This is a genomic window from Streptomyces sp. WAC05374, from assembly GCF_004353505.1.
Classification (GTDB): Bacteria; Actinomycetota; Actinomycetes; order Streptomycetales; family Streptomycetaceae; genus Streptomyces.
Window position 1 is genome coordinate 1 of sequence record NZ_SMNQ01000016.1, and the last position, 57,671, is coordinate 57,671.

Annotated in this window: 43 protein-coding genes and 1 pseudogene; 12 read left to right on the forward strand and 32 right to left on the reverse strand. The window is 73.0% G+C overall.

The genetic code is table 11. From position 1 onward, the window contains the following. From E2B92_RS25205 to E2B92_RS25220, 4 genes are all read right to left on the reverse strand, one after another. The coding region (locus tag E2B92_RS25205) for a carboxyl transferase domain-containing protein (protein WP_327437502.1) at positions 1-538 on the reverse strand (538 nt) is incomplete at its 3' end. A 154-nt stretch (positions 539-692) separates the two neighbouring features. Continuing rightward, positions 693-3,038 (reverse strand): polysaccharide lyase 8 family protein, encoded by a 2,346-nt coding sequence (locus tag E2B92_RS25210; protein WP_126889349.1) that lies wholly within the window; start codon positions 3,036-3,038, stop codon positions 693-695. Between the two features lie 57 nt (positions 3,039-3,095). Continuing rightward, positions 3,096-5,516: a polysaccharide lyase 8 family protein gene (locus tag E2B92_RS25215; RefSeq protein WP_126889350.1), complete on the reverse strand. Its 2,421-nt coding sequence runs from the start codon at positions 5,514-5,516 to the stop codon at positions 3,096-3,098. Positions 5,517-5,664: 148 nt separating this feature from the next. Further along, entirely contained in the window at positions 5,665-9,525 is a 3,861-nt protein-coding gene (locus E2B92_RS25220) for an endo-alpha-N-acetylgalactosaminidase family protein (RefSeq protein WP_126889427.1), read from the reverse strand. A 223-nt stretch (positions 9,526-9,748) separates the two neighbouring features. Between E2B92_RS25220 and E2B92_RS25225 the strand changes: the two genes are divergently transcribed. Further along, positions 9,749-10,993, forward strand: coding sequence for a glycoside hydrolase family 64 protein (locus E2B92_RS25225; protein ID WP_133087698.1), 1,245 nt, complete (start codon positions 9,749-9,751; stop codon positions 10,991-10,993). A gap of 8 nt (positions 10,994-11,001) precedes the next feature. Here the strand turns inward: E2B92_RS25225 and E2B92_RS25230 are convergent, their stop codons facing one another. The 4 genes from E2B92_RS25230 to E2B92_RS25245 all read right to left on the reverse strand — a co-directional run bounded on the left by E2B92_RS25230 (position 11,002) and on the right by E2B92_RS25245 (position 16,756). After that, positions 11,002-12,429 (reverse strand): hypothetical protein, encoded by a 1,428-nt coding sequence (locus tag E2B92_RS25230; protein ID WP_126889356.1) that lies wholly within the window; start codon positions 12,427-12,429, stop codon positions 11,002-11,004. Between the two features lie 114 nt (positions 12,430-12,543). Continuing rightward, positions 12,544-13,848 (reverse strand): vWA domain-containing protein, encoded by a 1,305-nt coding sequence (locus E2B92_RS25235; protein WP_126889355.1) that lies wholly within the window; start codon positions 13,846-13,848, stop codon positions 12,544-12,546. A 110-nt stretch (positions 13,849-13,958) separates the two neighbouring features. Beyond that, on the reverse strand, positions 13,959-15,194 hold the full coding sequence (locus E2B92_RS25240) for an AAA family ATPase (RefSeq protein WP_126889354.1): 1,236 nt from the start codon (positions 15,192-15,194) through the stop codon (positions 13,959-13,961). Positions 15,195-15,415: 221 nt separating this feature from the next. Then, positions 15,416-16,756 carry a hypothetical protein gene (locus E2B92_RS25245; RefSeq protein WP_126888612.1) on the reverse strand — a complete coding sequence of 447 codons (1,341 nt, stop codon included), beginning with the start codon at positions 16,754-16,756 and terminating at the stop codon, positions 15,416-15,418. A 203-nt stretch (positions 16,757-16,959) separates the two neighbouring features. Between E2B92_RS25245 and E2B92_RS25250 the strand changes: the two genes are divergently transcribed. Beyond that, positions 16,960-17,565 carry a YceI family protein gene (locus tag E2B92_RS25250; RefSeq protein WP_126888611.1) on the forward strand — a complete coding sequence of 202 codons (606 nt, stop codon included), beginning with the start codon at positions 16,960-16,962 and terminating at the stop codon, positions 17,563-17,565. Here E2B92_RS25250 and E2B92_RS25255 read toward each other — a convergent pair. Next, complete coding sequence (locus tag E2B92_RS25255) at positions 17,549-18,322, reverse strand: class I SAM-dependent methyltransferase (RefSeq protein WP_126888610.1); 774 nt, start codon at positions 18,320-18,322, stop codon at positions 17,549-17,551. The two genes, E2B92_RS25250 and E2B92_RS25255, sit on opposite strands and share 17 nt — an antisense overlap. Before the next feature lie 87 nt (positions 18,323-18,409). Between E2B92_RS25255 and E2B92_RS25260 the strand changes: the two genes are divergently transcribed. Further along, on the forward strand, positions 18,410-18,625 hold the full coding sequence (locus E2B92_RS25260; protein WP_126888609.1) for a hypothetical protein: 216 nt from the start codon (positions 18,410-18,412) through the stop codon (positions 18,623-18,625). A gap of 17 nt (positions 18,626-18,642) precedes the next feature. Continuing rightward, on the forward strand, positions 18,643-19,101 hold the full coding sequence (locus tag E2B92_RS25265) for a D-glucuronyl C5-epimerase family protein (protein WP_126888608.1): 459 nt from the start codon (positions 18,643-18,645) through the stop codon (positions 19,099-19,101). Between the two features lie 270 nt (positions 19,102-19,371). Here the strand turns inward: E2B92_RS25265 and E2B92_RS25270 are convergent, their stop codons facing one another. Further along, a complete protein-coding gene (locus E2B92_RS25270) occupies positions 19,372-20,325 on the reverse strand; it encodes a hypothetical protein (protein ID WP_126888607.1) in 954 nt (317 codons plus the stop codon). A 1-nt stretch (position 20,326) separates the two neighbouring features. Next, entirely contained in the window at positions 20,327-20,725 is a 399-nt protein-coding gene (locus tag E2B92_RS25275; RefSeq protein ID WP_126888606.1) for a DUF948 domain-containing protein, read from the reverse strand. A 2,755-nt stretch (positions 20,726-23,480) separates the two neighbouring features. Between E2B92_RS25275 and E2B92_RS33520 the strand changes: the two are divergent. Then, positions 23,481-24,722: pseudogene (locus tag E2B92_RS33520) on the forward strand (CHAT domain-containing protein); the annotation flags it as partial. On the opposite strand, the gene E2B92_RS25285 reads toward E2B92_RS33520, so the two are convergent. Beyond that, positions 24,650-25,870: an acyltransferase family protein gene (locus E2B92_RS25285; RefSeq protein ID WP_235023969.1), complete on the reverse strand. Its 1,221-nt coding sequence runs from the start codon at positions 25,868-25,870 to the stop codon at positions 24,650-24,652. The pseudogene E2B92_RS33520 and the gene E2B92_RS25285 overlap by 73 nt on opposite strands. Before the next feature lie 243 nt (positions 25,871-26,113). Between E2B92_RS25285 and E2B92_RS25290 the strand changes: the two genes are divergently transcribed. Beyond that, entirely contained in the window at positions 26,114-26,869 is a 756-nt protein-coding gene (locus E2B92_RS25290) for a transglutaminase domain-containing protein (RefSeq protein ID WP_126885238.1), read from the forward strand. Here E2B92_RS25290 and E2B92_RS25295 read toward each other — a convergent pair. Then, positions 26,847-27,239 (reverse strand): nuclear transport factor 2 family protein, encoded by a 393-nt coding sequence (locus tag E2B92_RS25295; protein WP_126885237.1) that lies wholly within the window; start codon positions 27,237-27,239, stop codon positions 26,847-26,849. The two genes, E2B92_RS25290 and E2B92_RS25295, sit on opposite strands and share 23 nt — an antisense overlap. A 2-nt stretch (positions 27,240-27,241) precedes the next feature. Then, positions 27,242-28,591 carry a hypothetical protein gene (locus E2B92_RS25300; protein WP_126885236.1) on the reverse strand — a complete coding sequence of 450 codons (1,350 nt, stop codon included), beginning with the start codon at positions 28,589-28,591 and terminating at the stop codon, positions 27,242-27,244. Between the two features lie 83 nt (positions 28,592-28,674). Here E2B92_RS25300 and E2B92_RS25305 point away from each other — a divergent pair, with 83 nt between their 5' ends. Genes E2B92_RS25305 through E2B92_RS25315 form a run of 3 tightly spaced genes read left to right on the forward strand, consistent with a single transcriptional unit; the run spans position 28,675 to position 31,156 of the window. Continuing rightward, entirely contained in the window at positions 28,675-29,481 is an 807-nt protein-coding gene (locus E2B92_RS25305; protein WP_126885235.1) for an alpha/beta fold hydrolase, read from the forward strand. Further along, positions 29,478-30,827: a PP2C family protein-serine/threonine phosphatase gene (locus tag E2B92_RS25310; RefSeq protein WP_235023970.1), complete on the forward strand. Its 1,350-nt coding sequence runs from the start codon at positions 29,478-29,480 to the stop codon at positions 30,825-30,827. The genes E2B92_RS25305 and E2B92_RS25310 overlap by 4 nt, the downstream gene beginning before the upstream one ends. Continuing rightward, positions 30,821-31,156 (forward strand): STAS domain-containing protein, encoded by a 336-nt coding sequence (locus E2B92_RS25315; RefSeq protein WP_126885234.1) that lies wholly within the window; start codon positions 30,821-30,823, stop codon positions 31,154-31,156. The genes E2B92_RS25310 and E2B92_RS25315 overlap by 7 nt, the downstream gene beginning before the upstream one ends. A 31-nt stretch (positions 31,157-31,187) precedes the next feature. Here E2B92_RS25315 and cimA read toward each other — a convergent pair whose 3' ends face one another. The 5 genes from cimA to ureA all read right to left on the reverse strand — a co-directional run bounded on the left by cimA (position 31,188) and on the right by ureA (position 37,299). Then, positions 31,188-32,825, reverse strand: coding sequence for a citramalate synthase (cimA, locus tag E2B92_RS25320; RefSeq protein ID WP_126885233.1), 1,638 nt, complete (start codon positions 32,823-32,825; stop codon positions 31,188-31,190). Between the two features lie 361 nt (positions 32,826-33,186). Beyond that, positions 33,187-33,726: a TetR/AcrR family transcriptional regulator gene (locus tag E2B92_RS25325; protein ID WP_235023978.1), complete on the reverse strand. Its 540-nt coding sequence runs from the start codon at positions 33,724-33,726 to the stop codon at positions 33,187-33,189. Between the two features lie 113 nt (positions 33,727-33,839). Beyond that, a complete protein-coding gene (locus E2B92_RS25330) occupies positions 33,840-34,850 on the reverse strand; it encodes an agmatine deiminase family protein (protein ID WP_126885232.1) in 1,011 nt (336 codons plus the stop codon). A gap of 23 nt (positions 34,851-34,873) precedes the next feature. After that, positions 34,874-36,595, reverse strand: a complete 1,722-nt coding sequence (locus tag E2B92_RS25335; RefSeq protein WP_126885231.1) for an urease subunit alpha — start codon at positions 36,593-36,595, stop codon at positions 34,874-34,876. Beyond that, positions 36,592-37,299 (reverse strand): urease subunit gamma, encoded by a 708-nt coding sequence (gene ureA / locus E2B92_RS25340; RefSeq protein WP_126885230.1) that lies wholly within the window; start codon positions 37,297-37,299, stop codon positions 36,592-36,594. Before ureA ends, E2B92_RS25335 begins: the two co-directional genes overlap by 4 nt. Positions 37,300-37,452: 153 nt before the next feature. Here ureA and E2B92_RS25345 point away from each other — a divergent pair, with 153 nt between their 5' ends. Next, positions 37,453-38,916: a cytosine permease gene (locus tag E2B92_RS25345; RefSeq protein WP_126885229.1), complete on the forward strand. Its 1,464-nt coding sequence runs from the start codon at positions 37,453-37,455 to the stop codon at positions 38,914-38,916. A gap of 67 nt (positions 38,917-38,983) precedes the next feature. Here the strand turns inward: E2B92_RS25345 and E2B92_RS25350 are convergent, their stop codons facing one another. The 8 genes from E2B92_RS25350 to E2B92_RS25380 all read right to left on the reverse strand — a co-directional run bounded on the left by E2B92_RS25350 (position 38,984) and on the right by E2B92_RS25380 (position 46,862). After that, a complete protein-coding gene (locus tag E2B92_RS25350) occupies positions 38,984-40,075 on the reverse strand; it encodes a branched-chain amino acid aminotransferase (protein WP_126885228.1) in 1,092 nt (363 codons plus the stop codon). 239 nt (positions 40,076-40,314) lie between these two features. Then, positions 40,315-41,358: a 3-isopropylmalate dehydrogenase gene (locus E2B92_RS25355; protein WP_126885227.1), complete on the reverse strand. Its 1,044-nt coding sequence runs from the start codon at positions 41,356-41,358 to the stop codon at positions 40,315-40,317. Between the two features lie 78 nt (positions 41,359-41,436). Continuing rightward, complete coding sequence (locus E2B92_RS33850; protein ID WP_260604347.1) at positions 41,437-41,571, reverse strand: hypothetical protein; 135 nt, start codon at positions 41,569-41,571, stop codon at positions 41,437-41,439. A 211-nt stretch (positions 41,572-41,782) separates the two neighbouring features. Further along, entirely contained in the window at positions 41,783-42,328 is a 546-nt protein-coding gene (locus E2B92_RS25360) for a GNAT family N-acetyltransferase (protein ID WP_126885226.1), read from the reverse strand. 90 nt (positions 42,329-42,418) lie between these two features. Continuing rightward, entirely contained in the window at positions 42,419-42,799 is a 381-nt protein-coding gene (locus tag E2B92_RS25365) for a hypothetical protein (RefSeq protein ID WP_126885225.1), read from the reverse strand. Positions 42,800-43,107: 308 nt separating this feature from the next. Further along, positions 43,108-44,148 (reverse strand): S1 family peptidase, encoded by a 1,041-nt coding sequence (locus E2B92_RS25370; protein ID WP_126885224.1) that lies wholly within the window; start codon positions 44,146-44,148, stop codon positions 43,108-43,110. A 139-nt stretch (positions 44,149-44,287) separates the two neighbouring features. After that, positions 44,288-45,919, reverse strand: a complete 1,632-nt coding sequence (gene pruA, locus E2B92_RS25375; protein ID WP_126885223.1) for an L-glutamate gamma-semialdehyde dehydrogenase — start codon at positions 45,917-45,919, stop codon at positions 44,288-44,290. Positions 45,920-45,935: 16 nt separating this feature from the next. Next, positions 45,936-46,862 carry a proline dehydrogenase family protein gene (locus E2B92_RS25380; RefSeq protein ID WP_126885222.1) on the reverse strand — a complete coding sequence of 309 codons (927 nt, stop codon included), beginning with the start codon at positions 46,860-46,862 and terminating at the stop codon, positions 45,936-45,938. A gap of 173 nt (positions 46,863-47,035) precedes the next feature. On the opposite strand from E2B92_RS25380, the gene E2B92_RS25385 reads away from it, so the two are divergent. Next, on the forward strand, positions 47,036-48,310 hold the full coding sequence (locus E2B92_RS25385) for a PucR family transcriptional regulator (RefSeq protein ID WP_126885221.1): 1,275 nt from the start codon (positions 47,036-47,038) through the stop codon (positions 48,308-48,310). Beyond that, positions 48,307-48,789 (forward strand): hypothetical protein, encoded by a 483-nt coding sequence (locus E2B92_RS25390; RefSeq protein WP_235023971.1) that lies wholly within the window; start codon positions 48,307-48,309, stop codon positions 48,787-48,789. The genes E2B92_RS25385 and E2B92_RS25390 overlap by 4 nt, the downstream gene beginning before the upstream one ends. 34 nt (positions 48,790-48,823) lie before the next feature. Here E2B92_RS25390 and serA read toward each other — a convergent pair whose 3' ends face one another. From serA to E2B92_RS25415, 5 genes are all read right to left on the reverse strand, one after another. Then, entirely contained in the window at positions 48,824-50,413 is a 1,590-nt protein-coding gene (gene serA, locus E2B92_RS25395; protein WP_126885220.1) for a phosphoglycerate dehydrogenase, read from the reverse strand. Positions 50,414-50,651: 238 nt separating this feature from the next. Then, positions 50,652-51,653: a ketol-acid reductoisomerase gene (gene ilvC, locus E2B92_RS25400; protein ID WP_126885219.1), complete on the reverse strand. Its 1,002-nt coding sequence runs from the start codon at positions 51,651-51,653 to the stop codon at positions 50,652-50,654. Positions 51,654-51,728: 75 nt separating this feature from the next. Continuing rightward, positions 51,729-52,253 carry an acetolactate synthase small subunit gene (ilvN, locus tag E2B92_RS25405; RefSeq protein WP_019889675.1) on the reverse strand — a complete coding sequence of 175 codons (525 nt, stop codon included), beginning with the start codon at positions 52,251-52,253 and terminating at the stop codon, positions 51,729-51,731. 21 nt (positions 52,254-52,274) lie between these two features. Beyond that, a complete protein-coding gene (locus E2B92_RS25410) occupies positions 52,275-54,134 on the reverse strand; it encodes an acetolactate synthase large subunit (RefSeq protein ID WP_126885218.1) in 1,860 nt (619 codons plus the stop codon). A 213-nt stretch (positions 54,135-54,347) separates the two neighbouring features. Then, the gene (locus tag E2B92_RS25415; RefSeq protein ID WP_185923587.1) at positions 54,348-57,332 is read right to left on the reverse strand and encodes a putative bifunctional diguanylate cyclase/phosphodiesterase; all 2,985 of its coding nucleotides are present in this window, start codon (positions 57,330-57,332) and stop codon (positions 54,348-54,350) included. Positions 57,333-57,671 lie beyond the last annotated feature (339 nt).

Here is a 57,671-nt window from a genome sequence, read left to right on the forward strand (position 1 = left end):
ACGGGCCGAGCATCACGCTGATCTGCGGGATGACACCCGAGGCACGCGTGTTGCGCTGGAAGATCCCGCCGTACCCCGCCAGGGCGCTGACGCCCTCCTGGATACGGGCCCCCGCACCGTCGTTCAGCGACACCAGCGGCGCACCCGCCGCGATGGCCATGTCCATGATCTTGTGGATCTTCGTCGCGTGGGCCTCGCCCAGCGCCCCGCCGAAGATCCGAAAATCGTGCGCGTAGACGAAGACCGTCCGGCCCTCGACCGTGCCCCAACCGGTGATCACACCATCGGTGTACGGCTTCTTGCTCTCCAGCCCGAACCCGGTCGCCCGGTGCCGGCGCAACTGCTCGACCTCCCGGAACGAGCCCGCGTCCAGCAACAGCTCGATCCGCTCACGCGCGGTCAGCTTGCCCTTCGCGTGCTGCGCCTCGGTCGCCCGCTCACTCGGGCCACGCAGCGCCTCCTCACGCAGGGCGTGCAGCTCGGCCACACGCCCACGGGCATCGGTCGGCTCGCCCTGGGTTTCGTCCACAACGGTCATGCAACGACCCTACGGAGCCGACCAAGAAAAACCCGCCGTCGACTCCGTACAGTCTCCCGACTCATCTCCTGTGAGCCCTGGACAGAACCATTCGGCGGTGCAGCCGAAGTGCCAGCCGGAAGCCCCCGGGCATTGTGGAGGTCCCACAATAGGGTCAGATGACCACCGTGCAGCGGTGCCCCGCGCCGGCGGTGCCCGGGGCTACGCGCAGCCGGAGCGAGCGGCCCGTCGCGAGGACCTCGACCGACGGGTCGTGGGCGTCCACGTGGCGGGCCGGGTGGTGCCAGGTGATCTCCACGGGCCGCCCCGTGCGCGGCGGCTCGCTGACGCAGACCGTCACCCTACGGCCCCGCCGGCGCACCAGGACGCTCGCCGGGGCGCTCGCGGTGAGCGGGCCCACCGTACCGGGCCGCCAGAAGTTGGCGGCGGTCAGGCCCAGTGAGGGCACCGCGACGGCCTGGTGGTCGGCGGTGTTGTCCAGGATCTCCAGCCAGTGGGGGTCGTACGCGCGGGCCGCGACCGTCCGGCGGGAGGCGCCGGGCATGAGCAGGTAGGCGTACGCGGCGTCCACCGGGTCGGTGCCGTGGTCGAGCCAGAGCGTCTGGTACCGGCGGGTGCGGCGCTCGGTGCTGGACGTGGTGTTGATGTCCCGCCAGGCGCCGGTCCGGTCCTCCCGCAGCGCCTTCACGGGGGCGCCGCCGCCCGGGAACACCCAGCCCCCGTGCCCCTCCAGGTGCGCCCAGCGCGTGCCGGGTCCGGTCGTGAACCGCTCGTCGCCCGCCTCCCCCAGCTTCCGGTTGTCGACGATCGTCTCGACGGGCACCCCGTCGGCGCAGGTGATCCCCGCCCCGAGGCAGACGACCGCGTCGGCGGCGCAGAACCAGGACTTGCGGGCCTCCAGGGTGGAGCCGAGGCCCTTCAGGTGCTGTCCGACGGCGGCGAACTCGCCGTCCGTGACCCCGCCGACCCACTGGACGGCCGGTTTCGGCACGCCCCACTCGCCGCCCGCCCGGTCGGGCAGCCGCTTGGTCGACACCGTGGTGCCGGGCAGCCGGTAGAAGTCGACGGTCGGCCAGAACCAGTCGGTGTACTGTCCGTCGCCTCCGGGGCCCCACCAGTAGAGCATTCCGGCACCCGTGTGCCAGCCGCGCGGGTTCTCGCCGTTGCCGCACTCGTAGTACGCGATCCGCTCCGAGGCCATGGAGATGTTGGCCGCCCATCCGGGCCGGCGGTGCACGGCCCGGTCCATGGCGCTGAACAGCTTGTGGCCGACCGGTTCGGGCGCGGCGGGGACGGGCGAGGCGGTGACGGCGTGCAGCCGGGCGAGGTCGGCGACCCCGAACTGGCCGGCGGTGAGGACGGGGCTGACGGTGTCCCGTTCGATCCACCCCTTCACACGCGCGTGCCACCGGTCTCGCTCGGCGGCCGGGGCGCCGGCGGCGAGGAGCGCGATGGCGGCGATGATGCCCTGGCCGTGGAAGTGGTCGCCGCGCAGGGTGCCGCGCGGGTCGTTGCGGAGGATGCCCCGGCTGATGGCGCGGCCGCTGACGCTGTCCATCATCAGACCGTTGTAGAGGAGGGGCGCATAGGCGTGCTCGACGCTGTCCAGGACGATCCGCCGGTTGGGGTCGGTGACGTCCCAGGGGGAGCCCGCCAGAAGGGCGAACAGCCGCCCGAGCCCGTCGAGCATGACCTGTCCGTAGGTCCCCGAGTAGGCGACCCAGGTGTGCTGGACGAACGACCCGTCGGCGTAGAGCCCGTCGCCCGTGGTGACGTACGGGAAGACGGGCGAGAGCGCGTCCCGGGCGAGGGCGAGCTTGGCCGGGGACCGGCCGAGGAGGCCGCGCAGGGCGACGGAGCGGCACAGGTCGACGCGGTTGGCTCCGGTGGAGGTGCCGCTGTAGTCGTGGAGCATGGCGTCGGGGATGAAGTGGTCGACGGCGGCGCAGGCGGCCTCGACGCGGGCGGGGCCGGCGTCGTCGTACAGGGTGGCGGTGATGTCCATGAGGAGGCGGGGGCTGCCGATCTGCCACTCCCACCAGTTGCCGTAGCGGGTGGTGGAGGGGTTGTAGACCCGCGTGGAGAGGTGGTCCAGGCCGGTGAGGACGTCGGCGAGGAGTCCGGGGTCGCCGGTGTGGCCGGTGCCCTCCTGGGCGTACGCCTGGGTCATGGTCCACAGACGGTGGTAGCTCTGGGTGATGCCGGAGGGCGGGCTGAAGGGGTGTCCGGGCCACAGGGAGGTGTCGGTGGGGGCCATGGTGGCGCGGTAGCGGGCGGCGAGGTCGCCGGTCTCGGCGAGGCGGGAGGCGTAGGGGGCGGCGGCCGGGTCGTAGCCGGTACCGAGCTGGAGGCCGAGCCAGCGGAGCCGGAGGGTGTCGAAGTCGTCGGCCCGGGTGGTGGTCCGGGGGGTGGCGCGAGCGGGCACGGTGAGTCCCAGGGCTGCGGTGGAGGTGGCGGCGAGGAAGGTGCGGCGGGACCAGGCGGACGGTGTCGGTGGCACGGAGAGCCTCCCATGAAGGACACGACGGTGACGGCGGCCTTGCAGTGAGCATGACACTCAGGTGAGCCGCACCACCGCCTTGTGGACCGCACCCAGCGTGCCCGGCGTGATCCGGAGTTCCAGCGCCCGCCCGGTCGCGATCACCTGGACGGAGGGGTCGTGGGACGTCACGGCCGCCACCGGACGGTTCCACGTCAGGTCGACGGCGGCGCCGTCCCGCAGCGGCCCCGACACGCAGACGGTGGCCGTGCCGCCGCTCTCCCGGATCATCACGCTCGCCGGCGCGGACGCCGTGACCGCTCCGACGGTCCCGCCGAACCAGAAGCTGACGCCCGTGAACCCCAGGGACGGCACCCGCACGCCCTGCTGGTCATTCGTGTTGGCGAGGACGGTGAGCCAGCCGGTGTCGGCGGGCCGCTCGGAGGTCCGCGCGGCACTCGCACCCGGCATCAGGACGTACGCGTAGGTGGCCCACGTCGGGTCGGTGCCGTGGTCGAACCAGAGCGTCAGGTACCGCCGTGTGACCGGGTCCGCCGTGGCGCCCCTGTTGATGTCCGACCAGGCGCCCGTACGGGCCTCGCGCAGCGCCTTCAGCCCGCTCGGCGCCCCGCCGGGGAAGACGTACCCGGCGTGCCCCGCCAGGTGCGCCCAGCGCACGCCGGTCAGCGTGGCGGACCAGCCGGGCGTGACCGGCTGCGCCGAGCCGTCCACGGTGAGGGCGTGCGTCCCGGCGGCGCCCAGGTTCCGGTTCTCGACGACCGACTCGACGCCCGTGCCGTCCCGGCCGTGGATTCCCGCGCCGAGGCAGACGACGGCGTCGTCCAGGAAGAACCAGGACTTCTTGGCCAGGAGTGTGGACGACAGGCCCTTCAGGTACTGCCCGACGGCCGCGTACGTGCCGTCCGTGGCACCGCCGACCCACCGCACGTCCGGGCGCGCCACGCCCCACGCCCCGCCCTCCCCGTCGGCGAGCACCTTGCGGGACGCGGTGGTGCCGGGCAGCCGGCGAGGGTCGACGGTGGGCCAGAAGCCGTCGCTGTACTGGCCGTTGGCGTAGGTGTCCCCCCACCAGTACAGCATTCCGGAACCGCTGTGCCAGGCGCGGAGGTTCTCGCCGTTGCCGTTCTCGTAGTACGTGATCCGGTTCGACGCCATGGACAGGGCGGCCGCCCAGGTGGGGCGGCGGTGGACGGCCCGGTCCATGGCGGGGAAGAGGCGGTGGCCGGTGGGTTCGGGGCTCGCGGTCGACGTGCCGTCGGCGACCGCCTTCAGCCGCGCGAGCTGGGCGACACCGAGGGCGGGGCTGGTGAGGACGGGGCTGTGGTGGTCGCGGGCTATCCAGCCCTTGACCATGCCGTCCCAGCGGGCCCGCTCGGCGGTGGAGGCGCTGCGCGCGAGCAGGGCGACGCACGCGATGACGGCGTGCCCGCGCAGGTGGTCGTCCTGCCGGATGCCGCGCGTGTCCGCCTTCTGCACGCCGCGGCTGACGGCCCGTCCCGAGACCGCGTCCATGGCGAGGCCGTTGAAGAGGAAGGGCGCGTACGCCTTCTCGACGGAGTCCGCCACGACCTGCCGGCCGGGGTCGGTGACCTCCCACGGGGAGTCCTTGAGCAGGGCGAACAGCAGCGACAGGCCGCCGAGCATCACGGCGCCGTAGGAGCCGGCGTAGGGGACGTACAGGTGCTGGATGAAGCTGCCGTCGGGGTGGAGCCCGTCGCCCTTCGTCACGTACGGGAACACGGGTGACAGCGCGTCGCGGGCCAGGGCGAGCTTGGCGGAGCTCTTGCCGACGACGCCGCGCAGGGCGAGGACGCGGCACAGGTCGACGCGGTTGGCGCCGGTGGACGTGCCGGTGTAGGCGGCGACCGCGCTGTCGGGGACGAAGTGGTCGACGGCGGCGCAGTGGTCGGCGATACGGGCGGCGCCGAGATGGTCGTGGAGCAGGACGTCGATGTCGAGCAGGGCCTGCGGGATGCCGATCTGCCAGTGGTACCAGTTGCCGTAGCGGGCCCGGGAGGCGTGGTAGGCCTGGTCGTGGAGGTGGTCGAGGCCGGCGAGGATCTCGGCGCGCAGCGCGGTGTCGCCGGTGAGGCCGGTGCCGGGCTGGGCGTACGCCTCGGTCATCGTGCGGAGCCGGTGGTAGCTGGTGCCCAGGTTGCCGGAGTACGTGTACGACTCGGCGTCCGTGTCCGGTTCGGGATCGGCGTACGGCAGGTCGGGCCACAGGGAGCCGCCCGCGGGAGCCATGGTGGAGCGCAGGTCCCGGGCGGTGGCGCCGAGGGCGGCGAGCTTGGCGGCGTACGGCTCGGCGGTGGGGGTGAAGCCGGTGCCGAGGACGAGGTCGCGCCAGACCTGGCGGAGGGCGTCGTGCGGGTCGGCCTCGGCGGCGCGGGCGGGGGACGCGGGCGGCAGGGCGAGCGGCACGGTGGCGGCGGCCGCGGCCAGCAGGACGCTGCGGCGTGAGGGGGTGGGAGGCATGAGGGGTCCTCCGGGGGAAGGGGGCGCGGACGGTCCGTGGGGGTAAGCGCTTTCTCCCATACGGCGAGCACCTGGTCAATGAATCGCACACGGCCCGCGCGAACCGATCGTTCGATCACGGCCCGAAGCCCCCCTTCCCCGGGGACGGTCAACCGCCGCAGTGGAAGCGGGCGTTGCCCCAGTCGGCGTGGTCGTTGCCGTTGCCGTCACCGGCGTCGCCGACGACCAGGTCGACGTACGACGCGCCCGTGACGTCGGCGTTCAGCGACCAGGGCGCGTCGCTCGCCCTCAGCACCGGCGACGCCGCCTTCTCCGTGCCGTCCGCCGTGACGGTGAACCGCACGGTCCCGCGCGTCGCCTGGGCGTCGTCCACCCCCACCTCGGCGGTGAACGAGGTGCACCGGCCGCCCAGGTAGTAGCGCACGGTCGCCGGGGCGTGGGTGCCGAGGCCCTTGGCGTAGGCCACTCCCCCGATCCGCAGCGGGGTGCCGTCACCGGCCGCCGTGCCGCCGTTGGACATGTCCCGTTCCACGGGCCCCCACCCGCTGCGGGCCGACGCCCAGTCCAGGTCGCTCGCCCAGGCGTCGGCGGCCGGCGGGGGCGGCAGGGTGCGCACGGAGGCGTCGGCGGTCAGCGTCCTGGCCGTGCCGCCGGCCGTGTACGACGCCGACGCCCCGAGCCGGTACGCCCGGTACGCCGCGTCCGCCGGGGGCGTCACCCGCCATGTCACGGTGGCCGTGCCGCCCGGCCCGACCGCGCCGGGGGTGACCGGGCCGGGCGGCCCGGCGGTCCAGCCCTCCGGCAGGGTGAGCGTCACGGACGGGCGCACGGCGGCCGGCTCGTCGTTGGTGAAGGTCGCCGTGACGTCGTTCGGGCGCCCCGGCTCCAGGGGCTCGGCGGCCGTGAGGGCGAGCGTGCCGCACGCGGGGCGGCCGGTGGCCGGGCCGAGGTCGGTGACGGTGAACCGGTCGAGGACGAAGTCGGCGCCGTCCGGGGCGCCCGCGCGCTTGCGCAGCCCGGTCCAGGTGTCGCCGCACCCGGCCGTCACGGTCTCGCTGAAGCGGCCGGTGGTGCGCTGCTCGCCGATGGGGGTGCGGCGCGTCTCGGCGGCGGTCCCGGCCGCCCGGTCGTACCCGGTCACCCACTCGTACGCGCCCGCGTGGCTGGACTGGTAGTCGTACGCGACCCGGTAGCTGTGCCCGTCCTTCATGGACACGGTCCAGGGGGCGGTGCGGTAGACGAGGCCGGTGTTCTCGTCGTGGGCCTTCAGCGATTCGTCACCCTCCAGCACGTCGTCGACGAGCTTGCCGTTCCAGCCCGCCTGGGTGTACGGGGCGTGGAGCCGGCTCACGTGCGTCCGCGGGTCGTTGGCGCCGCCCGCGTCGCCCTTCAGGAACGGCCCCCAGCCCTGGTCGACGGCCTCGAAGTCCTCGTACACGGACCCCTCCTTCACCGTGGGGGCGTTCTCCACCACCCGTACGTCGTCCACCCGCACGCGCGCCGGCCCGGACCCGCCCGCGGCCGTGACGGACAGCGGCACCGCCCCGTCCGCCGGGGCGGTGAAGTGGACCTTCACGCGCTGCATCGACGTCCCGTGCCAGTCGGAGGCGGCGATCCGGTTGGGCACCGGCGACCGCTCGACGGCCACGGAGACGTCCCCGGCCGCCAGCGTCGTCCGGCGCGCCGCCCCCGGCTCGACCTCGATCCAGGCGGACGCGCTGTACCGCCTCCCCGGCGTCAGCCCGGTGATCCGCTGGGCCACCCCGGCGCGGGCCCGGCCGGTGAGCACCGCGCTGTTGCGCCCCTGCTCGTCGGTGTGGCGCGCGACCGCCCCGGTCGGGGTCCAGGCCCGCAGCCGCGCGTCGTTGAAGCCCGGGTCCCGCACGGGCGTGCCCTCGCCCCATGCCGGGTCGGGGGCGGCGGGCGCCGAGCCCCGGTACAGGACGTACGCCTGCCCGGGGGCGGCGGTCAGGGTGATCCGCCCGTCCGCCCCGGCCCGTACCGTCCCGGCCGGGACCCGCCCGTTGTCGGTCAGCCGGTGGACGGTGTACGTGCCGCCGGGCACCGCCCAGGTGCTCGTACCGCCGTCCTTGTTGTAGTGGTACAGCTTGCCCTTCCAGGGCAGCAGGTAGCGGTCGCCGTCCAGGACCTTGCGGCCGTCCGCGTAGAAGGTGCGCCTGCCGTCCTCGACGGTGCCGCGCACGCCGCCGGTGAAGGTGATGTCGTCGCCGTCCCAGCGGAGGATGCGCTGCTGCTGGAGGTACTTGGCGGGCAGGTTCTTCCGCCAGACGTTGGTGAGGAAGGCGGTGTAGTCGGTCTCGCCGGTCCAGCCCTGGAAGTCCTCCAGCGCGGTCTGCCCGAGGACCGGGTGGTCGTTCCAGACGTCCTTCTCGCCGTTGCGGACGAACCGGACGATCTTCGAGTTGAGGCCCTTGTTGGTGGCGCCTCCGTAGTCCAGGTCGTTGGCCCAGTGCGACCACAGGGACGCGCGCTCGAACTTGTCGGACCACTCGGTGCCGACGTGGAAGCCCTGGTCCCGCACGGCCTGGAGGGTCTTGTCGGCGATCCAGCCGTGCGTGTAGTAGACGTCGATGTAGAGGAAGCTCAGGTTGCGGTCGGTCTCCTCCCGGAGCTGCCGGAACCTGCGGGCGAGGTCGCCGCTGTTGATGTCCCGGCGCTGGTCGATGTAGTAGCTCTGGTTGAGCCAGTTCCAGCCGGGCCTCGCCTTGTCGACGAGGGTCTCACTGAAGGCGCGGGCCTCGGGGTAGGACTCGGTGGCGTTGACGTGCACGCCGAAGGTGGCGCCCCACTTCCTGCCGTCGCGCAGCAGGGCGTTGAGGTCCTTCAGGCCGCCGGCGCGCTCGTTGTAGTTGCCGCCGTAGTCGGGGTGGGCGGAGTCGTGGCCCTCGGCGCCGTACCCCTTCAGCACCGCGAGCTGCCCGAGCCCGTCCGTGGAGAGCGAGACGCGCTTGACGTCGTCGAGCGTGCGGGCGAAGGGGTGGGTGGCCTGGCTGGCGAAGTTGAACGGGATGTGGGTGACGACCCGGTCCGGTGTCCGCTCACTGCCCGGGGCCCTGATCCCGATCGTACGGAAGGCGACGGCGCCGTCCTGCCAGTCGACCCGGGCGTCCCCGTTGGCGTCGGGCGTGACGACGACCTTGGCCCAGGGCAGGTGGCCGCCGCTCTCGGGCCGCGGCGCGCCCGCGCCCCGGTAGGTCCACTGGCCGGACCACACCCCGACGCGTACGCCGCCGTCCTCCGACCGGCGGGCCTGGTGCCAGAAGCGGGCGTCGTCGCCGTTGGTGGCCCCGGAGGGCTTGTCGTAGCTGGAGTTGGACTCGACGGCGGCGGCGAGCGAGCCGGTGCTGACGAGGGCGTAGCTCGCCCCCACGGGTGCCGCGTCGGCGGGCGTGCCCTCCGTCACGGTGCCGAAGACGTCGGCGGTGCGCGTCGAGTCGGGGTCCAGCCGGGTGAACGCGGTGGCGGCACCGGGTTCGGCGGACCCCACGGAGACCAGGTCGTGGCCGGGTATGTCGATGGTCCCCACCCGGAAGGCGTCGGTGTCGCGGACGGCCGTCACCCGGAAGGTGGTGGCCCGCCCGGAGACGGTGAGCGCGGCGTCGGCCTCGACGCCCGGCAGGCCGGGGAAGCCCAGCGTGTAGCGGGCGCTCGTGGGGGTGACGACGGGCGGGGCGGTGAGCCGGACGGCGTACGGCGTGCCGTTGAGCGTGACGGAGGTGACCGGACGCGTGCTGCCGAGGAGCCGCGCCCCGCTCGCCCGGTCGGTGTACGACACGACGCGCGGGAAGTCCCGGGCGACGGCGACGGACAGCTCCGGCGAGCCGATGAGCGCGGTGCCGGTGGCGGTGGGGGGCGGCCCGGCGGCGGGCGGTCCGGCGGTGGCGGGCGGTCCGGCCGCGGGCGGTCCGGCGGCGGCCGGCAGTGCCAGGGCGAAGACGGCGGACGAGGCGGCGGCGAGGGCGCACACCGCGCGGAATCGTGGCGACATGGCCACTGGGGTAACGGTCGCCTCACAGCACCGTCAACACAACGGACGCGGCGGGGCGACGCCAGTCCAACAACGGCCCGCCGTTAATCCAAGTCCTCTCAGGCATCGCCAAGTTGTGAAGGAACAAAAAATCTGAGAGCGCTCTCAGTCACAACTCTTGACGCCCTTCCCGGGCGGCGCGAGAGTGAGCGGCACCCACCCCCCACCCCCCTGGAGCGCACCCATGACGTCCCACGCACACTCCCCGCGCCCCCTCACCCGCCGCGCCCTCCTCACCGGCACGGCGGCGGCCGCCGCGGCCACCGCGTTCGGGCTCCACGGCGGCAGGACCGCCTCCGCCGCACCCGCGACCTGTGAACTGGCCCTGGAGAACCGGTCCTTGCCGGGCACCGTCCGCGCCTATGTCACCGGCCGCGAGCAGGGCACCGGCCGCTGGGTGCTGCTGCGCCCGGGCGGCGGCGTGTACCGCCCCGAGCCCCCGGCCGCCCCGATGACCCCGCTCCCCGTGGACTGCGCGATACCGCTGCGCCCGGCCGGCGCCGGGCCCGTCGTGCTGATGCTTCCTCAGATGTACGGCGCCCGCGTCTACTTCGTGCGCGACAACCGGCTCGACTTCTTCCTCAACCCCGGCCCCGCCCTCGTCGAGCCCGCCTTCGCCACCCCCGCCGACCCGAACTACGGCCGGGTGTGGTCCTTCGCCGAATTCACCTTCAACCCCCAGCAGCTCTACGCGAACATCAGTTACGTCGACCTGGTGACCGCCCTGCCCATCGGCCTGACCCTCACGGGGGACGCCACCCACACCGTCGCCCCGCTGCCGGCCGGCGCCCTCCAGCGGATCGCGGACGGGCTCGTCGCCCAGGCGGCCCGGGACGGTCAGCCGTGGGACAAGCTGGTCATCCGCGCATCCAACGGCTCCGTCCTGCGGGTGATCTCCCCGCAGAACCTGATGGCGCCGTACTTCGACCGCCCCGACCAGATGCCGTTCCGCACCGCCTTCACCGGCTACATCGACCGCGTCTGGCAGAAGTACCGCACCACCGACCTGCGCGTCGACCTCCAGGGCGGGCGCGGGGTACGGGTGGGCCGGGTCAACGGTGACGTCCTGACCTTCACCGGCGGCCACAGCTTCACCCGCCCCACCTCCCGGGACGTCTTCACCTGCAACCACGGGCCGTTCGCCAACAACCCCGGCGACTCCGACGACCGCAAGGCGCTGCTGGCCCGGCTCGCCGCCGGCTTCAACCGTACGACGCTGCTCACCCACCCCGACCAGCCGAACGGCCCGGCCCCCTCGGACTACTACCGCGACCCGTCGGCCAACCACTTCTCCCGCGTGGTCCACGCCCACACGCCGATCGGATACGCCTTCCCGTACGACGACGTCCGGCCGGACGGCCGGCCGGACGTCTCGGGCGCCGCGCACGACGGCAACCCGCGCCGCTTCACGGTGTCGGTCGGGTCGTAGCCCGGCCGTCAGGCTCCCGTCGAGGGGAACACGAAGAAGCCCTTCTCCGTGCTGATGTAGCCGTACCCGGACCCCTCGGTGAACAGCGGGAGGCTCTCCTCGGGCAGCTTGGCCAGGACCTTCTTCGTACGGCCGTCGACGGCGAGGTACACGTCCTCCTCGAACTGGTCCTCGCTCGTGATGCCGTACAGCACACCACTGGGCGAGAAGCGCAGGGGCTTCATGTCCTTCTCCTCCTCCTTCTGCGCCCAGACCTCCTTGCCGTCGCCGGGCTGCCACACGGCGGTGCCGTTCTCGGTGTCGGCGGCGGCGAGGGTCCGGTCGGGCGAGAACACCGACGTGCCCTCCGTGCTGACGGTGTCGTGGGGGCTGTCCGCGTACGTGTACGTGGTGGACCCGCCGACCTGCTTGCCGGTGGCGATGTCGTACGTCGCCGTCACCCAGGTGTCGGGCTCGAACGCGGCCACGACCCAGGCGGTCAGGACACGGCCGTCGCGCACGTCCAGGACGCGGACGGCACCGCTGGTGCGCTCGCCGTCGTCGTCCAGCTTCACGCCCGCGGGCGGGGAGACGTCCGCGGTGCTCCACACCTTCTTGCCGGTGGCCAGCTCCGACATGACGAGCTGCTCCTGCTCGTCCTCGTAGGTGGTCGCGTTCTCGACGTGGAAGGCGTACTTTCCGGTGATCAGGGGGGCGTGGGCCTGGCCGCCGTCGATCTCGTTGCTGCGCGGGTCGTACGAGCAGCTCGCGAGCTGCCCGGTGCAGGTGACCTTCCGGGCGGGCCCGCCGTCGACGGGCGTGAGCTTCAGGCTCGCGTCACCGTCCTGCTCGACGATGTGGCCCTCGTGGACGTGGAACTTCTCACCCTCGCGCTCGGCCTTGCCCAGCTCGGTGCCGTCGCTGCCGTAGACGGTGACCGAGGTGGACTTCTTCTCGGCGCTCAGCCCGTCCGACTCGGTGGTGGCGCCGGCGAACACGGCGACCGCGCGGACCCCGTCGTGCCAGGTCGTGGCGGCCACCCGGTCGGTGGTCACCTTGAGGGTCTTGCGCACAGCACCGGTCTTCACGTCCCGGAACTCCAGGGTGGCCGGCTCGGGGTCGTTGGTGAAGTGCAGGGTGCCGACCGAGCCGTCGACCGGGTCGTCCGTGCCGTACTTCTCACCCAGGGCGTACGTGCCGTCGTTTCTCTTGACGAAGAGGAAGGTGTCCCCGAGGTCGATCGCGTTGGCGTTGGCGCCCGCCAGACTCCATGCGGGCTTGGCGGCCAGGCCGGGTATCGCGGGGCCGCCGTAGACCGGCCCCTTGGGGGCGGCGCCGTCCGGGCCGGCGGAGCCCTTGCTCTTCGGCCGGGCGGCCTCCTCGCCGGAGGAGCCGCAGCCCGCCACAAGGCCGAGCGACAGGACGAGGCCGGCGGCCATCACTGTGTACTTGTTCATGTCCCCGTTGGTTTCCGCAGGTGATCTTGAAATGCTCACGGCAGCATAGGCCCCCCGCCCGGCGCCCGTTGACGGACTTGCGGATCTTTACGGTCCCGTCACACCGCCGGGCCCTCAGCCGATGGTGACCACCCGCGCCCAGGACGGCGGGGTGTCCGGGACGTAGTCGGGATCGTTCTCGTCGGCGGCTCCGGCGGGCCGGGGGAAGAGGCCGACGACGGTGCGGCAGGGCGGCTGCGCGGACGGCCACGGCGTCTGACCGTCCGTCAGGGCGACGATGACGTCCGGCCGGGGCTTGGAGCGGAGCGCCCGGGCGAAACCGGAGGTCAGATCCGTCCCCCCGCCGCCGACCAGCTCGATGCCCTCGGCGCGGCAGAGCGGGACGGCGATCCCGGCCGCCGCGTCGCAGGAGATCACCGAGACCAGGTCACGCCGGCCGCCCACCGCCCGCGAGATGGCCGCCACCTCCAGCAGCGCGCCGCCCAGCTCGGCGTCGCTCACCGACCCGGAGGTGTCGATCACCACGCACACCCGGGGCGGGGTACGGCGCAGGCTCGGCAGCACGACCCCGGGCAGACTCGCCGAGCGCCGGGACGGCCGCCGGTAGCTGTGGTCCTCCCCCGCCCCCGGCGCGGTGGCCGCCGAGCGGACCGCCGCCCCCAGCAACTGGCGCCACGGCTGCGGCGGGTGGAACGCCTCCTCCGCCCAGCGGCGCCAGCCCTCGGGCGCGTCGCCCGGCCGGCCCTTGATCCCCTCCGCGACCCGGAAGCGGACCGCGTCCCGCTGCTGCCTGGTCAGCCCGTGCGCCCCTTCGGGCCCCAGCTCCCACGGCCGGTCCTGCCCGTCGGCGCCACCGCCGCAGTCCAGCCACGCCAGGTCCGCGGCGAGCCCGGACATCGACGAAGTCCGCAGGTACTCCTCCATCAGCAGCCCGGTGGGCAGCCGCAGCAGCGACGGCAGCACCACGCCCCGGGGCAGGGGCAGACCGTCACCGTAGATGTCGTCGTTGATCTCGAAGTCGGCGGCGATGTTCCGCCGCAGCCGCTCGCCGGGCCCGTACGCCTCGTGCTCCCGTGCGTACCGCTCCCCCCGGCCGTGGTGGTCCCGCAGCAGGTGGGAGACCTCGTGCACCCACACACCCGCCAGCTCCTCCACCGGCATGCGGTCCACGAAGCCGGGCGAGACGTAGCAGCGCCAGTACGCGTCCACCGCCATCGTGGGCACCGTGCCGTCCTCCACGACGTGCAGCGCGAACAGCGCGTCGGCCAGGTAGGGGCGGACCTTCACCGCGTGCAGCCGGGCGGCCAGCAACTTCTCCCGGTCCAGGCGGAGGCCGGGCCGGTGGTACGGCCCCCGGGAGGCCGCCGCCGGCTCCGGCACGGTGACCCGCACCGGGCGTGGCGGCGGGGGCGGTGACATGGGCCGCGGCACGGGGCGCGGGGTGAAGTGGCCGGGGGGTCGGGCTTCCGGGCGCGGGGTGCGGTGCTCGGGGGACGGTACGGGATGGCCCGGGTGGCGTTCGGCGGCTGTCATCGGCGCGCCCCCGTCGTACGCCCGGCGCCGGCCGCCGCCGCGACGCGGCCCACCGACCGGTCCGCCCGCCGGGCGAGCCCGATCACCCCGGCGAGCCGTTCCACCGCCGCCGGGACCTCCCAGTCGTCGCGCCGCAGTCCCGCCAGCGCCGAGGCGGGGCCGACCAGCAGGTCCGGGGCTCCCGTCTCCAGCGCCCGGACGAGCACCGCCCAGCCCGCCTCCCACCGCTCCCGCTCCGGCCGGGCGCCGACGGCCGCGACGACCGCCTCCAGGGCCGCCTGCCGCAGGTCGCCCCGCTCGGGCAGCTCGGCGGCCGCCGGGTCGGCCAGCAGGTCCTCCGGGTCCGGCAGGTCCATCCGGTCGAGGTGGGCGAGGAGTTCCAGCCCCGCCCCGTCGCCCACCGCGCCCCGTACCAGGAGCGCCAGCACGTCCCGGGAGACGGAGGCCGCCGTGCCGAAGGCCAGCAGCGTCAGCGCGGCCTCCCAGCTCCGGGGCGAGGGCCAGGCGCCGCCGCGCCGGGTCTCGCTGTTCGGCAGCCGGTGGATCAGCGTCGGCCGGGCCTTCAGGAAGCCGCAGACCGCGCGCCGGGCGAGGGCCACCGCCTGCGGCAGCCGCTCCGGTTCGAGGCGGGGCAGCTCCGCCCGGGGCCAGACGCCGCCGAGCCCGCGTACCACCACCTCCCGGTCGTGCACCCAGTACAGGTGCACGAAACGGTTGGCCAGCGGCGGGCTCAGCTCCCACCCGTCCGCCGCCGAGGCGCGCGGGTTGGCGGCGGCCACGATCCTCACGCCCGGCGGCAGTTGGAGCTCGCCGACCTTCCGCTCCAGGACGACCCGGAGCAGTGCGGCCTGGACGGCCGGGGTGGCGGTGGACAGCTCGTCCAGGAAGAGCAGCCCACGTCCGGCGCGTACGAGTTCCACGGCCCACTGCGGCGGCGCCATCGGCACGCCCCGCACGGCAGGGTCGTCGCCCACGATGGGCAGCCCCGAGAAGTCGGAGGGTTCGTGGACGCTGGCGATCACGGTCGTCAGCGGCAGGTCGAGGGTGGCCGCGAGCTGGGTGAGGGCGGCGGTCTTGCCGATGCCCGGCTCGCCCCAGAGCAGAACGGGCAGGTCGGCGGCGACGGCCAGGGTGAGCGCCTCGAGCTGCTCGTCGGGGCGGGGCTCGGTGGTGGTGGTGCGGAGGAGGGTCAGGAGGTCGTCGGCGAGGGAGAGTTGGGCGGGAGAAGTCATGGGATCACCTGGGTGTGTAGGGAGGGAGGGTGGGAGCGAGGGAACGGGACGTGCGCGCGACGCGGCAGGCCCGGTGCGGGTGGGGCGGGGCCCCTCCGGGCTCGCCTCCTCGCGGTCGGCGGGGTGCCCGAACGGTCAAGGAGCCGTGCGTCGCCGCCAATCCGCTGCGGGGGCGACCCTGCACGGCCCCACCCCGGCCGTCGTGCGTCTGCGGATGCGGGTCAGTTGTGCAGGCCGGTACGGGGCCGGGCCCGGCTGCCGCGCTTGCGGCGGTTGGGCCGCGGGCGGCGGGCGCCGGCGGCGGGGTGCTCGGCGAGCAGCCCCGAGCGGAACAGTCCGTGGTCGATACGGCGGGCCGCGGCCGACTCCAGCGCGTCGCGCAGGGGCCCGTCGCGCAGGACGGCACGGGGGCCGAGCAGCCCCTCGACGACGGCCAGCGCGCCGGTCACGTCCCCGTGCGCGAGCCGTTCGCGGACCGCGGGCAGGGCCTCCGGATCGCGGTGCACCGCGTCGATGGCCCGCAGGCAGGGCAGCGGTGGCCCGCCGAGCGCCACCAGCAGTTCCTCGCGCCGCAGTTGGTCCGGGTCGTGGTCGACCGCGGTCAGCACCCCGTCCCGCAGGGCGATCCGGTGGACCTCGCCCCGGCACTCCACCCGGTGCGGATCACCGGAAGCGGGTACGGGGCCGGTGGCCGGCGCCGGTCCGGGAGCGTCCAGCGCCGCGGCGACGAGCGGGTGCAGCCGCCCGGCCGGGACGAGCCCCGCGCGGAGCAGCTCCCGGTCGGGAAGGACCCGGGCCGCCGCCTCCGGCAGCACCGGGAGCGCGGCGACCCCCTGCGGCGGCAGGGTGCCGGGCAGTGGCCGGAACGCCGGGGCGTGGCTGTCGTCGGGGGCGACGAGCTCCAGCACGGCCCGGTCGCGGGGGCCGAGCCGCACGGTGAAGGCCCCGCGGGGGCGGCCTTCGGCCCGCAGCAGGTGTTCCGCCTCGGCGGCCCAGCGCGTCACCGCCCAGGGGCCGGGGTCGTCGCCGCACCGCCCGGCCAGTTCGCCGCTCCGCCCCGCGTCCCAGAAGTGCCGGTGCAGGTCGAGCCGGAAACGCCGGTCGGGATGCGGGTGCGGGTGGTGGGCCGAGGCACCGCCGCCGGACCCGTCCCAGAGGGCCAGGGACATCCGCTGCCCGGCGTCCGCCCGGGCCGGCGGCGTCCGCACGACCAGGTGCACCGTGCTTCCGGGGCGCCCGGGGTAGCGGGCCAGGGACAGGGTGAGGCCGGGGCGGAGCCGCCCGCCGGGGGCGATCCGGGGCATGTGCCAGCGGAGCAGATCGGGTGCGAGTCGGCGCAGGTCCGCGCGGAGGCGGGTGACCGTGTCGGTGCCGTGGCGGTCGCGCACGGCGCGCAGATCGAGATCGACGTCGACCCGGGCGGCGGCACAGGCGCCGGCCCAGTCACCGACGGCCCTCCGGGCGGTCGCGGTCTCGATCATGGACGGTGGCACGGCGTACGCACGTACGCGCTGCCACATCAGCAGGTGGGGCGGAATCTCGTTCGCGGAGGGGTGCGGCATCAGCACTCACCCTGAGCGAACGATTCCCCCAATCCGTACGAGGAGTTGTTCATCATCCCGCGCATCATAACCACGCCCTTGATGATCTGTCCGGCCGATTGATCGCGAACTCAATCCAGCAGAGTGGTTGAAAGTTGAACGGAATAGGTCTACTGTCGTTCTCGTTGAAGGTTCAACCAACGCATCGAAGGAGCATCGTCATCATGGGTCTGTTCAGCCGCAGCACCACCGTCACCGCCCCCGCCGCCACCGCCGTGGACCCGGCCCTGGCCGCCCTGACCGGCACGTACACGATCGACCCGTCCCACAGCGGCATCGGCTTCGCCGCCCGGCACGCCATGGTCACCAACGTGCGCGGCGCCTTCACCGAGTACGAGGGCACCCTCGACCTGGACGGTGCCGACCCGGCGGCCTCCAGCGCCTCCATCGACGTCACGATCGCGTCCATCGACACCGGCAGCACCGACCGCGACACCCACCTCCGCAGCGCCGACTTCTTCGACGCCGAGCAGTTCCCGCTGATGACGTTCCGCTCCACCTCCGCCGAGGCGCTGGGCGGCACGGACTACCGCATCACCGGCGACCTGACCATCAAGGGCGTCACCAAGCCGATCACGATCGACCTGGAGTTCAACGGCGCCGCCAAGGACCCGTTCGGCAACGAGCGCGTCGGCTTCGAGGGCAAGGCCGAGCTGCTCCGCTCCGAGTGGGGCCTGACCTGGAACGCCGCGCTGGAGACCGGCGGCGTGCTGGTCAGCGACAAGATCAAGCTGACGTTCGAGATCTCCGCGATCAAGACCGCCGAGTGAGCGGCTTACGGGCCTCGATGAGCGTCCGGCACGAGTGCGCGACAAAGGGACCTTCGGCCTCCATGAGGTCGTGCAGGTCCCTCAGTCGTTCCCGGTACCCCTCCACCGTGAAGCCCGGCACCGTCCAGATCACCTTCCGCAGGAAGTAGACGACCGCGCCGACGTCGAAGAACTCCATCCGGAGCCGCTCAATGCGCACGTCCACGATCTCCAGCCCGGCCGCCCGGGCCTCGGCCGTCTCCTCCTCCGGGTGCCGCCTGCGGCGAAGGTCGCCGGAGAGCGGGCCGAGGAAGAACTCGATCAGCTCGAAGACCGTCTCGGGACCCACGTGCTGGGCGAAGTACGTCCCGCCCGGCCGGAGCACCCGGGCGATCTCGGACCACCACACCGTGGCCGGATGACGGCTGGTGACCAGGTCGAACGCCCCGTCCGAGAACGGCAGCGGCGGCTCCTCCGGGTCCGCCACCACGACCACCCCGCGCGGGTGCAGCAGCCCGGTGGCCCGGGCGACGTTCGGCGGCCATGCCTCCGTGGCGACCATGGTGGGCGGGTACACGGGCACACCCGCCAGCACCTCGCCGCCCCCGGTCTGCACGTCCAGCCCGGCGGACGCACCGGCCAGGCGGTCACCCAGCAGGCGCTGGTACCCCCACGAGGGCCGCTCCTCGGTCGCCCGCCCCTCCAGCCAGGAGAAGTCCCACCCGGAGACGTCCACCGCGCCGGCTTCGGCGACGAGATCTTCGAAAGTACGTGACATACCGTCACTCTATGAGCGGGGGCCACCCCACTTGCCGGAATTCCGCTCCGCGGCCTCCGCCCGCCGCGCCTCGCCGTCCCCGCTGTCATGGCAGCTCCACCCTCAGCAACCGCCCCTCCCTCTCAGGACGGCAAGCCCGACCCCCGGGCGGTCGAGAAGGACGTGCCCACCGTCCTGCCGTTCGAGTTCAAGCGCGCCGGCTACACAATGGTGAAGGACCTCCCCGAGTCCCTGCGGCCGTGGCGCAACCGGCCCACGGCCTGGGCGAACGTGACGCCTCCCCTGTCGTCGGTGTACCACTGAACACGCAGGGTGTGTACATGTACTGGAAGCCCACGACCGCCGGCAGCACGAAGCCGGGTCCCGTGGGCTACGACCACCCGGTCGGCCAGATCCAGTTCGGTCTCGGCTGCATCACCAGCTACCGCACCGAGACGGACCCCACCCGTAAGGCCCTGTTCCTCAAGCGGGCCAAGGACCAGGCGAACCGCCTGATCACCAAGCGCGTGCAGACCCGGGGTGCCTGGTACTTCCCCTACCCCTGGGACTACAAGCACGCCGAGCACGGCGGGGTGGACTACAAGGCGCCCTGGTACTCCGGCATGGCCCGGGGCGAGGCGATCAGCCTCTTCGCCCAGCTCGCGATGCTGGACAGTGTCACCGAGCAGGAGCGCACCCCACCTACCGGGCGCAGCGCACGCTCACCATCCCGGCGGGTCGTGACGTCACCGCCTACAGCTTCGGGACCAACAACGCGACCGGCACCACCAAGTCGCTGAAGTCGGAGACGGAGCAGACGTTCCGGTTCGACCGCCGGGCCGTCGTCAACGGCCGGGCGATGTGCCGCGTGTCGGAGGGCGAACTCACCGGGCACTGGCTGCCCGCGAACCAGGTCGTCACCGACGGCCGCTGAGCCGGAGGCACGGGGCCGGACCGGGTGCGGGTGCCCCCCCGTCCGGCCCGGCCCCAGCCGCAACAGGCGCTCCACCAGGCGCACGACCCGTGGCCGAGCCGTACCGCGCACGTACCGCCGAGGCCGTCCGGGTCGGTTACTGCGGCTCGTGGGCCGTCAGGTCGATGAGGTGGCGCTTGCCCTGGAGCAGGCAGGTGATCTCCCAGCCCGTACGCCTGCCGACGACACCCTGGGCGGGGACGCGCAGGCGCTCGGCGAGTTCGGCGACGTACACGTGGACCGTGGCCTCGATGAGGGCTGCATAGGCGTCCACCCCGCTGCGGATGCGCAGCCGGGCGGTGACGTACGTGGCGACGGCCAGCGGGAGGGCGGGCCACCACCAGGCAGCGAGCGCGGCGTACAGCACGGCCCAGGCCACCAGGGTGGTGGCCCGGCCGAGGGCTTCGCGGGCCGTCTCGATCTGCTGGCGCGGGGCGTCCGGGAGCAGTTGCCACAGGGCGGGCCACACCGTGGCCAGGTCCAGGTCCAGGTCACGGGCGAGGCGCAGGGTGACGGCGTGCATCCGGTCACCGGACCAGGTGGGCCGGTGGGGTTCCTCGGGCGAGACGCGGGCCACGGCGAGCCGGGCCGGCCCGAGGTCCGTTCCGCCGCCGGGTGTGCCGGAGGCCAGCAGCTCACCGGAGCGCCGCCGCTCCCGCTCGTACGCGGCCACGGCATCGGCGCGCCGCCGCAGGCGCCCGGCCACCCGCCACCGGGCCAGGGCGCGCAGCGGCCGGGGCCAGGAGCCCCAGTCGGCCGCGAACCACAGCCGCTCCACGAGTGAGCCGAGCGTCTGGGCCACGAGACCCACAGCGGCGGCCAGCAGCGCCACGACCAGCAGGAGCACCGCGAGCCGTGCCCCGGCTCCCGCACCGGGCGCCGGGCGCCACGCCTGCGCCTCGCGGACCAGGAGGTCCAGGTCGACGGCGTGGGCGTGGCCGAGCGTCCGGGCGGTGAAGGCGGCGGCCAGGAACAGCGCGCCCGGGAGCACCAGCAGGGACATCCACCGCTCCGCCAGGCGCTTGCCCAGCTCCGTCAGCAGGCCGCCCATGTCAGCCCTTGACCCAGCGCAGCGGAACGTCGCCCATCCGGCAGCGCGGGGGCGTTCGCATCGTGGGCTCCGCCCATTCCACCCGCGCGCAGGCGTTCAGGGGGCAGAGGAAGGCGACGTCGGCCTCGGCGGCCGTCCCCACGCCGAGGGGCGACGGTTCGCGGACCGTGCGGGCCCCGGCACCGTAGGCGCCGCGCGCGTCACCGTCGGCCCGTACGATCCGGTCGACGGTCTCGAGGTGCGTCGCGGCATCCTCCGTGCCGTCGACGACGGCACGCAGCAGCCGATCGAGTTCCTCGGTCCGGCCCAGCTCGGTCAGGTGCTCCCGCAGTGCGTCGAGGTGTTCGCAGACGTACGACAGCCCTCGTCGCACCCGTGCCGACGATTCGTCGTGTGTCATGCCGACTCCTCCCGTGTGCCGCTGCCTTCAGGGCATCATGCAGGAACAACGGTGTGCGGGGCGGCAGTTGGGGGCGGCCGGGGTGGAAGAACCTGTCGGTGGATCACGCGCGGAGTTGTTGGCGCGGGCGGCGCGGGACCTGCAAGCGGCGTGGGCGGGCGCCGCGCCGGTACCGCCCGACGCCTCCCTGATGGCCTCTCTGGCACGGCTGGCCGCGGCCACCCCCGGGGACGAGCAGGTCACCGCCGCACTCGGGCTGCTGTACTGGCACCGCTACGAACTGCGCGGCGCGCAGGGCGACCTGGACGACGCGGTACGGATGCTGTCGCCGCACTTCCTTCCGCACCGGATGTACCTCATCCCCGACGGTCTCCGGACGGAGATCGCGGACGCATACAGCACCCATGTGGACACGCAGATCGCCCAGATCCTGGCCGCGGGGGGCGATGTCGGCGGGAACCTGGAGGGACTCACCGCCTGGTGCCGGTTCCTGCTGGAGTACGCCGATCCGGGCAACGACCAGTACGGCGTCCACCTGGGTGGCCTCGGCACCGTGCTGTACGCGCGGTACGACGTCACGGGTGACGTCGGCTCGCTCCTCCAGGCCATCGGGTTGCTGAGCCGTGCCGCCCGTGTCACCTGCTCCGGTCACCCGAGCCGGCCGGGCATCCGGGGGAACCTCGCCATCGCCCTGGCCCGTCGCCATGGGATCACCAAGTCCTCCGGCGATCTGCGCACCGCGTTCGAGGCGTGCGTCGCCGCTCTGCGGGAGCCCCTGCGGCCCGCCGACCGGGACGGGCTCATGGGGATGTTCACCTCGCTGCTGGGCGAGCGGGTCGTTCGTGCCCAGGCGGAACACCGGTGGGACGACGTGCTGGCGGCGGGCCGGGCGGCCCTGGACTTCCCCGAATCACGCTCGTACGGGCGGCAGGCCGTCGCGGAGGCTCTGGAGGGCCGCTTCGAGAAGGGCGCCGACAGGGCGGACCTCGACGAGGCGATCCGCCAGTGGACGGCGCTCGTACGCGAGATGCCGGACACCTATACGGCCACTCAACGCGCCTACTTGCTGATGAAGCGGGCCTTCGCCTCCTGGAGGCGGTACCAGGAGGATCACCGGCCGGAGGACCTGGACGCCGTGATCGACGCGCAGGAACAAGCGCTGGCGCTCCTCCCCGGCGACGACGTCACCCTTCGCTGGGAGCTGCTCCGCAGACTGGCCATCAGTCTCCTGGAGCGCATCGAGCACAAGGCGACCCGCGATGACGTGGAGCGGGCCGTCTCCGTGATCCGTGCCGGACTGGCCGACCGGGACGGTCACCGGGCGCCGCCCCACCTCCTGGCCGTCCTGACCCGGGCGTTGCCCCGGGCCCTGTGGTTCCGGTACGTCCACGCGCGCCGGCCCGAGGACCTCGACGAGGCCGCCGGACTGCTGGATTCGGACGCCGTCCGGGAGGTCTCCTCGGCCGACCACGTGATGCTGTTCGGTGCCCTGACCGCCCAGGTGCAGCGGGCCAGGTACCGGGAGGGAAGGGGGCTGGACGCGCTGCACGCCTCGGTGGCCGCCGCCCGCGAGTCGCTGGGGGCGGCGGCGGACACCGATCCCGGGCGACCGGGTGTCCTGGTGCAGCTCGGCATGTCGCTGTTCTACCTCTACCAGCACGTGGGAGACCTGGCCACGCTGGACGAGGCGGTCGACCACGCCCGGGAGGCCGTCCGGTTGCTGGGGGACGAGGCGCTCGACGGCCAGGCCGGGCTGGACGCCCTGTACGTCCTGGGCACGTCCCTGGCCGAGCGGGGTGCGGACACCGGCAGCCTCGACGACCTGGACACCGCTGTCCGGACACTGCGCCGGCTGCACGCCTCACCCGAGGCCGTGTCGACTCGGGAGTTCCACGGGCTCGGGTTCGCCCTCACGCAGCGCTTCGATCGCTGTGGTGACCCGGCGGACCTGAACGAGGCCGTCGGCCTGCTCCGGCGCGCCGCGGAATCGTGCGAGTTCGAGAAGGCGATCGTCCTCTCCGGGCTCAGCAGCGCGCTGCTGCTGCGTTATCGGCACGGGGGCGACGGGTCCGACCTCGACGAAGCCCTGGCGACCGCACGGCGCGCCGCGGACGAGGTCGCGGCCCACGATCCCGGGTCGGTCCCCACGCTGAGTTCCCTGGTCGCCGCTCTGATCGACGAGCAGCAGCGGCATCCCGAACGCGTCGACGCGGACGAACTCGTCACACTGTGCCGACGAGTCGTCGACCTCGCTCCCCCCGACCACGCCGCCCTCGGCCTCTTCCACCACAACCTCGGGATCGCCCAGAAGGTACAGGCCGACGCGACCGAACCGGACGAGATCTTCCGCATGTTGAGTGAACTCCGTGGCAGGACCGTGGTTCCCTTCGGCGTCGTGGAGGCCGTCGCCGGACTCACCAAGGCCGCCCACAGCGAGGTCCTCGCGGCCACTCAGCGCATCCGTTCGGCCTGGGCGGCCGCGCTCACGCTTTACCCGCTGGACATGGTGTCGGCCCTCGATCTGCTGGAACACGCGGTCGAGCTCATCCCGCTCGTCGCCCCGCGCCGGATCGCGCGGGCCGATCAGCAGCACGCGGTGAAGGACCTCTCCGCCCTGGTCACGTTCACCGCGGCCGCGTCCCTCGACGCGGGTGAGCAGCGACACCCCGAAGCGCGATACCTGCCCCTCCGGCCGTATGCCGCCCGCAGCGCCCTCCAGACCCTGGAACAGGGCCGGGCGGTCCTCCTGAGCCAGATGCTGGACACCCGCGGGGACATCTCGGACCTGCGGCGGCACCATGCCGACCACGCCGACCGCTTCCTCCGCCTGCGTGACCTCCTCGACGGCGAGGGCGACGGGCCCGTGGACCGCGCCCGCGCGGCCGCGGAACTCACCGCGACGATCGAGGAGATCCGCGGCTTTGAGGGTTTCGCCTCGTTCGCCCGGCAACCGGAGCCGGAGGCGCTCCTCGCTGCGGCCGAAGCAGGGCCGATCGTGGTGTTCAACTGCGACGAGACCCGCTGCGACGCCCTCCTGGTCACCGGTGGCGGTGTGCGGCACCTGGCGCTGCCCCGCCTCACGCACGCCGAGTTGACCTCCCGGGCCGACCTCTTCCACCGCACCCTCGCCGTCGTCGCCGACCCGAGGACCGGCTGGCGTGCCCAGCGCGAGGCGCAGCGGACGCTGAGCGGCATCCTGGGGTGGCTGTGGGACGTGGCGGTGGAGCCGGTCCTCCTGGCCCTCGACATCGGTCCGGGCTCCGGGCAGGACGGTGAGCCGCCCCGCGTGTGGTGGTCCCCCGGGGGCCTGCTGGGGTCGCTGCCGCTGCACGCCGCCGGGCACCACGCGGACTCCGCCGGCGGCGGCGACCGCACGGTCCTGGACCGGGTCGTCTCCTCGTACACGCCCACGATCCGTGCCCTCCGGCATGCCCGGCGCCCCCGGCCGGCCGGGGGCGGGCCGGGGCGCTCGCTGGTCGTCGCGATGCCGAGCACCCCGGGTGCCCCTCCGCTGGCCGGGGCCTCGGAAGAGGCGGCGGCGGTGGCGGCACTGCTGCCGGAGCCGACGACTGTCGTCGCCGGGCCTCCGACGCGGGCGGCGGTGCTGGCCGGGCTCGCCGACGCCCGGGTGATCCACCTGGCGTGCCACGCGGTCACCGATGCGGGCGACCCCTCGCGCAGCCGGCTGCTGCTGTGGGACCACCGGACGAGCGCGCTGACGGTCGCCGGGGTCGCCTCCGTGGCGCTGGAGCGGGCCGAGCTGGCGTACCTGTCGGCCTGCCGGACGACGTACACCGCCGCGTCGGACCTGCTGGACGAGGCCATCCACCTGACGAGCGCCTTCCAACTGGCCGGGTTCCGGCATGTGGTGGGCACGTTGTGGGAGGTGGACGACATGATCTCGGCCCGGGTGGCGAAGGGCTTCTACATGTCCTTGTCGGCGGCCGGCGGGCTGGACTGCGCCCGCTCGGCGGCCGCGCTGCGCACGTCGGTCCTGGCGCTGCGGGACGAGTACCCGGCCACCCCGTCACTGTGGGCCGGGTACCTGCACGCGGGGGCGTGACCCACCCCCGGGCCCGCCCTCCGCAGCCACCGCTCCAGTGGGTGCTCGATCCACTGGTAGGCGGCCCCCGACAGGGCCAGGCTCAGGGCGAGGACCAGGAGCCACGTCGTGACCGTGTCACCGGTGCGGCCCACCAGGAGACGGATGACGATCTCGTGGATCAGGTACCAGGCGTACGACCAGTGGCCGAGCCGTACCGCCCATGCGCCGCCGAGGCCGGTCGGGCGGCCGTCCAGGTCGGCCCGGGCGGCGGCGGCCACCAGCAGGGCGAACAGGGGCGTGGCGAGCAACTGGGAGGCGGTGTACGGGCTGTACCAGAGGGAATCGGGGACGGCCGCCGACCAGGGCACCAGGGCCAGGTGCCAGCCGAGGACCAGGGCGACGGCGGGCCACAGCCCGACCGGGGGCCGCCAGCCGCGCGCCACTGCCAGGCCGGTCACCACGCCCAGGAGGAACTGGAGCGTCCGGGCGAGCGGCAGGTAGTCCAGGGCCCACGCGCGCGTGGAGGCGTCCGCGTACAGGGAACCGCTCAGCCACAGCAGCACCACGCCCGCGCAGCACACGGCCGCGATCCACCGGCGTCCGCGCGGCGAGCGTACGGCCGGGAGCGCCATCAGCAGCGGGAAGATCAGGTAGAACCACGCCTCGTCGCTGAGCGACCAGGCCGCCGGGTTGCCGCCCCGGAGGATCACCGGGTCGGGTGCCCAGGCGTGGACCAGGAGGAGGGACGCCGCCACGGCCTTCGCGGAGACCTCCGTGCCGAGCGCGAGCCAGGCGCCCACCGACAGTGCGGTCGTGGCGGCCAGGAGCGGCCAGATGCGGGCGAAGCGCCGCCACATGAAGACCTTCGCCGGGACGCGCCGGCCGTCGTACGTCCATGCCAGGACGAAGCCGGACAGGACGAAGAAGAAGGTCACCCCGCTGCGGCCGTACCAGACGGCATCGCTCACCCCCGGGATCTCACCGGCCTGCCGGGACAGGTGGTAGAGGACGACCAGCAGGGCCGCCCAGAAGCGGAGCCCGGTGAGGGACGGGAGGCGGTCCCTGCCGGGCGGGGAGGGCAGCGGGGTGGCGGAACGCATCCCGCGATTATGCGGGCTCGGCTGCGGGGCCGCGGGGCTGCGGGCGGGGCGCGGGGCTGCGGAGGCACGGGCGGGGCGCGGGGCCGCAGGGCCGCGGAGGCACGGGCTGGCCGCAGGGCCGCAGGGCCGCGGAGGCACGGCCCCGGGCGGCGTACGGGGCAGGCCGGTCCCCCGGTGATCCCGCCCGGTCACGTTCCGCCACCGGCCGGTCGGTCTCCGGCAGCCGTGCCGTAGCATCCGGCCATGACGAGCACCGTGCTGACCCCGTGGTGGCGGCCCCGCCGTCCCCGGGCGGGAGCGTCCGGGACCGCCGGGTCCATGTCCGCGACGCGCATCCTGGACTGGCGGCACGCGCGCGTCCAGCGGCTGCTGGCCGACGCGCGCGACGGCGCCCCGGACGCGGGGCAGCGGGCGCTGCTGCTCTCCGCGCACCGGCTCATCAGCGAGCGGGTCCGGCCCGTCTACGCCATGAACGACGCCCAGCCCGCCTCGCGCACCCTGGCGCGCCGCCGGGGGTCGTGCAGTCAGCGGCTGGCGGTCCTGGAGGCGGTCGCCCGGGCGGCCGGGGTGCCCACGCGGGTGCGCGGCCTGCTGGTCGACGGCTCGTTCTGGTACCCCCGCTTTCCGCGCGTGCGCCGGCTGGTGCCGGACGCGGTGGTCCTCGCGTGGCCGGAGTTCCGCCTCGACGGCGGGTGGGTGAACGTCTCGGAGCTGTACGCGCCGCTCGGGGTCCTCGGCGCCCGCAATCCGGCCGGCTTCACCAACTCGGGTTCGCAGACGCTGTTCGAGGCGCTGTCGTCCACCGCCGTGGACTGGGACGGCTCGGCGTCGGCGTGCGGTACGGACGGCTGCGCGGCGTACGACCTGTCGGCGATGGTGCGCCGGGACCTGGGGCGGTTCACCTCGCGCGACGAGCTGTTCGCCGCCCACGGCCAGACCCTGTGCCCGCCGGCGCGGGTGATCGGCGGGGCGCTGCTCAGTCGGGTGACGCCGGCGTGACGTGAGTCAGGACGCACCGCCAGCGGCCGTCGCGCCGCAGGAACACGTCCGTCGTCCACTCGTCCGCCTCGTACCGCTCGCCCCGGTGGTGGGCCGTGTTGGTGATCCGGCCGGTGAACAGCGCCGTGTCACCGTCGATCCGGACCCGGGGCTCCCCGACCGGTTCCATCGCCGAGTGGGTCAGCTCCCCCGACGCGACGAGCGCCAGGAAGTGGTCGCGGGTCGCGACGCCCGACGCGGAGACGATGACCCAGTCGTCGGCCATGTACGCGCCGATGCGGGCCGCGTCGTTCGCGACGATGGCGGCCGCCCAGTCGGCGACGACGTCCGCCAGCTCGTCGCCCGGGTCGCCGGGCCCCTTGGGCGGCATCCTCAGAACCCGCCGCCGAAGTCGCCGCCGCCGAATCCTCCGCCACCGAAGTCCCCGCCACCGAAGTCGCCGCCGCCACCGAAGTCGGAGGCGCTGAAGTCGCCGCCGGAGTAGTCGCCGCCCTCGTAGCCGGCGCCGCCGTACTCCGCCGCGTACGCCGGGGTGGCGAGCATCGAGCCGAGCATGGTGCCCATCAGCAGGCCCGGCAGGAGGCCGCCGCCGAAGTACCCGCCGGCCCAGGGCCCGTACACCGGGCCCGCCTCCCAGTAGGGGCGCCGGCCGTACGGTGTCTCCACCGTACGGGCCATGGGGTCCTCGCCCTCCGCGAGCCGGGCGGCGTCCGCAGCGCAGACGGGCACCTGGCGCGCCGCGCCACCGGCCGGGGCCCATTCCACCTCGGTGGCGGCCGGGCCGTGGCGCGGGTCGAAGAAGCAGGGTGCCCGCCGCTCGGGAAGCGGGCGGCCCTCGCGGCGGGCGGACAGGACGGCCAGGGCGTACCGGCCGTCCTCGATGGCCTCGGTCACGCCCCGTACGTCATGGGGGTGCCTGGCCTGGCCCATCAGGGACTTGGCCTTGTCGTACGAGTCGAGGGCGCGCTCGTAGTCGGCGCGCATCGCGTCGTCGGCGCCCTTCTCGGCGGGGTGGAAGTCCAGCCTGTCGAGCTCCTCGCCGTACGCGGTGATGTCCTCGTCGACGACGACCCGCAGCTTCTCCAGGGCCTCCTGCTCCTCCTGCTCGCGGCGGAGGCGCCTCCTGCGGCTGACGGTGAGGGCGGTGGCACCGCCCGCGGCGGCCAGCGCGCCGAGCGCGACCAGTCCGGCGACCGGGACGCGGTCGCCGGGCACTCCGGACCAGGTGCCCGGGGCGTCGCCGCGCACCTGCGGCAGGGCCTGGTCGACGAAGTTGTTCAGCTCGGTGGTGGCGTCCACGCCGGGCTGGCGCACGGACTGGACGACGTTCTGGACGGCCTGGTTGGACATCACGGCACGGTCGGCGCCCGCGGCGAAGTCGTCGCCGAGGCGTACGCCGTACAGGCCGGTGATGCCGGTCTGGGTACGGAGGTTCTGGAGCAGGCCGTCCTTGGGGAACTCCGCCGTGGCGGGCAGGACCGCCACGAAGACCGGCTTGTCGGCGTCCTTGATCTTGTCGGCGAGCGCGTCGGCCTCTGCCTCGGGCAGTTGGCCGGCGGCCGCGGGGTGGACGTAGACCGGGCCCTGTTTCAGGGCCTCGGCCGCGTCCTGGAGCCCCGTGGCCCTGGCGCCCGCACCGGGAGCCAGGGCCAGGAGCAGCAACAGCGTCAGCCCCGCCACGGCGGACAGGGCCGTCATAAGGGTGAACGGCCTGGTCCTCATACCATCGACGCTACCCCAAAAGGGGGTAAAGCGGGCATAACCGTGCGGGGAGATGGAACCGGGGCGAGTGGGAGGATGAGCGAATGGACATCCGGCACAGGAACAACGTTTCGGTCATCGGTCGCCACGACGGCCCCACCCTCGTCCTCGCCCATGGGTTCGGCTGCGACCAGAACATGTGGCGTCTGGTGGCTCCCGCGCTGGCCGAGCGTTTCCGCGTGGTGCTGTTCGACTACGTGGGCGCGGGGCAGTCCGACCTGTCGGCATGGACGGCAGAGCGGTACTCGTCCCTGGACGGGTACGCCGAGGACGTCCTCGACGTCTGCCGTGAGCTGGACCTGCGCGACGCGGTGTTCGTCGGCCACTCGGTGAGCGCGATGGTCGGCGTGCTGGCCGCCGCCAGGGAGCCGGAGCGGTTCGGCAGGCTCGTCCTGCTGACGCCCTCGCCCTGCTACATCGACGACGACGGCTACCGGGGCGGGTTCAGCAAGGAGGACATCGACGAACTGCTGGAGTCCCTGGAGGCCAACTATCTCGGCTGGTCGGGAGCGATGGCCCCGGTCATCATGGGCAACCCCGACCGCCCGGAGCTGGGCGAGGAGCTCACCAACAGCTTCTGCCGCACCGACCCGGACATCGCCCGCGTCTTCGCCCGCACCACCTTCCTGAGCGACAGCCGGGAGGACCTGGCCTCGGTGGCCGTGCCGACGCTGGTCGTGGAGTGCGCCGAGGACGTGATCGCGCCGCGCGAGGTGGGCACCTACGTGCACGCCGCCATCCCCGGCAGCCGTCTGGTCACCCTGGACGCCACGGGACACTGCCCCCAGCTCAGCGCGCCCGGGGCGACCGCCGAGGCGATCCTCGCCTTCCTGGAGGACGAGGGACGATGACCCGGTCGGCAATGGACCCGCCGCCCCCGGCCCGGGTGGTCCCGGACGCGCCGGGCACCGCGCGGACGCCGGTCGGCCCGGCGCCGCCGGAGAGCACCGACAGCCTCGGGGCGTCGGCCGCCGCGTTCGCCCCGCTGCTGGAGGACTCCGCCGAGGACCTGTACGAGAACGCGCCGTGCGGCTACCTGTCCACCCTGATGAACGGCACCCTCGCCAAGGTCAACGGCACCCTGCTGTCCTGGCTCGGATACCGCCGCGAGGAGCTGATCGGCCGCAGGCGCTTCGCCGACCTGCTGACGGTCGGCGGCAAGCTCTACCACGAGACCCACTTCGCCCCCCTGCTGCACATGCAGGGAGAGGTCCACGGGGTCGCGATGGAGCTGAAGGCGGCGGACGGCGCCCGGCTGCCCGTGCTGGTCACCTCCGTGGTCAGGACCGACCCCAGCGGGGCCCCGCTGCTGATCCGCACCACCGTGACCGACGCCCGCGACCGCCGCTCCTACGAGCAGGAACTCCTCCGTGCCCGCCGCGCCGCCGAGGAGGCGCACCGGGAGGCGGAGCGGAGCCGCGAACACCTGCACCAGGTGGTCGCCGTCCTGCAGCGCAGCCTGCTGCCCCCTTCCCTGCCCCACGTGTCGGGCCTGGAGACCGCCGCCCACTACCACACGGCCTCCCCCGACCACCTCGGCGGCGACTTCTACGACCTGTTCTCGCTGGGAGGGGGCCGGTGGGCGTTCTTCCTGGGCGACGTGTGCGGCAAGGGGCCCGAGGCGGCCGCCGCCACGTCGCTGGCCCGCTACACCCTGCGCGCCGCGGCGATGAACGACCCCGACCCCGAGGCCGTCCTGCACACCCTGAACGCGGTCCTGTACGAGCGGTACGCGGGTGACGACCCGCGCTACTGCACGGTGGTCTTCGGGCTCCTCGAGGCGTCGGGCCCGGACGGGGCCGGCTTCGACATCACCCTCGCCGGCGGCGGGCACCCGCCCGCGCTGCTGCTGCGGGGCGACGGCACCGCCGCGTACGTCCCCACCCCCGGCGGTGTCCTCATCGGCATCCTGCCGTCGCCGCAGATCGCCGTCGCCCGCACCCGGCTGGCGCCCGGCGACACCCTGGTGCTGTACACCGACGGCCTGACCGAGGCCCGCACCCCCGCCGGGAGGTACGGTGACGAACAGCTCCTCGCCCACGTCACCGCCCTGGCGCCCTCGGGCGCGGAGCCGACCGTCAAGGCGCTCACCGACCTGCTGGAGAGTTTCGGTACCGGCCTCGACGACGACACCGCCATACTCGCCCTGGGCGTCCCCGCCCGCGTCCCCGAGAACCCGACACCTTCACCATGCTGAACACCACGACACGGCACACCGCCACGGACACCGTGCTGGACGTCCACGGAGACCTGGACTTCCACACCGTCCCCGAGTTCCGCAAGACCCTGGAGGGCCTGGCCCTGGCGCCCGGACGGCGCCTCGTGCTGAACCTGGCCGGCCTCCGGTTCTGCGACTCCAGCGGCATCACCGCCCTGCTCGTCGCCCGCAACCTCGCCGTGGCGGCCCGGACGGACGTCGCGCTGGCCGCGGTGCCGGAGACCACGGTCCGCGTGCTGCGCATCGTCGGGCTCGACCAGGTCTTCACCATCGAACCGGCGGAGCCGGCCGGGGCGGACCGCGCCTGAACCGGCCGCGGCGCCGCCCCGCGCGTCCCTCCTACTCGGCCGGGTCGACGCCCGCCCGCAGCAGACCGTAGGTGTACGCGTCCTCCAGCGCCTGCCAGGAGGCGGCGATGACGTTCTCGCCGACGCCGACCGTCGACCACTCGCCCTCGCCGTCGGTGGTGGTGATCAGCACGCGGGTCGTGGACTGCGTGCCGTGCTTGCCCTCCAGGATGCGGACCTTGTAGTCCACCAGCTCCAGCTTGGCGAGCTGCGGGTAGATCCGCTCCAGGCCGGCCCGCATCGCGAGGTCCAGGGCGTTGACCGGGCCGTTGCCCTCGGCGGTGGCGACGATCCGCTCGCCCTTGGCCCACAGCTTGACGGTGGCCTCGTTGGCGTGGGTGCCGTCGGGGCGGTCCTCGACGATCGCGCGCCACGACTCGGTGCGGAAGTAGCGGCGGGCGCGCCCCTCGACCTCGGCGCGCAGCAGCAGCTCGAAGGAGGCGTCGGCGGCCTCGTAGGTGTACCCCTTGAGCTCCCGCTCCTTGACGCGCTCGACGACCCGGGCGACCAGGGCGCGGTCGCCGCCCAGGTCGACGCCGAGCTCCTTGCCCTTGAGCTCGATGGAGGCGCGGCCGGCCATGTCGGAGACCAGCATCCGCATGGTGTTGCCGACGCGCTCGGGGTCGATGTGCTGGTAGAGGTCCGGGTCCACCTTGATGGCGGAGGCGTGCAGGCCCGCCTTGTGGGCGAAGGCGGAGACACCCACGTACGGCTGGTGGGTGGAGGGAGTCAGGTTGACCACCTCGGCGATGGCGTGGGAGATGCGGGTCATCTCCTTCAGGGCCCCCTCGGGGAGCACCTTCCTGCCGTACTTGATCTCCAGGGCGGCGACGACCGGGAAGAGGTTGGCGTTGCCCACGCGCTCGCCGTAGCCGTTGGCGGTGCACTGGACGTGCGTGGCTCCCGCGTCGACGGCCGCGAGGGTGTTGGCGACGGCGCAGCCGGTGTCGTCCTGGGCGTGGATGCCGAGGCGGGCGCCGGTGTCGGCGAGGACGGTGGAGACCACGGCGTGGACCTGGGCGGGGAGCATGCCGCCGTTGGTGTCGCACAGGATGACGACGTCGGCGCCGGCCTCGTGGGCGGCGCGGACCACGGCCTTGGCGTACTCCGGGTTGGCCCGGTAGCCGTCGAAGAAGTGCTCGCAGTCGACGAAGACGCGGCGGCCCTGTTCGCGCAGGTGGGTCACGGTGTCGCGGACCATGGCGATGTTCTCGTCGAGCGTGGTGCGCAGGGCGAGTTCCACGTGCCGGTCGTGCGACTTGGCGACGAGCGTGATGACCGGGGCGCCGGAGTCCAGGAGCGCCTTGACCTGCGGGTCCTCGGCGGCGGTGGCACCGGCCCGGCGGGTGGCGCCGAAGGCGACGAGCTTGGCGTGCCGGAAGCGGATCTCCTGCTTGGCGCGGGCGAAGAACTCCGTGTCGCGCGGGTTCGCCCCGGGCCAGCCGCCCTCGATGAAGCCGACGCCGAAGTCGTCCAGGTGCCGGGCGATGGTGAGCTTGTCGGCGACGGTGAGGTTGATGCCCTCGCGCTGGGCCCCGTCGCGCAGCGTGGTGTCGAAGACGTGGAAGCTGTCGTCGACGGCCTCGGCACCGGCGGCGACGGGGTGAAGACTGTCGGTCTCCGTGGTCATGGCTGTGTTGGCTCCTGTCGGATGTGGCTCCGGACTGCTGCTGGCTCCACCTGCCCCCATTCTCGCGCGCCGCCGTCGCCGGCCGGGGTGGGGCCGGAAAACGAAAAGACCCCTCGCGGGTGCGAGAGGTCTGCGCGCGGGTCTGGGACTCGGTGTCCACTGCCGCGGGGGTTCTGCCGCGATTCAGTGGTCACTGCGGACCGGCGCGCTGCTGCCCATAATCATGGCGGTAGCAAGCACGGTCGCAGTCTGCCACAGATGGGGGCACCGCCGGACCCGGGTCTCACGATGCGGGCGGCCGCCCGGCGGGCCGTGGCCCGGGCCGGCGACCCCGCGCCGGGGGCCCGCGCCGCGGTCCCGGTCAGGGGACCAGGGTGTCCTCGACGAACTCCCGTACGTGGGCGAGGACGGCCGCGCGGCCGGTGCCGGGTATGCCGACCGCCACGTGAACGCTGAAGCCGTCGAGCAGCGCCCGCATGCGGGCGGCGTACCGGTCGGGGTCCACGGGGCGCAGCTCGCCGCGCGAGATGCCCTCGGCGAGCAGCGCGACCAGGTCGCGGTGCCAGGCCCCCTCGATGGCGGCCTGCCGGGCGCGGGCGTCGGCGTCCGCGTTCTGCGAGCGGTTCCAGACCTCCAGCCAGAGCGTCCAGTGCGGGTCGCGCGGGCCGTCGGGCACGTACAGGTCGACGTACGCGTCGAGCCGTTCGCGTACCGGCGCCGGGCGGGACAGCAGCGCGCTGCGCTCGGCGCCGAGGCGGCCCTCGCTCCACTCCAGGGTCCGCAGCAGCAGTTCGTCCTTGGTGCGGAAGTAGTAGAGGAGGTGCCCGCTGCTCATCCCGACCTCACGGCCGAGCCCCGCCATGGTCAGCCCGTCGAGCCCGCGCTCGGCGATGGTGGCCATGGCGGCGGCGAGCACCTCTTCCCGGGGCGGCGCGGTGTTGCGCCGCCGTGCGGCCGGTGTCGTACGGGGTTCGTTCACTCGTACGTTGTACCCGATCGTTCCGGCACCCGGTGTCAGACCTTCGGCTGCTGCTGGGTGATGCAGTGGATGCCGCCGCCGCCCGCGAAGATCGTCCGGGCGTCGACGAGCGTGACCGTGCGGTCGGGGAAGAGGCGGCGGAAGATGCCGGCGGCGATCTCGTCGCGCGGGTCGTCGAAGGAGCAGAGCACCACGCCGCCGTTGCAGATGTAGTGGTTGATGTAGGAGTAGTCGACCCACTCGCCGTCCTCCTGGAGGACGGTGGGGGCCGGGACCTCGACGACCTCCAGGCGGCGGCCCTTGGCGTCGGTCTGCTTGCGCAGCAGGTCGACGTTGGCCTTGCACAGCTCGTGGTCCGGGTGGGACGGGTCGGGCTGGGTGTGGGCGACGACGACGCCGGGGCGGGCGAAGGCGGCGACGATGTCGACGTGGCCGCGCGTGCCGTACATGCCGTAGTCGCCGGTCAGGCCGCGGGGCAGCCAGATCGCCTTGGTGGTGCCGAGTTTGTCGTGGATCTCCGCCTCGACCTGCTCGCGCGTCCACTCGGGGTTGCGCTCGGGGCCGAGCTGGACGGTGTCGGTGAGCAGGACCGTCCCCTCGCCGTCCACGTGGATGGCGCCGCCCTCGTTGACGAGCGTGGAGGGGTGCACGGGCACCTGGGCGATGTCCGCCACATGGCGGGCGATCTTGGAGTCGTGCTCCCAGCGCGCCCAGTCGGCCGCGCCCCAGCCGTTGAACACCCAGTCGACGGCGGCCAGTTCGGAGCCGTTGGTGACGAAGGTGGGGCCGATGTCGCGCATCCATGCGTCGTCGAGGTCCCGCTCGACCAGGTCGATGTCCGGGCCGAGCAGTGCGCGGGCGGACGCCTCGTCGCCGGGGGCGTGGACCACGGTGACCGGCTCGAAGCGGCGTACGGCGCGGGCGACCGACGCCCATGCCTCGCGGGCCTCGCGCAGCTCGTCGTCGTTGGTGAAGGTCGGGTTCGGCCCCGGCCAGGCCATCCAGGTGCGCTCGTGGGGGGCCCACTCGGCGGGCATGCGGAACATCGCGTGGTCCTTACGGGAAGTCTTCACAGGAAGTAGAGGCGGTTGAGGGAGACGGAGTCGGCGGGGTCGGAGCGGACCGGGTCGCCGTCGAGGGTGACGAGTCCGGTGCGGCCGTCGACCGCCACCTCGCCGATGCGGGAGTTGAGGAGCAGGTCGCGGGGGCCGATGCCGCGGGTGCCGCGCACGGCGACGCGGCGGCGGCGGGTGGGCATCAGGTCGCTGCCCGCCGCGGCGGCGGCGCCGGAGACGAACGCGACGGAGATGTCGGCGGCCGTCGCCCCGAACGCGCCGAACTGCGGCCCGAGGACGAGCGGTTCGCAGGTGTCGGTGGCGGCGTTCGGGTCGCCCACGACCCCGTACGCGGGGAAGCCCGACTTGAGCACGAGCTGCGGCTTGGCGCCGAAGAACTCCGGCCGCCACAGCACGATGTCGGCGAGCTTGCCGGCCTCGATCGAGCCGACCTCGTGCGCGAGGCCGTGGGCGATCGCCGGGTTGATGGTGAGCTTGGCCATGTAGCGCAGGACACGGGCGTTGTCGTCGCCGTCCCCGTCGCCCTCCAGGGGGCCCAGCTCGGCCTTCATCTTCCCGGCCATGGCGAAGGTCCGGCGTACGGTCTCGCCGGCCCTTCCCATGCCCTGCGCGTCCGACGACGTGATCCCGATCGCGCCGAGGTCGTGCAGGACGTCCTCCGCGCCCATCGTCCCGGCCCTGATCCGGTCGCGGGCCATGGCCGCGTCGCCGGGCAGGTCGGTCTTCAGGTCGTGTACGGAGACGATCATTCCGTAGTGCTCGTCGACCGCGTCCCGCCCGAAGGGGAGGGTGGGGTTGGTCGAGGAGCCGATGACGTTGGGGACGCCCGCCATCTTCAGGACGTTGGGGACGTGGCCGCCGCCGCAGCCCTCGATGTGGAAGGCGTGGATCGTGCGCCCCTCCAGCACCTTGAGGGTGTCCTCGACCGACAGGCACTCGTTCAGGCCGTCGCTGTGCAGGGCGACCTGGACGTCGTACTCCTCGGCGACGCGCAGCGCGGTGTCCAGCGCCCGGGTGTGGGCGCCCATGTCCTCGTGGACCTTGAAGCCGGAGGCGCCGCCCTCGGCGAGCGCCTCGACCAGCGGGGCGTCGTGGGAGGAGGAGCCGCGGCCGAGAAAGCCGATGTTGACCGGCCAGGCGTCGAAGGCGTTGAAGGCGTGGCGCAGCGCCCATGGGGAGTTGACGCCGACGCCCCACACGGGGCCGAACTCCTGGCCGATGATCGTGGTGACGCCGGAGGCGAGCGAGGCCTCCATGATGCGCGGCGACAGCAGGTGGACGTGGGTGTCGACGGCGCCGGCGGTGGCGATGAGGCCCTCGCCGGAGACGATCGAGGTGCCCGTGCCGACGACCACGTCGACGCCGTCCAGGGTGTCGGGGTTGCCGGCCCGGCCGATGGCGTGGATGCGGCCCTCGCGGATGCCGATGGACACCTTGCGGATGCCCTGGACGGCGTCGATGACGAGGACGTTGCTGATCACGACGTCGCAGGTGTCGCGGACGGCGGCGGCCTTGAGGTGCAGTCCGTCGCGGGCGGTCTTGCCGAAGCCGGCGAGGAACTCGTCGCCGGGCTTCTGGGCGTCCGACTCGACCCGGACCGTGAGGCCCGAGTCGCCGAGGCGGACGCGGTCGCCGGCGCGGGGGCCGTGGGTGGCGGCGTACTCGTAGGGGGTGAGGCGGCGCGCTTCGGCGGGGTGGCCTCCGGGGCGGCTCATCGTCCGGCCTCCTGCTCAGTCGTGTCCGGTACGCCGAGGTAGCCGCAGGCGGCGGCGCGGCGCAGTGCTTCCTCGCGGGCGCCCGGGGCGTCCAGCGGTCCGTCGACCAGTCCGGCGAAGCCGATCGCGATGCGGTCGCCGCCGATGGGGACCAGGCCGACCTCCTCGCTCTCGCCGGGTCCGAAGCGCACGGACGATCCGGCGGGGACGGCGAGCCGCATGCCGTAGGCGGCGGCGCGCGCGAAGTCGAGCCGCGGGTTGGCCTCGAAGAAGTGGAAGTGCGAGGTCACGGAGACCGGCACGCTCGCGGTGTTGGTGACGCGCAGCCGCACCACGGGCTCGGGGTCGGAGTGCTCCGGTCCCGGCAGCAGTGCGCCGGGGGCGTCGCCCTCCTGGCTTCCTCCGCCGATGGGGTCGCTGACCACCGCGAGCCGGGAGCCGTCGTCGAAGACGGCCTCCACGTGGACCTCGGTCACCACGTCCGCGACGCCCGGCAGGACGTCGTCGGGGCCGAGCACCGAGCGGGCGGCTTCGATCGCCTCGGCGAGCCGCCGTCCGTCGCGGGCGGCCTCGCAGACCGTGTCCGCGATGAGGGCGGTCGCCTCGGGGACATTGAGCCGCAGACCACGGGCCCGGCGGGCCCGGGCGAGCTCGGCGGCGCCGAAGATCAGCAGCCGGTCGCGTTCCGTGGGGGTCAGTCGCACGTCACCACACCTTCCTGTTTGAGCACCACTCTAACCACAGGATTCCGCGAGGGAAACCATTGACGTGAGCCCCAAGCATCAGTCACATTGAGCGTCACTCTAAATGTCGGACCAGAGACCGGCCTGCGACGGGCGGAGCCAGGGAGAACACCCATGCCGACGATTGAACAGCGCGGAGTCGACACCGTCCCGGAGGCGGAGCGCACCAGCGGGCCGCGCGACCTCGTCTCGATCCTGCTGGGCTCGAACCTGTGCCTGGGCGTGATCGTCTTCGGCTGGCTGCCGGTCTCCTTCGGGCTCGGCCTGTGGGCCTCGGTGACCTCGGTCCTGGCCGGGACCGTCGTCGGCGTGGCCGTCACCGCCCCGCTCGCGCTGGTCTCGCTGCGCACGGGGACGAACCTGTCGACGTCGAGCGGCGCCTTCTTCGGCGTACGCGGCCGGCTCGTCGGCTCGGTGGTGGGCCTGCTGCTGTCGCTCGGGTACACGGCGCTGACGCTGTGGATCGGCGGCGACGTCATGCTCGGCACCCTCGCCCGCCTGTTCGACGTGCCGACCGGCGCGGGGGCGCACACCCTCGTCTACGTGCTGCTGGCGAGCTGCACGGTCGTCGCCGCCGTGTACGGCTACCGGCTGCTGCTGCGGATCAGCCGGTACCTGGCCGTGGGCATGACGCTGCTGCTGCTGCTCGGCGTGCTCGCCTACGCGGGCGACTTCACCACCGCGCCGCCGCCGGACACCCCCTACCTGCTGGGCTCCTTCTGGCCGACGTGGCTGCTGTCCGCCGTGGCGGCGGGGCTGAGCGGCCCGGTCGCCTTCATCACCCTGCTGGGCGACTACACGCGGTACGTCTCGCCCGAGCGGCACCGCCCGCGCACGGTGCTGCGGGCGACCTGCGCGGGCCTGTTCGTGGGCCTGCTGGTGCCGCAGCTCTTCGGTACGTTCACGGCGCTGGCCGCGCGGGCGGGGCTCGACTACGCGGGGCCGCTGGTCGCGACGGCGGCGCCCTGGTACCTGCTGCCGCTGCTGGTGGCGGCGGGCGCCGGCTCGGTCGGCAACGCGGGGCTGATGCTCTACTCGATGGGGCTCGACCTGGACGCCATCGTGCCGCGCGCCACTCGCACCACGGCCACGCTGGTGGTCGCCGCCGTCGCCACGGCGCTCGTCTTCGCGGGCCACTTCGCCTGGGACGCGCGGTCGGCGATGACCTCGTTCGTGCTGCTGCTGACCGCGCTCGGCACACCGTGGGCGGTCATCACCCTGATCGGTCACCGCCGGTGCCGCGGCGCGTACGACGCGGAGGCGCTCCAGGTCCACAACCGGCGGGCGAAGGGCGGGATCTACTGGTTCCGCGCCGGGTGGCACCCCCGTGCCACGGCGTCCTGGGCGCTCGGTGCGGTGGTGGGCCTGGCGGCCGTCTCGACGCCGCTGTACGAGGGCCCGCTGCTCGCGCTGACCGGCGGCGTCGACATGAGCTTCGTCCTGTCCGGGCTGGCGGGGGGCATGGCGTACGCGGTGCTGACGGCCGCCTCCACGGCCCCGGCCCCCGCCCCGGCCGCCGCTCCCGCCACGGCCACGGCCGGGGCGCCGGCCCCGCGGCCCGAGACCGCCGCGCCCTGACGCGCGGCACGCGGAACCGCCCGCGCCCCCGAGCGGGGGGCGCGGGCGGTTTTCCGTGTCCGGCGGGTCAGCCGATCCGGTGGGTCCAGCCGTGGACGTCCTCGGCGGCACCGGTCTGGATGTCCAGCAGCGCCCTGCGGAGCTTCAGGGTGACCTCGCCGGGCGTGCCGTCGCCCTGCGTCCACTCGCCGCCGGCCGACTTCACCGTGCCGACCGGGGTGATGACGGCCGCCGTACCGCAGGCGAAGACCTCCTTGAGCGTGCCGTTCTCGGTGTCGCGCCGCCACTGGTCGATGGAGACGCGGCTCTCCTCCGCCTCGTACCCGAGGTCACCGGCGAGCTTGAGGAGCGAGTCACGGGTGATGCCGGCGAGGAGAGAGCCGGTCAGCTCGGGCGTGACGATCTTGTTCTCGTACACGAAGTACAGGTTCATGCCGCCGAGCTCCTCGACCCACTTGTGCTCGACCGCGTCGAGGTAGGCGACCTGGTCGCAGCCCTTGGCGGCCGCCTCGGCCTGGGCGAGCAGCGACGCGGCGTAGTTGCCGCCGGTCTTGGCGAAGCCGATGCCGCCGGGGACCGCGCGGACGCGGTCCTCGGAGAGCCAGATCGAGACGGGCTTCACGCCGCCGGGGAAGTACGCGCCGGCCGGCGAGGCGATGACGATGAACAGGTACTCGTTGGCCGGGCGGACACCGAGCCCGACCTCGTTGGCGATCATGAACGGGCGAAGGTACAGCGACTCCTCGCCGCCGTGCGGCGGGACCCACGCCTGGTCCTGCTGGACGAGCGCGTCGCACGCGGCGACGAACGTCTCGACCGGCAGCTCCGGCATGGCCAGGCGCTTGGCCGAGATCTGGAACCGCTCGGCGTTGGCCTCGGGCCGGAAGAGCGAGACCGAGCCGTCGGGGCGGCGGTACGCCTTGAGCCCTTCGAAGATCTCCTGCGCGTAGTGCAGCGTCATGTTCGCGGGGTCGATCGACAGCGGCGCGTACGGCGTCAGCTCGGCGTCGTGCCAGCCGCGGCCCTCCGTCCACTTGATCGTCACCATGTGGTCGGTGAAGTGGCGGCCGAATCCGGGGTTGGCCAGAATCGCCTCGCGCTCCGCGTCGGACAGCGGGTTCGAGGAGGGCTTGAGCTCGATCGTGGGCGTCGTCGTCATGAGTGCTGTGTCCTTCACCGTTGTGTGTGACGGACCGCGCTCACGCCGCTACATCTGCTAGGACGTCCGAGCTTTCCCGCATGCCGCGGCCCCGCGTTCGATTATCGCGCGCGTGACCCCGTGCAATGAAACGGCTGGAGTGCGGTCCAGGGTTGATGGTGGCACCCGGGGCCGCACAGGAGAAGCCGCCGGGTGCGGATGCGACCCGGCGGCTGTCTTGGATGGCGTCAGTCGGCGGGTCAGCTCGCTACGCGTACCGCGAGCGCGTCGCCGATCTCGTCCGTCGTGCGGGGCGCCGCGCCGTCCCGCTCCGCCAGGTCGGCGGCGACCGCGTCCTCGATGCGCACGGCCTCGGCCTCGTACCCGAGGTGGCGCAGGAGCAGCGCGACGGAGAGGATCGTCGCCGTGGGGTCGGCCTTGCCCTGGCCCGCGATGTCGGGCGCGGAGCCGTGGACGGGCTCGAACATCGACGGGAACTCGCCCGTCGGGTTGATGTTCCCGGACGCGGCCAGGCCGATGCCACCGGTCACGGCGGCGGCGAGGTCGGTCAGGATGTCGCCGAAGAGGTTGTCGGTGACGATGACGTCGAAGCGCTCGGGCTGCGTGACGAAGAAGATCGTCGCGGCGTCGACGTGCAGGTAGTCGGTGGTGACCTCGGGGTACTCCTCACCGACCTTGTCGAAGATCTTCTTCCACATGTGGCCGGCGTAGACGAGCACGTTGTTCTTGTGGACCAGCGTCAGCTTCTTGCGCGGGCGGGCATTGGCCCGCTCGTACGCGTCCCGGACGACGCGCTCGACGCCGTACGCGGTGTTGACGCTGACCTCGGTCGCGACCTCGGCCGGGGTGCCGGTGCGCAGGGAGCCGCCGTTGCCCGTGTACGGGCCCTCGGTGCCCTCGCGGACGACGACGAAGTCGATGTCGGGGCGGCCGGCCAGCGGGGTCGCGGTGTTCGGGAACAGCTTCGACGGACGCAGGTTGACGAAGTGGTCGAAGGCGAAGCGCAGCTTGAGCAGCAGCCCGCGCTCCAGGACGCCGGACGGGACGGAGGGGTCGCCGATGGCGCCGAGCAGGATGGCGTCGTGGCTCCTGAGGGACTCCAGCTCCGCGTCGGGGAGGGTCTCCCCGGTGCGGTGCCAGCGCCTGGCGCCGAGGTCGTACTCCTTGGTCTCCAGCTTCACATCCTGCGGGAGGACGGAGCGAAGGACCTTCAGGCCCTGGGCCACGACCTCCTGGCCGATGCCGTCACCGGGAACCACTGCGAGATTGATGCTGCGAGACATGTCGGCACCCTACTCCCCGTCCCATTGCCTGACATGCACGTTCCAGGATGTGGACGGATCGGTGTGTTCGCGGGCGGGTCAGTGCCCGGTGGCCCCGCCGTTGTCCCGCCGGTCGAGGGCCCGCTGGAGCGCGGCGGCGGCATTGCGGCGCTCGGTGTCGGTGGGGCGGGGGGCGGTGTGGCGGACACGGCGAACGACGGTCTGAGCGGCCATGACGATCGACTCCTTGAGATCAGAATGATTCGAGGCGCCGGAAGGGGCAGGGAGCGCGGCCGCAGGGGTTGCCTGCCGGGGGCACGGCGCTCACGTCCGCCAATCGCTCGATGGAGCGGGACGTTCGGCTTCTACAAAGCTAAGCCGTGGAGGAGCGTCTGTCTCCACAATTACTCGGACTTCCTACTATCTGAGACGCGCACGCCCGTCGTCACAGAACGTCACCGTCCCGCCAGTCGAAGAGCAGCGCGCCCGCGTCCGCCGTGGGCAGCGGGCGGCCGGCCGCGGGGCGCAGGTAGGTGCTGTCCTCCTCGTCCGGCAGGTGCACGACCCCGTCGGGGCCGTACGCCTCGACGCGGCCGTTCCAGAGCTGCCAGCCGCGCGCCCGGTACAGCTCGGCCCCGTCGTCGGACGCGGACAGGGCGCCGAACGCGTAGGCCCCGTCGACGACCTCCTCCAGCGCCGCCATGACCCGGCCGCCCAGTCCCTGGCGGCGGCGGTCGGCGCGCACGGCGACGGCCTCCACGTACCCGACACGGTACGAGCGGCCGGCGTGCGCCACCCGTCGCATGATCACGCTGCCGTGGGCGGCGACGCCGTGCTCGTCCTCGACGAAGGCGTGGACGCCGCCGAGCCCGTGGTCCCAGTCCTCCTCGGCGAAGTCCCCGTCGAACGCGGCGTTCAGCATCGTCCGTATCGCGGCGAGCGCGGAGTGACTGAGCTGGTAGGTGTGGGCCAGGTGCAGGGAGTCGGTCATACGGCCATCTTCCAGCGGGCGGCGGGGCGCGTGGGGGCAATCCGGCCCCCCCCGCGCCCCGCCGTCACCCGCTGTGAGAACCGGCCGCCGTCAGAGCCGTCCGCCGGTGAGCCGGGACAGCGGCCCGCGCCGGCGCAGCCCGGCCCGGCGGCCGAGGGCGTACGAGGACGCCACGACGGTCACCACACCGGCACCGGCCCCGGCGGCGATGGCCTTCCTGGCCTTCACCAGCGTCCAGGCCACGCCCGCCTTGCCCACGGTCTGCCCGGCCGCCGTGCTCACGGCCGACTGGACGGTCCTGGCCGCGGACCTGGCCTTCTCGCTGGTCGCCCCGCCGAGCCCGGCGAGGGCCTCCTTGCCGCCGCGTGCGGACCGCGACGCGGACGACGCCGCGTCCTGCGCCCGCTCCTTGGTCGCGGTGCCGGCCCGCGAGGCGGTCTTGGTCGTCGAAGTCTTGTTCGTGTCAGCCATGGTGTGCGGGTAACCGCTGTACGCCGCGGCAAACTGACGGCAGCTCAACGCCGTGGCGGTCGCGACCGCGCCCGCGGCGCCGCTGGGGGCGAACACGGCGTCGCGGAACCCGCGTTATGCGCGATCACGGTGGTGAAGGCCGTGACGTTCCGACCGGTGATGAGGCCGATGCCGGCGGCGTGGCCGCCCCGTCCGTCCGCCCGAGGGGCGCCACCCGGGGTGCGGGGCGAGGGCGCTTGCGCCCGCGCGGGGCGCCGCCCCACACCACGGGTGGCTCCGGCACGTCGTGCGTTCCGTGGGTGCCGGGGTCAGTACACGGCCACGCCGTAGGCGCTCAGGGCCTCACGCACCGGCTGGTGGATCGCCGAGCCGTTGGTGCCCGTGCAGCCGGAGCTGCCCGAGTGGATGCCGAGGGCGACCGAGCCGGCGAAGTGGGCGCCGCCGCTGTCGCCGCCGGCCGAGCACGCGGTCGTACGGACCATGCCGTAGACCGGGCCGTCGCTGTAGTTGACGGTGACGTTCACGGCGGTGACCGTGCCGCTGGTCACCTTGGTGGTGGAGCCGCTCTTGCGGATGGCCTGGCCGACCACGGCGTCGGCGGCGGAGGAGATGTCCTGGAAGCCGCCGTTGTAGAGGTTGACGCTGCCGGGGGTGTTCGCCGTGTTGGTGTAGCGGACGAGCCCGTAGTCGTTGGTCGGGAAGCTGGTGCCCTCCCGTACGCCGATCTGCGCGCCGCCCGATGTCGCGGACCAGCTCGTGGCGGCGTTGGTGCAGTGACCGGCGGTCAGGAAGTACCGGGTGGTGCCCTTCTGGACGTTGAAGGCGGCCGAGCAGCGGTAGCCGCCGCCGTGGATGGCGTCGCCGCCCGCCACCTCGCGCGTGAAGGTGCCCGGTACGCGGCTGATCCGCACCGCTCCGTCGAGCGAGGCCGCGACCTTGCGCAGCCGGGCCATGTCACGGGCGGAGACGGAGGAGTCGGCCTCGACGGCGATCTGGTTGGTGCGCGGATCCAGGCCCCAGGAGGTGCCGGGGATCTTGGCGCGGGCCTCCAGTGCGGCCATGGCGGCGCCCAGTTGGGCGGCGCTCCGCTCGACGATCCGCGGTGTGGCACCGGCGGCGCGGGCGCGTTCGGCGGCGGCTTCGGAGGTGACGGTGACGATCAGCTCGCCGTTCTCCACGTACGTCCCGGCGCTGTCGGCGCCGAGCCGGCGCTCGACGGCGGAGTCGAGGGCGTGGAGGCCGGCGGGGTCGGCCGCTCCGGCGGGGGTGGCGCCTAAGCCGAGCGTGCCGAGTGTGCTGAGGACGAGAGCGGTGGACAGGGTGATGCGCGCACGGGTGGTGCGTCTCATCCCGGGTCTCCTTCGTCATGCGGCGGGTGGGGTACTCGGGAATTTGACATGTCCACCACATGAGCACAAGACCGCGCACACGAAAACCGCCCCCGTCCGGCGTGGGGGCCAGGACGGGGGCGGTGCTAGGGGACGGGCGTCAGCCCATGTGCGGGTACGTGTAGTCCGTCGGCGGGACCAGCGTCTCCTTGATGGCGCGGGTCAGCGTCCAGCGCATCAGGTTCTGCGGCGCGCCCGCCTTGTCGTTCGTACCGGAGGCGCGGCCACCGCCGAAGGGCTGCTGGCCGACGACGGCACCGGTCGACTTGTCGTTGATGTAGAAGTTGCCCGCGGCGTACCGCAGCTTCTCCATCGTGTACGCCGCCGCCGCACGGTCGTTCGCGATGACCGAACCGGTCAGGGCGTAGGCCGACACCGACTCCATCTGCTCCAGCATGGCGTCGTAGTTCTCGTCCTCGTAGACGTGGACCGCGAGGAACGGACCGAAGTACTCGGTGGTGAAGACCTCGTTCTCCGGGTCCGTGCACTCGACGACCGTCGGGCGGACGAACCAGCCGACCGAGTCGTCGTAGGTGCCACCCGCGACGATCGTGCAGGTGGGGTCCTCCTTGGCCCGGTCGATGGCGGCCTTGTTCTTGGCGAAGGCCCGCTCGTCGATGACGGCGCCGATGAAGTTCGTCAGGTCGGTGACGTCACCCATCCGGATGCCGTCGACCTCCGCCGCGAACTCCTCCTTGAAGCCGGAGTTCCAGATCGAGGCCGGGATGTACGCGCGCGAGGTCGCCGAGCACTTCTGGCCCTGGAACTCGAAGGCACCACGGGTCAGCGCGGTCTTCAGGATCGCGCGGTCGGCGCTCGGGTGGGCGACGACGAAGTCCTTGCCGCCCGTCTCACCGACGATGCGCGGGTAGGAGCGGTAGTTCTCGATGTTGTTGCCGACCGTCTTCCACAGGTGCTGGAAGGTCTTGGTCGAGCCGGTGAAGTGGATGCCGGCGAGCATCGGGTGGTTCAGGGCCACCTCGGAGACGGCGATGCCGTCGCCCGTCACCAGGTTGATGACGCCCTTGGGCAGGCCCGCCTCCTCCAGCAGCTCCATGAGCAGCACGGCGGCGTGGGTCTGCGTCGGGGACGGCTTCCAGACCACCACGTTGCCCATCAGCGCCGGGGCGGTGGGCAGGTTGCCCGCGATGGCGGTGAAGTTGAAGGGCGTGATCGCGTAGACGAAGCCCTCCAGCGGGCGGTGGTCGAGGCGGTTCCACACACCCGGGGAGTTGGCCGGCGGCTGCTCGGCGAGCAGGTCGCGGGCGTACTTGACGTTGAAGCGCCAGAAGTCGACGAGCTCGCAGGGCGTGTCGATCTCGGCCTGCTGGACCGTCTTCGACTGGCCGAGCATGGTCGAGGCGGCCATGGTCTCGCGCCAGGGGCCGGCGAGCAGCTCGGCGGCGCGCAGGATGATCGCCGCGCGGTCGTCGAAGGACATGGCGCGCCACGCCGGGGCGGCGGCGAGGGCCGCGTCGATCGCGTCCTGGGCGTCCGCCTGCGTGGCGCCCGCGAAGGTGCCGAGCACCTTGGCGTGGTTGTGCGGCTGCACGACGTCCACGCGCTCACCGCCGCCCATCCGCTTGACGCCGCCGATGGTCATCGGCAGGTCGATCGGGTTCTCGGCCAGCTCCTTGAGCTTCGCCTCGAGGCGGATACGCTCGGCCGAGCCGGGGGCGTAGGTGTGGACCGGCTCGTTGACCGGAGCGGGGACCTGGGTCACAGCGTCCATGAGTTCCGTAACTCCTTCAGTTCTTGGTGATCATCGAGCGGACGAAGAACAGCAGGTTGGCCGGCTTCTCCGCGAGGCGGCGCATGAAGTACCCGTACCAGTCGGTTCCGTACGCGGTGTAGACGCGCATCCGGTGCCCCTCGGCGGCGAGCCGCACGTGCTCGTCGCTGCGGATCCCGTACAGCATCTGGAACTCGTACTCGTCCAGTTTGCGCCCGGCGCGGCGTGCGAGCTCCTGGGTGATGGCAATCAGCCGCGGATCGTGCGACCCGATCATCGGGTAGCCGTCGCCCTCCATCAGGATCTTGAGGATCCGGACGTACGCCTTGTCGATCTCCGCCTTGTCCTGGTACGCGACGGAGGCGGGCTCCTTGTAGGCCCCCTTCACGATCCGGACCCGGCTGCCGCCGGCGGCGAGGCGCCGGGCGTCCTCCTCGGTGCGGAAGAGGTACGCCTGGATGACGCAGCCGGTCTGCGGGAAGTCCTTCCGCAGCTCCTCGTGGATGGCGAACATCGAGTCGAGGGTGGTGTGGTCCTCCGCGTCCAGCGTGACCGTGGTGCCGATGGCGGCGGCCGCCTCGACGACCGGGCGGACATTGGCGAGGGCCAGCTCGTGGCCGCCCTCCAGCGCCTGGCCGAACATGGACAGCTTGACCGACATCTCGGCCCTGGTCCCGAGGTCCAGGCTCTTGAGGTGGTCGATGAGCTCCAGGTAGGCGTCGCGCGCGGCGAACGCCTGCTCCCGGGTCGTGATGTCCTCGCCCACCACGTCCAGGGTGACCTCCAGGCCCCTGGCCGTCGTGTCCCGGACGATCGGGACGACCTGCTCGACCGTCTCACCGGCGATGAACCGGCCGACGACCTGCTTGGTGCCCGGGGCGGCAGAGACGAAGCGGCGCATCTTGTCACTGCGCGACGCGGCAAGGATCACGGGACCCAGCACGGGGCACCTCCACGGAACACGGATTGAAGGGGGCCGAAACGGAACGAATCCGTATCGGCACGGAGAACCACCGTGAAACCTAAGGATCGCTCCGATGCTCGGCCATCGACAGACGTCACGCATCCGTGCCCCGCATCTCATACAGATGTCTGAGCGGGTGGCAGAATGTCCGGGTGAAGGGCGATTACCAAGACCTGGTCGACGAGATCTCGGCGCTGCTGGGCGCCCCCGCGACGCTGGAGAACCGCGATTTCGGGCTGATCGCCTTCGGCGCCCACGACAGCGACGACGACACCGCCATGGACCCGGTCCGGACCCGGTCGATCCTCACCCGCAAGTCCACCCCCGCCGTGCGCGCCTGGTTCGAGGGCTTCGGCATCACCCGCGCGACCGGCCCGGTGCGCATTCCCGCCGCCCCGGACGCGGGCGTCTTCCGGGACCGGATCTGCCTCCCGGTCCGCCACCGGGGCGTGGTGCTGGGGTACGTGTGGCTCCTCGACGCCGACCCGGGGCCTTCGCCCGACCGGCTGACGGCGGCCATGGAGGTGGCCGGGCGGATCGGGGCGCTCCTCGCGGACGAGGAACGGGCGGACGCGGACCTCTCGCGCGAGCTGCGGGCGGTGCTGACGGCGGAGCGGGGCTGGCAGTACGACATGGCGGTCACCGCACTGCGCACGGCGCTCGGCCCCGACGCGGACGGCCTGCACGCCCTGCTCTGCGTCGCCCCCTGGCCGGCCCCCGGCACCCCCTCCGTGCGCACCGCCCCGGGCGCCGCGGCCCTGTGCACGGTGCCGTGGCCGGGGCGGGCGGAGGCACCCGGGCGGGCGGAGCCGGGCCGGGACGCCCCCGGGCCGGACGCGGGCACCCAGGGCCTCGCCGCCCTGGTCCGGCTCCGCTCGGCCGACTCCCCGGCACCCGCGCTCACCGCGGCCGCCCGCCTGCGCGACACCGCGACCGGCACGCCGGCCCCGGCCGCCGGGGCGACGCCCACGGCCGCGTGGCCCACCCGCGGCGGGGCCGCGGGGAGCGCCGGACACGGTGTCGTCGTCGGGGTGGCCGACCCGCGGCGGGGCCTGGGCGACCTCGGAGAGGCCTGGCGGGAGGCGACGGCCGCCGCCCGCGCGGCCATGGCCCAGCCACGGCTCGGCCCGCTGGCACCGTGGGCGTCGATCGGGCCGTACCGCCTGCTGACGGCGCTCCCGGCCGCCCCGGCCCACGACCGGGCGGTGCGCGCCCTGCTCGCCCCCGCCCACGCGGAACTGGCCCGCACCGCCGAGGTGTTCCTCGACCACGCGGGGCAGGCGGGCCGCACGGCCGCTGCGCTGGGCATCCACCGGCAGACGCTCTACTACCGGCTCTCCCGCGTCGAGCAGCTCACCGGCCTGGACCTCGACGAGGGCGAGGACCGCCTCCTGCTCCACATGGCCCTCAAGGCGGCCCGGCTGTGACCCGCCCGATCACCGTGCAGTGGGTGCACACCGTGTGGACCAAGGACTCGCGCGGCGGCGAGGCGGCCGCCCGGCGCCATGCCCTGCCCGTGGGTTTCCCCCTGCCGGGTGACGCCGATGGGCCGTTCTGCCACTACGTACGGATGGACGAGTGGCGGGACTTCGCCCCCGAGGCGGTGATCCGGCCGCTGGGCGACGCCCCCGTCCGGCTGCTGGAACGGGACGGGAAGCTGTCCGTCCTCCCCCGCGTGAACCCCCTGTACGGTCTGCCGCCCCGGAAGCGCCGGCCGCCCGCCGTACGGCTGGCCCCGGGCGAGTGGCTGCGCTGGCAGCTCAACTACCGCTTCAGCTCGGCGCTGGGCATCAGGGGCTGGACGTACTGGCTGGACACCTTCAACGTCGCCTACGGCCCCGTGCGCCCCGGCGTCTTCCTCGGCGAGCCGTCCCGTCTCATGGACGAGACCGGCCCGGTGCGCTGACGCACCGGGCCGGTCTGGCGATGATCGTACGAGGTCAGGCGAGGTTCACCGACCGCGCCGACGTCGCGCCGATCTCCTCGGCGACCTCCGTCAGCACGTGCGGCGGGACCGTGTCGTCGACGGTGAGGACCGCGAGCGCCTCGCCGCCCTCCGCCGCACGGGCGACCTGCATGCCCGCGATGTTGAGGCCCGCCTCGCCCAGGATGCGGCCGACGGTGCCGACGACGCCGGGACGGTCCTCGTAGCGCAGGACGACCATGTGGTCGGCGAGCGCCAGGTCCACGTCGTAGTCACCCACGGCGACGATCTTCTCGAGGTGCTTGGGGCCGGCCAGTGTGCCGGAGACCGCCACCTCCTCGCCGCCCGAGAGGGTGCCGCGCACGGTCACCACGTTGCGGTGGTCGGGGGACTCGCTCGACGTGGTCAGCCGGACCTCGACGCCGCGCTCCTGCGCGAACAGCGGCGCGTTCACGTACGACACCGTCTCGTCGACGACGTCCTCGAAGACGCCCTTCAGCGCGGACAGCTCCAGCACCTTGACGTCGTGCTGGGTGATCTCGCCGTACACCTCGACGTCCAGCCGGACCGCGACCTCGCCCGCCAGTGCGGTGAAGATCCGGCCCAGGTGCTCGGCGAGCGGCAGACCCGGCTTGACGTCCTCGGCGATGACACCGCCCTGGACGTTGACCGCGTCCGGGACCAGCTCACCGGCGAGCGCGAGGCGCACCGAGCGGGCGACCGCGATACCGGCCTTCTCCTGCGCCTCGTCCGTGGAGGCGCCGAGGTGCGGGGTGCAGACGACCTGGTCGAGCTCGAACAGCGGGGAGTCGGTGCAGGGCTCCTTCGCGTACACGTCGAGGCCCGCGCCGGCGACCCGGCCCTCCTTGAGCGCCGAGTACAGCGCCGCCTCGTCGACGATCCCGCCACGCGCGGCGTTGACGATCCGGACGGTCGGCTTCACCTTGTGCAGCGCCTCGTCGCCGATCAGGCCGAGCGTCTCGGGGGTCTTCGGCAGGTGGACGGTGATGAAGTCGGAGACCTCCAGCAGCTCGTCCAGGGTCAGCAGCTTGACACCCATCTGGGCGGCGCGCGCCGGCTGCACGTAGGGGTCGTACGCGACGACCTTCATGCCGAAGGCCGACATGCGCTGCGCGACCAGGACACCGATGCGGCCGAGGCCGACGACGCCGAGGGTCTTCTCGCTGAGCTCGACGCCCGTGTACTTGCTGCGCTTCCACTCGCCGTTCTTCAGGGCGGTGTTCGCCTGCGGGATGTTGCGCGCGGTGGCGATCAGCAGGCCGCACGCGAGCTCGGCGGCGGTGACGATGTTGGAGGTCGGCGCGTTGACGACCATGACGCCGGCCTTGGTGGCGGCGGCGACGTCCACGTTGTCCAGGCCCACGCCCGCGCGGGCGACGACCCTCAGCTTGGTGGCGGCGGCGATGGCCTCGGCGTCCACCTTGGTGGCGGAGCGCACCAGGATGGCGTCGACGTCCACGATGGCGGGCAGCAGTTCGGCTCGGTCGGCGCCGTTGCAGTGCCGGATCTCGAAGTCGGGGCCGAGCGCGTCCACCGTGGCGGGCGACAGCTCTTCAGCGATCAGTACGACGGGTTTCGAGCTCACGTGGGTCCTCACAAGTCCAGTGCGGACGGCCGTCCCGACGGCCGCATGCGGTGGAGGGGGCTTGCCGCGTGGAAGACGCACGACGCTGTGGGCCTGACGCGTATGTGTTGAGAAGTGTAGTGGTGGTGGGTGCCATCTTTTCCGCCGTCGCGGAAGGATCACCCATCCGTGGTTGGACAGTCGGTCCAATGAAGAGGGGCGGGCCCGGACACCTCGTCCGGACCCGCCGCCGCGAGGCCTACGCCTCCTCGTTGTCCACCCAGCTCATGAGCTTGCGCAGCTCCTTGCCGGTGGTCTCCAGCAGGTGCTCGGAGTCCTGCGTCTTGTACTCGTCGTACTTCTTCAGGCCGCCGTGGTACTCGTCCATCCAGTTCTTGGCGAACGTGCCGTCCTGGATCTCGGTGAGGACCTTCTTCATCTCGGCCTTGGTGGCGTCGGTGATGATCCGCGGGCCGGTGACGTAGTCGCCCCACTCGGCGGTCTCGGAGACCGACCAGCGCATCTTCTCCAGGCCGCCCTCGTACATCAGGTCCACGATCAGCTTCAGCTCGTGGAGGCACTCGAAGTACGCGATCTCCGGCTGGTAACCGGCCTCGACCAGGGTCTCGAAGCCCGCCTTGACGAGCGCCGAGGCGCCGCCGCAGAGAACCGCCTGCTCGCCGAAGAGGTCGGTCTCGGTCTCCTCGGTGAAGGTCGTCTTGATGACACCGGCGCGGGTGCCGCCGATGGCCTTCGCGTACGACAGCGCCAGCGCGAACGCGTTGCCGGTGGCGTCCTGCTCGACGGCGGCGATCGCGGGGACGCCGCGGCCCTCCTCGTACTGACGACGGACCAGGTGACCGGGGCCCTTCGGGGCGACGAGGGCGATGTCCACGCCGGCCGGGGGCTTGATGAAGCCGAAGCGGACGTTGAAGCCGTGGGCGAAGAACAGCGCGTCGCCGTCCTTCAGGTTGCCCTTGATGGACTCCTCGTAGACCTGGGCCTGGATCGGGTCCGGGATCAGGATCATGATGACGTCGGCCTCGGCGGCGGCCTCCGCCGGCGTGACGACGCGCAGGCCCTGCTCCTCGGCCTTCGCCTTGGACTTGGAGCCCTCGTGCAGACCGACGCGGACGTCGACACCCGAGTCGCGCAGCGACAGCGCGTGGGCGTGGCCCTGGCTGCCGTAACCGATCACCGCGACCTTGCGGCCCTGGATGATGGACAGGTCGGCGTCGTCGTCGTAGAACAGCTCGGCCACTGGGTCTTCTCCTTGGTGTGCTGGTGTTGCGTCCCACCGTACGGTGGGGAGGGATGTGGAAGTCGGGCGGTCTCGCTACGCGGAACGGTCGAGGGCGCGCAGGCTGCGGTCCGTGATGGACCGGGCGCCACGCCCTATGGCGATCGTGCCGGACTGGACCAGCTCCTTGATGCCGAACTGCTCCAGCATCTTCAGCATGGCGTCGAGCTTGTCACTCGAACCGGTGGCCTCGATGGTGACCGCCTCGGGCGAGACGTCCACGGTCTTGGCGCGGAAGAGCTGGACGATCTCGACGATCTGGGAGCGGGTCTCGTTGTCGGCGCGGACCTTCACCAGGACGAGCTCGCGCTGGATGGCGGCGCTGGGCTCGAGTTCGACGATCTTCAGGACGTTGACCAGCTTGTTGAGCTGCTTGGTCACCTGCTCCAGCGGCAGGTCCTCGACATTGACCACGATGGTGATGCGGGAGATGTCGGGGTGCTCGGTGACACCGACGGCGAGCGAGTCGATGTTGAAGCCGCGGCGGGAGAACAGGGCGGCGATCCGGGCGAGGATGCCGGGGGTGTTCTCCACCAGGACGGAGAGCGTGTGCTTGGACATGGTTCTTGACTCAGCTCTCTCTCAGTCGTCTTCGTTGTCGCCGAAGTCGGGGCGGACGCCGCGGGCGGCCATGACCTCGTCGTTGGAGGTGCCGGCGGCGACCATCGGCCAGACCATGGCGTCCTCGTGGACGATGAAGTCGATGACGACCGGGCGGTCGTTGATGGCGTTGGCCTCGGCGATGACCTTGTCCAGGTCCTCGGGGCGCTCGCAGCGCATCGCGACGCAGCCCATGGCCTCGGACAGCTTGACGAAGTCCGGGACGCGGGTGCCGGCGCTGGGCTGCTTGCCGTCCGCCTCGGGGCCGGAGTGCAGCACGGTGTTGGAGTAGCGCTGGTTGTAGAAGAGGGTCTGCCACTGGCGGACCATCCCGAGGGCGCCGTTGTTGATGATCGCGACCTTGATCGGGATGTTGTTGAGCGCGCAGGTGACCAGTTCCTGATTGGTCATCTGGAAGCAGCCGTCGCCGTCGATGGCCCAGACCGTGCGGTCCGGCATCCCGGCCTTGGCGCCCATGGCGGCCGGAACGGCGTACCCCATGGTTCCGGCACCGCCGGAGTTGAGCCAGGTGGCGGGCTTCTCGTAGTCGATGAAGTGGGCGGCCCACATCTGGTGCTGGCCGACACCGGCCGCGTAGATGGTGCCCTCGGGGGCGAGCTGCCCGATGCGCTGGATGACCTGCTGCGGCGCCAGGCTGCCGTCCTCCGGCTGGTCGTAGCCGAGGGGGTAGGTGTCGCGCCAGCGGCTGAGGTCCTTCCACCAGGCGCTGTAGTCGCCGGTGTTGCCCTCGGTGTGCTCGGCCTGGACGGCCTGGACCAGGTCGGCGATGACCTCGCGGGCGTCACCGACGATCGGCACGTCGGCGGCGCGGTTCTTGCCGATCTCGGCCGGGTCGATGTCCGCGTGGACGATCTTGGCGAAGGGTGCGAAGCTGTCCAGCTTGCCGGTGACGCGGTCGTCGAAGCGGGCGCCGAGGGCGACGATCAGGTCGGCCTTCTGCAGGGCGGTGACGGCGGTGACGGCGCCGTGCATGCCGGGCATGCCGACGTGCAGCGGGTGGCTGTCGGGGAAGGCGCCCAGGGCCATCAGGGTGGTGGTGACCGGGGCCTGGGTCAGCTCGGCCAGAACCCTCAGCTCGGCGGTGGCGCCGGCCTTCAGGACGCCGCCGCCGACGTACAGGACGGGGCGCTTGGCCTGCGTGATCAGCTTGGCGGCCTCGCGGATCTGCTTGGCGTGCGGCTTGGTGACCGGGCGGTAGCCGGGCAGGTCGAGCTGCGGCGGCCAACTGAAGGTCGTCCTGGCCTGGAGGGCGTCCTTGGAGATGTCGACCAGGACCGGGCCGGGGCGGCCGCTGGAGGCGATGTGGAAGGCCTCGGCGATCGTCTTGGGGATGTCCTCGGCCTTGGTGACCAGGAAGTTGTGCTTGGTGATCGGCATGGTGATGCCGCAGATGTCCGCCTCCTGGAAGGCGTCCGTGCCGATCGCCTTGGAGGCGACCTGGCCGGTGATCGCGACCAGCGGGACGGAGTCCATGTGCGCGTCGGCGATCGGCGTGACCAGATTGGTGGCACCCGGGCCGGAGGTGGCCATGCAGACGCCGACCTTGCCGGTGGCCTGGGCGTAGCCGGTCGCCGCGTGGCCGGCGCCCTGCTCGTGGCGGACGAGGACGTGACGGACCTTGGTGGAGTCCATCATCGGGTCGTACGCGGGGAGGATGGCGCCGCCGGGGATGCCGAAGACCGTCTCGGCGCCCACTTCCTCGAGAGAACGGATGAGGGACTGCGCACCCGTGACGTGCTCAACGGTGGCGGAGGACTGTCCGCCGGTACGGGCCCGCGGCTGCGGATGGTGGGCCCCGGTGGCCTGCTCGGTCATCGGCATTCTCTTCTCGAAGCTGAGGGTTTTCGCGTGGTTTAGCTGTTTTGGCGGGGTGCCAGTGCAACAAAAAACCCCTCGTGCCGTGAGGCAAGCGAGGGGAGCGCGCCGGTGTGGGTCTGCACGGCCGTGATCGGGCCGTGCTCAGCCGACGCGCTTTCCAAGTACGAGAATTCGGGTGCGCATGGCATTGACCCTCCACCCGGCGCACTGTCAGTGTCAAGTGGGTGGGACGCGAGTCTCATTATGTGAGCGAAGCGGGTGGGGTGAGCGCATCCCCGGGAGGGTGCTCGGCAGGCCGTTCGGGAGGCTGCCGGGCAGGGCGTCGGGGAGGACTCCGGGCAAGGTGTCGGGGACGGCACGGGTGGCGGAGAGGGTGTCGGGGACGGCGCCCGTGAGCGTGCCCGGCAGGGAGCCTCCGGTGAGGGCCGGGAGGGCGACCCCGCCGGGGACGGGGAATTCCTCCCTGACGAGGGCGCGGCGCAGCCGGTACTCGTCCAGGGGGCCCGAGAAGGCCATTCCCTGTCCATGGGTGCATCCCATCGCGCGTAGCGCCAGGACCTGCTCCGGTACGTCGACCCCGTCGGCGACGGACTGCATGCCGAGGTCGTTGGCGATGCGGAGCAGCCCACTGGTGATCTTGTGCAGCCGGGCCGATTCGACGACACCCTCGACCAGGCCCCTGTCCAGTTTCAGTATGTCCACAGGGAGCCGCCTGAGCGCGTTGATCGCGGCGTATCCGCTGCCGAATCCGTCGAGCGCGATCCGTACGCCGAGCCTGCGCAGGGTGGCCAGGCGCCGCTCCAGCTCGTCGAAGGAGATCCTCGGGTCACTGTCGGAGAGCTCGATGATCAGGGACCCGGAGGGCAGCTCGTACTTGGTGAGCAGGGCCTCGACGGTGCCGAGGGGCATGGACCGGTCGACCAGCTTGCGGGCCGGGAAGCGGACCGAGACGGGCGCGTGGTGGCCGAGCCCGGCGCGCTCGGCGGCCTGCTCGACGGCCTCTTCGAGGAGGCGGCTGCCGACCTCGGCGGCCCGCTCGGCGTCCTCGGCGACACGGAGGTATTCGGCCGGGGTGAACAGGATGCCCTGGGCGGAGCGCCAGCGGGCCTGGGCGGCGACGGCGGCGATCCGCCCGGTGGCCAGGTCGACCACCGGCTGGTGCAGGAGGACGAACTCCCCGTCCTGGGCCGCGGTGCGCATCCGGGTGGCCAGTTCCGTACGGCGTACGACGTCGGCCTGCATCTGGGGCGCGTACAGCTCCACCCGGTTCTTGCCGCCGGCCTTGGCCCGGTACATGGCCAGGTCGGCGTTGCGCAGGAGGTCGCCGGCGCTGATGCCGGCCTCGGCGAAGGCCACGCCGATGGACGCGGCGACCCGTACCTCCTGGCCCTCGACGCGGTACGGCTGGGAGAGCGTGAGCCGCAGCCGGTCGGCGATCTCCTGGACCCGCTGCTCGCGGGCGGACTGGTCGCGGCTGCCGTCGCCGAGGATGAGGGCGGCGAACTCGTCGCCGCCGAGGCGGGCGGCGGTGTCCCCGGCCCGTACCGAGTCCTGGAGCCGGCGGGCGGCCTGGATGAGCAGTTCGTCGCCCGCCTGGTGGCCCAGCCGGTCGTTGACGCCCTTGAAGCCGTCCAGGTCGATGAAGAGCACGGCGGTGCCCGCGTCGCCCGCGCGGCGCCCGCTGAGCGCCTGGCGGACGCGCCGGGTGAACAGGGCGCGGTTGGGCAGGTCGGTGAGCGGGTCGTGCTCCGCGTTGTGCTGGAGCTGCGCCTGGAGGCGGACCCGCTCGGTGACGTCCCGGCTGTTGAAGATCAGGCCGCCCTGGTGGCGGTTGACCGTGGACTCGACGTTGAGCCACTCGCCGGTGCCGGACTTGAAGCGGCATTCGATGCGGGTGGTGGGCTCCTGCGACGGAGGGGCGGCCAGGAACCGCCGTACCTCGTGGACGACGCCCCCGAGATCGTCGGGATGGATCAGGGAGGCGAGTTCGGAGCCGATGAGCTCGTCGGCCTCCCGGCCGTACACACCGGACGCGGCCGGGCTGACGTAGCGCAGCACCCCGTCGGGGGCGGCGATCATGATGACATCGCTCGAGCCCTGCACCAGGGACCGGAAGTGGTTCTCCTTCTGGGCCAGTTCGTGCGTGAGGGCGATGTTGTCGAGCAGCATGATCCCCTGGCGTACGACCAGGGCGAGCACGACCGTGCATCCGGTGAAGACGACGACGCGGTCCACCGTGCGGTCCTCGATGACGTTGTAGAGAATGCCGAGCGTGCAGACCGCGGCCGCCAGATAGGGCGTGAGGGCGGTGAGCGACCCGGCGATGGGTCGGGTGGGCTGACGGGACCCGCGCGGCGGAGCGGGAGCGTCGGTGGTGCGGTTGGCGCCCCAGGGGGCGTAGGCCAGCAGCAGCGAGCCGGCGAACCAGCCCGCGTCCAGGAGCTGGCCGGAGCTGTAGTGCTCGCGCAGCAGCGGCGAGGTGAACAGCGCGTCGCACAGGACGGTCAGGGCCAGCGCGGCGATCGCCGTGTGCACGGCGGACTTGTTGGCCTGGGAGCGCCGGAAGTGCAGGGCGAGCACCATGCTCACCAGCACGATGTCCAGGAGCGGGTACGCGAGCGACAGGGCCGCCCGCGCGACGCTCTCGCCCTCGAAGCGGGCGGTGTGGGCGAGGGCGAGGCTCCAGGACAGGGTGAGCAGCGAGCCGCCGATCAGCCAGGAGTCCAGCGCCAGGCAGATCCATCCGGCCCGGGTGACCGGCCGCTTGGCGAGCACCAGCAGCCCGACGATGGCGGGCGGCGCGAAGAGCAGGAAGAACAGGTCGGCGAGGGACGGCTGGGGCACGTCACGGTCGAGGACGACCTCGTACCAGCCCCAGACGGCGTTCCCGCCGGCCGCCATCGCGGAGGAGAACGCGAACAGCAGCCAGGCGGGGCGGAAGCGGCTGCCACGCGTGCGTGCGTACAGGAAGCAGGAGACGGCGGCGGCCAGCGCGGCGGCGCTGAGCCCGAAGTCGCCCATGATCAGGGCCATCTGCTCGGAGCCCCAGCCGACGGCGGCCCCGGTCGCATAGGCTCCGCACAGCACGGCGAGGAGGAGCTGGCACACCACGGTGCCGGACCCGCCCGTGCCGCCGCCGGTGGCACCGCCGGTGCCGCCGGGGACGGACGGCCGCTCGATGAGCACCCCCGGGGCGCTCACCGGACCGTCCCCTTCCGTGACGCGGCCCGGTGCTGCGGCCGGGGCGCCGGGGATCGCCGCACCGGCGGCCGGGGCGCCGCCCACGCCGGTGACGGCGCCGCCGGCCCGGCCGGCAGTGTCCGTGGCGGCCTCGGCCGGGCCGGCGACGGCGGCTGCGGCTCCGGTGGTCGGGACGCGGTCGCGGGTCGCAGTCGGCTGCCCCGTCGCGTCGGTTCGCTTGCCCATCGACCGTGCATCGCCCGTCGCCCCCCTCGGATTCTGATCGGCAATCACGTCGCTCCCCTGCGCCGCTCCGTGCTCGACGCGGCCCCCAGATCGGGACGATACACCAGGATCGTC

Coding starts and splice junctions, on each gene's coding strand:
- E2B92_RS25215 (WP_126889350.1), bottom strand. CDS start 5,516: ATGCCTCCCACCCCCTCACGCCGCAGCGTCCTGCTGGCCGCGGCCGCC.
- E2B92_RS25220 (WP_126889427.1), bottom strand. CDS start 9,525: ATGTCGCCACGATTCCGCGCGGTGTGCGCCCTCGCCGCCGCCTCGTCC.
- E2B92_RS25225 (WP_133087698.1), top strand. CDS start 9,749: ATGACGTCCCACGCACACTCCCCGCGCCCCCTCACCCGCCGCGCCCTC.
- E2B92_RS25230 (WP_126889356.1), bottom strand. CDS start 12,429: ATGAACAAGTACACAGTGATGGCCGCCGGCCTCGTCCTGTCGCTCGGC.
- E2B92_RS25235 (WP_126889355.1), bottom strand. CDS start 13,848: ATGTCACCGCCCCCGCCGCCACGCCCGGTGCGGGTCACCGTGCCGGAG.
- E2B92_RS25240 (WP_126889354.1), bottom strand. CDS start 15,194: ATGACTTCTCCCGCCCAACTCTCCCTCGCCGACGACCTCCTGACCCTC.
- E2B92_RS25245 (WP_126888612.1), bottom strand. CDS start 16,756: ATGCCGCACCCCTCCGCGAACGAGATTCCGCCCCACCTGCTGATGTGG.
- E2B92_RS25250 (WP_126888611.1), top strand. CDS start 16,960: ATGGGTCTGTTCAGCCGCAGCACCACCGTCACCGCCCCCGCCGCCACC.
- E2B92_RS25255 (WP_126888610.1), bottom strand. CDS start 18,322: ATGTCACGTACTTTCGAAGATCTCGTCGCCGAAGCCGGCGCGGTGGAC.
- E2B92_RS25260 (WP_126888609.1), top strand. CDS start 18,410: ATGGCAGCTCCACCCTCAGCAACCGCCCCTCCCTCTCAGGACGGCAAG.
- E2B92_RS25265 (WP_126888608.1), top strand. CDS start 18,643: ATGTACTGGAAGCCCACGACCGCCGGCAGCACGAAGCCGGGTCCCGTG.
- E2B92_RS25270 (WP_126888607.1), bottom strand. CDS start 20,325: ATGGGCGGCCTGCTGACGGAGCTGGGCAAGCGCCTGGCGGAGCGGTGG.
- E2B92_RS25275 (WP_126888606.1), bottom strand. CDS start 20,725: ATGACACACGACGAATCGTCGGCACGGGTGCGACGAGGGCTGTCGTAC.
- E2B92_RS25285 (WP_235023969.1), bottom strand. CDS start 25,870: ATGCGTTCCGCCACCCCGCTGCCCTCCCCGCCCGGCAGGGACCGCCTC.
- E2B92_RS25290 (WP_126885238.1), top strand. CDS start 26,114: ATGACGAGCACCGTGCTGACCCCGTGGTGGCGGCCCCGCCGTCCCCGG.
- E2B92_RS25295 (WP_126885237.1), bottom strand. CDS start 27,239: ATGCCGCCCAAGGGGCCCGGCGACCCGGGCGACGAGCTGGCGGACGTC.
- E2B92_RS25300 (WP_126885236.1), bottom strand. CDS start 28,591: ATGAGGACCAGGCCGTTCACCCTTATGACGGCCCTGTCCGCCGTGGCG.
- E2B92_RS25305 (WP_126885235.1), top strand. CDS start 28,675: ATGGACATCCGGCACAGGAACAACGTTTCGGTCATCGGTCGCCACGAC.
- E2B92_RS25310 (WP_235023970.1), top strand. CDS start 29,478: ATGACCCGGTCGGCAATGGACCCGCCGCCCCCGGCCCGGGTGGTCCCG.
- E2B92_RS25315 (WP_126885234.1), top strand. CDS start 30,821: ATGCTGAACACCACGACACGGCACACCGCCACGGACACCGTGCTGGAC.
- cimA (WP_126885233.1), bottom strand. CDS start 32,825: ATGACCACGGAGACCGACAGTCTTCACCCCGTCGCCGCCGGTGCCGAG.
- E2B92_RS25325 (WP_235023978.1), bottom strand. CDS start 33,726: ATGGCCACCATCGCCGAGCGCGGGCTCGACGGGCTGACCATGGCGGGG.
- E2B92_RS25330 (WP_126885232.1), bottom strand. CDS start 34,850: ATGTTCCGCATGCCCGCCGAGTGGGCCCCCCACGAGCGCACCTGGATG.
- E2B92_RS25335 (WP_126885231.1), bottom strand. CDS start 36,595: ATGAGCCGCCCCGGAGGCCACCCCGCCGAAGCGCGCCGCCTCACCCCC.
- E2B92_RS25345 (WP_126885229.1), top strand. CDS start 37,453: ATGCCGACGATTGAACAGCGCGGAGTCGACACCGTCCCGGAGGCGGAG.
- E2B92_RS25350 (WP_126885228.1), bottom strand. CDS start 40,075: ATGACGACGACGCCCACGATCGAGCTCAAGCCCTCCTCGAACCCGCTG.
- E2B92_RS25355 (WP_126885227.1), bottom strand. CDS start 41,358: ATGTCTCGCAGCATCAATCTCGCAGTGGTTCCCGGTGACGGCATCGGC.
- E2B92_RS33850 (WP_260604347.1), bottom strand. CDS start 41,571: ATGGCCGCTCAGACCGTCGTTCGCCGTGTCCGCCACACCGCCCCCCGC.
- E2B92_RS25360 (WP_126885226.1), bottom strand. CDS start 42,328: ATGACCGACTCCCTGCACCTGGCCCACACCTACCAGCTCAGTCACTCC.
- E2B92_RS25365 (WP_126885225.1), bottom strand. CDS start 42,799: ATGGCTGACACGAACAAGACTTCGACGACCAAGACCGCCTCGCGGGCC.
- E2B92_RS25370 (WP_126885224.1), bottom strand. CDS start 44,148: ATGAGACGCACCACCCGTGCGCGCATCACCCTGTCCACCGCTCTCGTC.
- pruA (WP_126885223.1), bottom strand. CDS start 45,919: ATGGACGCTGTGACCCAGGTCCCCGCTCCGGTCAACGAGCCGGTCCAC.
- ilvN (WP_019889675.1), bottom strand. CDS start 52,253: ATGTCCAAGCACACGCTCTCCGTCCTGGTGGAGAACACCCCCGGCATC.
- E2B92_RS25410 (WP_126885218.1), bottom strand. CDS start 54,134: ATGCCGATGACCGAGCAGGCCACCGGGGCCCACCATCCGCAGCCGCGG.